Source organism: Actinophytocola algeriensis, assembly GCF_014203735.1.
Lineage (GTDB): Bacteria > Actinomycetota > Actinomycetes > Mycobacteriales > Pseudonocardiaceae > Actinophytocola > Actinophytocola algeriensis.
Genome location: NZ_JACHJQ010000004.1, coordinates 1 through 56,631 on the forward strand (window position 1 = coordinate 1; position 56,631 = coordinate 56,631).

The following is a 56,631-nucleotide window of genomic DNA, read 5'->3' on the forward strand; positions in this document are numbered from 1 at the left end:
AACGCCCGGTCCCATTCCGAACCCGGAAGCTAAGCCCACCAGCGCCGATGGTACTGCACTCGCCAGGGTGTGGGAGAGTAGGACACCGCCGAACATTCTTTCCAAAGGGCCTCGCTGGCAACAGCGAGGCCCTTTTGGCATGCCCAGGGTAAATCGGTGGACCTCGGTCGGCGTCACGCGTCACTCTTGGGCATGGACCTGCAGATATACGACGATCCGCGGGCGTTCGCAGCGCTCGCCGATCCGTTCTACGGCACTGACACCCTCAGACATACTGTCGCGCTCACGGTGATGGCCCGTTTTCTCGGGATGGCGCGCGCGAACCCGGCGATCATGGGCACCCTTCACGACAACGGTGAGCTCATCGGTGTGGCGCTTCGCACACCGCCGTGGCCGGTCATCGTCTCAGGGTTGCCGACGGACTCGGACGTCCTGGACAGCTTCCTGACCCAGTGGCTCGAGGCCGATCCCGAGCTGCCCGGTGTCAGCGGTCCCATCGAGAACGCGTATGCGGTCGCCGACGTGTGGACCAAGCGGACCGGCGGTACGACGAACGTCACACTCGCCAGCAGGCTCTTCCGCCTCGGCGAGCTGGAGCCGCCCACGACCACCGGGCAGGCCCGCGAAGCCACCGAGGACGACGTTGAGTTGCTCGTCACATGGCGACGTGACTTCGAGATCGAGGCCCTCGGGTTCCAGCGCGATGCCGACGAGGGACCCGTCGAGATCCGGCGCAGGTTCGAGATCGGGGACAGCGTCGTGTTGTGGGAGGACGGTGGCAAGCCAGTCGCGTGGGCGAACGCCAGCAAACCCATCGGTGGCATGTCCCGTGTCGGGCCCGTCTACACCCCACCGGAGCACCGCGAGCACGGGTACGGCTCCGCGGTCACCGCGGCGGCCTCGCAGCACGCCATGGACGCGGGCGCGGACGACGTCATCCTCTTCACCGATCTCACGAACCCGGTGTCGAACTCCATCTACCAGAAGATCGGCTACCGCCCGGTGTACGACTCGACGGAGCTGGAATTCGCCCGGCTACCCTCGACAACGTGACATCTCCACGCCTGCTCGTCATCCAGCCCGACGAGCAAGACCCGATCGGTCCGCTCGGCGACTGGCTCACCGGTGCCGGCGCCGAGCTGGACATTCGCAAGCCGGGCGACATCCCTGCCGACACCGGCGGCTACCAGGGCCTGGTCGTGCTCGGCGGTCACATGGGCGCCTACGACGACCTCGACTTCCCGTGGCTCGCGGACGTCCGCCGCCTCCTCGCGTCGGCCACCACGTCGGGCTTGCCCACGCTCGCGATCTGCCTCGGCGCGCAGCTGCTGGCTGCCGCCACCGGGGGAAGGGTCATCACCGGCCCGGACGGTCCCGAGGTCGGTCCGCTGCTCGTCGCGAAACGTGATGTCGGCTGGAACGACCCGCTGTTCGCGGACCTGCCGTTCATGCCGGACGTCATGCAGTTCCACTCCGACATCGTGGTGCAGTTGCCGCCAAACGCGGCGTTGCTCGCGGCGTCGACGTTGTACCCGCACCAGGCGTTCCGGGTCGGTCGCGCCGTGTACGGCATCCAGTTCCACATCGAGACCACCACGGAACTGGTCGAGGAGTGGGCGGCGAACAACCCGGACACCGCGGAGTTCGCGCGACCCGGGGAGCTGTCACACGACCGGCTCGTCCAGGCCCACGCCGACCTCGAGGAGACGTGGCGCCCGTTCGCGGCGCAGTTCGTGAAGCTCGTCACCGGTGAGCTGGCCCCGGCCAGTACGCCGCTGCCGCTGATCCAGCACTGAGCCATGGGCGACCGCGTTCGTTCCGTCGTCTCCATCGCCCGCTACGGCTTCACCGACGACCGCGCCGGTGACCATTTGCGTGCCGCGGGCTGGTGGGCCGACGGCGCCCCGGTGAAGGAGTTCGAGCACACTCTCGTCGCGTTGTCCCGCAGTCCCGACCCGGACCTCGCGTTGCGTGCGCTCGACCGCATGCGCACGGGCGACGAGAAGGGCTGGTCGGGGCTCAACCGGGCGCTCGTCACCGACCGCGGGTTGCGGGCCCGGCTGTTGTCGGTGCTCGGCGCGTCCACCGCGCTCGGCGACTTCGTCATCAGCAGGCCCGGCGAGTGGCGTCGGTTGCTCACCGACCGGCAGACCTCGCCCGTGCAGTACCCGGGTGTGTTGCTCGCCGCGGTCGAGAACGCGGCACCGTCCGACGCCGTCCGCGGGTTGCGGGCCGCCTACCGCGGGCTGTTGTTGGAGATCGCCGCGGAGGACCTCGCGCACCTCATCGAGCCGGACCTGCCAGCGCTCGACTACCAGCAGGCGACCGCCCGCCTCACCTACCTGGCCGAGGCCGGGATCCGTGCCGCGTTGGACGTCGCCGAGACCGAGGCCGGGGACGCGCGTGAGAACTGCCGGTTCACGGTCGTCGCGATGGGCAAGACCGGTGGCCGTGAGCTGAACTACGTGTCCGACGTGGATGTGCTGTTCGTCGCCGACGGCGACCTGGACGTCGCCACCCGGCTCGCGACCACCACGATGCGGATCGCGACCAGCGCCTGTTTCGAGGTCGACGCCGCGCTCCGCCCGGAAGGCAAGGCGGGTCCGCTGGTCCGCACGCTCGACGGGCACACCAGCTACTACAAGCGGTGGGCCCGGACCTGGGAGTTCCAGGCGCTGCTGAAGGCGCGGCCGATCGCCGGTGACCCGGAGCTGGGCCAGGACTACCTGGACGCGGTGCGGCCGATGGTGTGGACGGCGGCCGACCGCGACAACTTCGTCGACGACGTGCGTGCGATGCGCCGCCGCGTCGAGGACCACGTGCCGTCCGACCTCGTGGACCGTGAGCTGAAGCTGGGCCGGGGTGGGTTGCGGGACGTCGAGTTCGCGGTGCAGCTGCTGCAGCTGGTGCACGGCCGCAACGACGACGCGCTGCGGCTCGGGTCGACCGTCGACGCGCTCGCGATGCTCGGTGACCGCGGCTACGTTGGCCGCACCGACGCCGCCGAGCTGGGGGAGAGCTACCGGTTCCTGCGCACGCTCGAGCACCGGCTCCAGCTGCAGCGGCTGCGCCGCACCCACCTGTTCCCCGCCGACTCCAACGTCGACGAGCTGCGCTGGCTCGCGCGTGCCGCCGGGGTGCGGCCCGCGCGCGGCAAGCCCGAATGGCAGGTGCTGCTCGAGGACTTCCGCAGGCATGTGCGCCGCATCCGCAGGCTGCACGAGAAGTTGTTCTACCGGCCGCTGCTGGAGGCGGTCGCGCGTGTTCCCACGAACGCGTTGCGCCTGACCGCCAAGCAGGCCGAGCAGCGGCTCGCCGCGCTCGGGTTCGCGGGGCCGGACGGTGCGCTGCGGCACATCCAGGCGCTCACCACCGGGGTGTCGCGCCGCGCCGCGATCCAGAGCGCGTTGCTGCCCGCGTTGATGGACCTGTTCGCCAACACCCCCGACCCGGACGGTGGTCTGCTCGCGTACCGGCGGGTGTCCGAGGCGCTCGCCGCGACCCCCTGGTACCTGCGGGTGCTGCGTGACGAGGGCGCGGTCGTCGAGCGGCTCGCGCAGCTGCTCGGCACGTCGAAGATGGTGCCGGAGCTGTTGACCCGCGCACCCGAGGTGCTGCAGCTGCTCGGTGACGTCGACAAGCTCGCGGGCCGCGACCCCCACGAGGTGGCGCGGTCGCTGCGGCAGGCGGTGAACCGGCACGGCTACCTGCCGAACGCGGTCACCGCGGCCCGCTCGTTCCGGCGGCATGAGCTGTTGCGGGTGGCGTCCGCGGACCTGCTCGGGTTCATGGACACGCTGTCGGTGTGTCATGCGCTGTCGACGGTGTGGGCGGTGGTGCTGCAGTCGGTGCTGGCGGCCGTGGACCGGGCCGAGTCGGTGGCCGCCGGTGGGCGGCTCGCGACGATCTCGGTGATCGGCATGGGCCGGCTCGGCGGCGCCGAACTGGGGTACGGGTCGGACGCGGACGTGTTGTTCGTGTGCGAGCCCGCCGGTGGCGCGTCCGAGGAGGACGCGGTGAAGTACGCGTCGCGGGTGGCGCAGAGTGTGCGGAAGCTGTTGTCGTCGCCGAGTCAGGACCCGCCGCTGCACGTGGACGTCGATCTGCGGCCGGAGGGGCGGCAGGGCGCGATCGTCCGCACGCTCGAGTCCTACCGCGCCTACTACGCGCAGTGGTCGGAGGTGTGGGAGGCGCAGGCGTTGTTGCGTGCCCGCCCGATCGCCGGTGACGACGACCTAGGCGCGCGGTTCATCGAGCTGATCGACCCGATCCGGTACCCGGCCGATGGGCTGGACGCGGACCGGATCCGTGAGGTGCGGCGCATCAAGGCCCGCGTGGACACCGAGCGGCTGCCGCGTGGCGCCGACGCGGCGACGCACACGAAGCTCGGCCGCGGCGGGCTCGCCGACATCGAGTGGACGGTGCAGCTGCTGCAGTTGCGGTACGCGCACGAGCACCCCGGCCTGCGCACGACCTCCACTGTGGACGGTTTGGGGGCGGCGATCGAGGCCGGCCTGGTCGACGAGGTGGACGCGGTGGAGCTGCGGGAGTCGTGGTTGCTCGCGACCCGGGTCCGCAACGCGGCGACGCTGGTGCGGGGCAAGCAGACCGATCAGCCGCCGACGTCCGGGCGGGAGCTGACGGCGGTCGCCGCGGTCATCCGGCAGGACGTGGAAGCCGATGCGGGTGAGTTCCTCGACTCATACCGTCGCACGTTGCGCCGGGCACGTGGTGTGGTGGAACGGCTCTTCTACGACGACTGAGGTGAGGTATGGGCGTCAGCACCAGGATCGAGGTGCGTGGGTACGAGCTGGACTCGCTCGGGCACGTGAACCACGCCGTGTACCACCAGTACGGCGAGGTGGCGCGGATGAAGGCGTTCGCCGTCGCGGGCTGTGACTGGGACGAGCTGATGCGGCGGCGGATCGGGCCGGTGCTGCTCAGCACGACCGTGAACTTCCGCGCCGAGCTGCGTGGCGGTGACGTGGTGGACGTGTCGTGCGCGGCGAAGTTCGGCACCGGCAAGACGTTCACGCTCGAACAGCAGATCGTGAAGGTCGACGGGACGGTGTCCGCCGAGATGTACGGCGTGTTCGGGGTGATGGACCTGGACGCGCGGAAGTTGTTCGCCGACCCGCGCGCCACCCTGGAGTCGGCCGGCCTCGACATGGGTGTCCTGCTGGACGGTTAGCAGTGCTCCGACGGGCTGTTGTAGGCCACGCCCCCGGTCGACCCGCCCCACTTGACGCAGGTCGGGGCGACGGCGGTCACGGGCCCAGCGTAGTAGCTGAAGTTGCCGGAGTCGGTTTTCCTTGCCGCGCCTTGGGGTTCGAGGTATGCGGCGGTGGCGGTCGCGGTGCCCTTGTTGGTGAACTTGAGCGTGACGACGCAGTTGCTGCCGCCATTCCACAACAGGTCCACCGCGCCCGCGGTGCCGAGCCTGGCGGTGTCGATCACGCGGTAGGTGCCGCCGCAGACCGCCGCGGGGTCGTAGGAGGTCGAGCAGTTGCGTGAGGTGACGTTCGCGTTGGGATAGCCGAACGTCGTGCCGTTGAAGACCGCGCGCTGGATGTTGCCGGGGTAGCCGGTGGAGCCCAGCCGGACCTCGTAGTGCAGGTGCGGGCTGATGTTGTTGCCCGGCTTGGACGTGTTGCCGAGCGTCCCGATCGACTGTCCGCGCGTGACGACCTGCCCGGCGACGACGGCCATGGTCGAGAGGTGGGCGTAGTAGGTGAAGTAGCCGCCCGCGTGCGCGATCTTGACGAGGTTGCCGTACCCGTTGGCGCTGCCCTGGTGCGCCGCGGTGCGTACGGTCCCGTCCGCCGCCGCGACGACCGTGTCGTACCGGTCGGCGTCGGCTGTCGACCCGCGGTTGAAGTCGATCTCGTAGGTTTGGTGGGCGCTGGAGTTGTCGCTGTCACCGTTCCAGGTTTGCCCGCAGGGGAAGGGAAGTTGGAAGGCCGGGGCGGCGCTCGCGGTCGCGGGGAAGACCCCGACGACCGCACCGAGCGCGAGAACCCCCGCCGTGAGAACCGAACGAAGCCGCATGATCGCTCCCATCCAGCCAGGTGTGACAGAACCGTAGAAAGCGTCCAACCCGGCTGTCAATAACTGACCATCTGCATGCGACAGATGGTGGAACGTTTGCACACGGGTGTGAGTCCGCGGTGAGGGGTTTGTTAGCGGGCTGGGGCAGCCTCCGTGCACCCGCCACAGAGGTGGCGGGGGACGAGAGGAGATTCCGATGACCATCGAGGTCCGCAAGGTCGAGTCCGTCAAGGCGACCGGCAACGACGCCTGAGTGACGTGACGGTGGGCGGGACTCCTGTCGTCCCGTCCCACCACCTCGACCACGGGAGACCCGCTGTGCGCGTGGTGTTGAAGGAATGTGCGTGGGCGCCGCTCGGCGACGGCCTGGTCCTGGTGCGCGATCCGAGGGAGGCGCTGACGCTGGCCGACCCGGACGGGCAGGTCGCGGCACTGCTCGAGGAGCTGAGCACGGGTCCGGCGACCGCGGCGGAACTGTCCGCCGCCCTGTCGGCGCGCGGCGTCGCGGTCAGCGCCGCCGACGTGGCCGCGGGCCTGGACGGGCTCGACTCGCTCGGGTTGCTGGAGCGGCCGGACGAGCAGACACTCGGTGACCCGGACGTCGACGCCCGCCAGTTCTCCAACCTGACGTTCTTCGCGTCGTACGCGCGGCGCGACCAGTCACGCGCGGAGTTCGTGCGCCGGGTCCGTGCGTCCCGGGTGCTCGTGCTCGGCGCGGGCGGCGTCGGTTCCAGCGTCGTGCAGTGCCTCGCCGGTCTCGGTGTCGGCGCCATGACGATCGTGGACCGCGACGACGTGGAGCCGCGCAACTTCGCCCGCCAGTTCCTGTACCGGCACCGCGACGTCGGCCGGTCGAAGGTGGCGCGGGCCGCGGAGTGGGTGCGCGAGTACGACCCGGGCATCGAGGTGCGGCCCGTCGAACGGTGGATCATCGGGCCCGGTGACCTCGCTGACCTCGTCGAGGACGTCGATCTGGTGGTCGGCGGTATCGACAGCGAACAGGACGCGCACCTGTGGGTCAACGAGGCCGTGCTGCGTGCCGGTGTGCCGTGGGTGGGCGGCGGGATGCAGCGCACCCAGTTCATGTACTTCTCCGTCGACCCCGGCCGCAGCCCGTGCCTGCTGTGCGACGAGTCGGACCGCCCCGATCCCGGTGAGCCGACGTCGGCGGGTGTCGCGCAGCGGCTGTCGCGTTCGCTGCGGTTCAACAACGCGCTGATCGGGCCGATCGCGATGCAGCTCGGGTCGCTGATCGCCTACGAGGCGCTGCGGTACCTGTCCGGGTTCGAGCCGCCGCGCGCTGCCGGTGCCCAGGTGGTGGTTGACCTGCGCACCGGGCTCGTGCCGGTGTGGCAGCCGTTCCCCCGGCTCGCGGACTGCCCGGCGTGTGCGCTCGCGGTGGCGGAGGTGCGGTCGTGACCACGGTCCGGCTGCGGCCGCTGTCGATCGTGCCGGAGGGCGAGGAGGTGCTCGTCGGCGATCCGGAGACCGGCACGTTCGTGACCATCCCGGCGATCGGCGGGCTCGTCATCGAGGCGCTGACGCGTGGCGCCACCATCGACGAGGTCGCGGCCGAAGCCGAGGCGGCGGCCGGTCAGCCGGTCGACATCCCGGCGTTCGTCGCGACGCTGACCGAGCTGGGGTTCGTCGACGACGGGTCGCGACCGGAGGCCGCCGCGACCGCCCCGATCCAGGGGAAGCGGTGGGTGGCCGGGGTCAGTGAGCGGGTGGTGCGGCCGCTGTTCGGGCGGGTCGCGTGGTGCTGCTACGCCGCGATCGCCGTGTTCTGCGTGGCCGTGTTCGTGGTGCGCCCGGACCTGTTCCCGTCGGCGGCCCGGGACGCGTTCCCGTTCGGCGACATCGGGTTGAGCGCTGTGCTGCTCGTGCCGTTCTCCATGGCGACGATGGCGTTGCACGAGTGCGGGCACTGGCTCGCCGCGCGCGCCGCCGGGCTGCGCGCCCGGTTCGGGGTGGACCGGCGGATGATGCTGCTGGTCTTCGAAACCGACCTCACGCAGGTCTGGGGTGTGCCGAGGAAACAGCGCTACAGCCCGCTGCTCGGCGGCATGGCGGTCGACGTCGTGCTGCTCGGTGCGCTGCTGGCCGCGAGCCTCGCCGTCGACGACGCCGCGGTGTCGGCGGCGCTCGCCGTCGGGATCTACCTGAAGCTCGCCGGGTTCCTGTGGCAGTGCATGGTGTTCCTGCGGACCGACCTGTACGCGGTCATGGTGAACCTGCTCGGCTGCCACAACCTGTGGCGGGTCAAGACGTTGTTGCTGCGGCGGGCGTTCGGGCGGCTGTCCGCGGCGGAGACCGAGGAGCTGGCGTCGGCGTCGGCGGCGGACCGCCGCGCGGGCAGCTGGTTCCGCTGGGTGTGGCTCGCCGGGTTCGCCGGTGTGCTCGGCTGGTTCGCGTTGTTCGTGCTGCCGGTCGTCGCGGTCGTGCTGCGGTGGGCCGCCGACGGCATGTCAGCCGGTCCGCTGGCGGGGCGGTTCTGGTACTGCCTGGTGTGCGCGGCGCTGCTGCTCGGGCCGTATCTGCTCGCCGCGGGGCTCGCGGTCCGCGAACGCCGGTCCCGGACATAGTTCAGGCCGGCGGCCGGGGTTTCCCCTCGACCGCCGGCCTGTGTCCGCGGGATCGGCTCCGATCACACGTCGTAGTACAGGGCGAACTCGTACGGGTGCGGGCGCAGGCGGAGCGGGTCGATCTCGTGCTCGCGCTTGAACGCGATCCAGGTCTCGATCACGTCCGACGTGAACACGCCGCCCTCCAGCAGGAACTCGTGGTCCGCCTCGAGGCTGTCCAGCACCGCGTCCAGCGACCCGGGCACGGTCGCGACGTCCTTGGCCTCCTCGGGCGGCAGCTCGTAGAGGTCCTTGTCGATCGGCGTCGGCGGCTCGATCTTGTTCTTGATGCCGTCGAGGCCTGCCATCACCATCGCCGCGAACGCGAGGTACGGGTTGCCGGACGAGTCGGGGCAGCGGAACTCGATGCGCTTGGCCTTCGGGTTGGCGCCCGTGATGGGGATGCGCACGCAGGCGGAGCGGTTGCGCTGCGAGTACACCAGGTTGATCGGCGCCTCGTAGCCCGGCACCAGCCGGTGGTACGAGTTGACCGTCGGGTTGGTGAACGCCAGCAGGCTCGGCGCGTGGTGCAGCAGGCCACCGATGTAGTGGCGTGCCGTGTCGGACAGGCCCGCGTAGCCGGACTCGTCGTGGAACAGCGGCTCGCCGTCCTTCCACAGCGACTGGTGGCAGTGCATGCCGGAGCCGTTGTCACCGAAGAGCGGCTTCGGCATGAAGGTGGCGGTGCGGCCTGCGTCCCACGCGGTGCTCTTGACGATGTACTTGAACAGCTGCAGGTCGTCGGCCGCGTGCAGCAGCGAGTTGAACTTGTAGTTGATCTCGGCCTGGCCCGCGGTGCCCACCTCGTGGTGCGCGCGCTCGACGGTGAAGCCGGAGTTGATCAGGTTCAGCGAGATCTCGTCACGCAGGTCGGCGAAGTGGTCGACCGGCGGCACCGGGAAGTAGCCGCTCTTGTACTTCGTCTTGTAGCCGCGGTTGCCGCCTTCCTCGTCGGCGCCGGTGTTCCACCAGCCCTCGATCGAGTCGATCTCGTGGAAGGAGCCGTTCTCGGCCGAGTCGAACCGCACCGAGTCGAACACGTAGAACTCGGCTTCGGCGCCGAAGAACGCGGTGTCGGCGATGCCGGACTCGGCCAGGTACTGCTCGGCCTTGCGCGCGATGTTGCGCGGGTCACGGCTGTAGGCCTCGCGGGTCAGCGGGTCGTGCACGAAGAAGTTCATGATGAGCGTGTTCTCGACCCGGAACGGGTCGAGCCGCGCGGTCGCCAGGTCGGGCAGCAGCAGCATGTCCGACTCGTGGATCTCCTGGAAGCCGCGCACCGAGGAGCCGTCGAACGCGAGGCCGTCGTTGATGGTGTCCGCGTCGAACGACTGCACCGGCACGGTGAAGTGCTGCATGATGCCCGGGAGGTCGCAGAACCGGACGTCGACGAACTTCACCTCTTCGTCGGAGATGAACTTCAGGACCTCGTCGGAATTCTTGAACACGCTCGTTGGCTCCTTACCTCTGCTCCGGGGGCGCTCGCGGTCAAGCTATGAGTGCGGTGTTGCCCGGCCATCACCCTCATGTTTCGCCGATGTTAACGACGTGGGGCGGGGTCCAGCCGAGGTCGAGCATGCCAGCCTCAGGGCCCCGACGCGACTGGTTCTACCCTGGTGTTCGTGAGCGGAGCTTGCGGAGCGAACAATCAGATACCGGGCGACCGCGAGCGGCAGCACCGAGCCTGCGAGGGGCTGTCGTGAGCAGAGTGACGGGTTCGTGGCTGTCCGGCGGGATCGGTGAGACCGGTGACGAGCCGCAGGAGTGGCCGGGGGAGCGGCTCGGTCTTCCCAAGGAGGGCCCGGGGTCGGTCGCCCCGCGCGGTGTCCGACTGCTCGCCCTGCTCATCGACCTGGTGCTGATGTCCCTCGCGACCAGCGTGTTCGTCGAGGTCGACGTGAACAGGCCCGAGGTGATGCAGCAGTTCAACTACACCTCGGGGGTGGTGTGGTTCGTGATCACCTCGGTGATGATCACCCTGTTCGGCTTCACCGCCGGCAAGGCGCTGCTCGGGCTGCGGGTCGTGCGCCTCGACGGCAAACCGATGGTCGGACCGGTCCGCGCGGTCCCGCGCACACTGCTGACCGCGCTGCTCCTGCCTGCCGCGATCGCCGACGCCGACAGCCGTGGCCTGCACGACAAGGTCACTGGGACGGTCGTCGTACGTACCCGATAGGGCGCTGCCCGCGACCGGTCTGACCAATTACGATTTGCCGACCACTGGTCGAGATCACCGCTGCCTGAGGAGCCGGACATGCGCAGCCGCCGGCGTGGGCAGGTGCTCTCCCTGGCCGTCGTGCTGGGCACGGTCGGTCTCGGCACCGCGGTCGCGGCCGCGGTCCGCACGCAGATCGACGACGCGTGGGGGTACTCGGCGTACGACCCGGTGCCGCTGAACATCGCCGTCGCCGTGTTCTTCTCCGCGATGGGGGTGCTGGTCACCTGGCACAAACCCGGCAACGTGCTCGGCTGGACGCTGCTCGCGATCGCCGCGTGGGACGGCGTCGGCGTGCTGCTGACGGTCCTGACCGGAGCGTCGGGTTCGCCGGTGTTGATGTGGCTGCAGGCGTGGCTGTGGGCGCCGCCGATCTGGGCGGTCACCACGCTGCTGCCGATGATCTACCCGGACGGCCGTCTGCCGAGCCGCCGCTGGTGGTGGGCGGTGGCGCTCACCGCGGCCGGCATGGTCGTCTACTGCGCCGGTCTCGCGTTCGAGGACGCCGACTTCGCCGGCACGCGGACGGTGGTGAACCCGCTGGCCGACCCGCCGCTGGCAGCGCCGCTGCTCAGGACAGGCGAGTACCTCCTGCTCGTCGCGACGATCCTCGCCGTCGCCGGGCTGGTGTGGCGGTGGCTGCGGGCGAGTGGCGTGTACCGGCGGCGGGTCACGCTGTTGTTGTGCGCGTTCGGTTTCGGCGCGGTGCAGGCCGTGGTGCGCGACAGCATTCCCGGGCAGCTGCCCGCGGTGCTCGACCGCGGGCTGGAGGTGCTGGCGTTCGTGCTGGTGCCGCTGGCGATCGCGGTGGCGGTGACCAGGGACCGCCTGTACGACCTGGACCAGACGGTGCGCCACGCGATCGTCGGGGTGGCGTCGGCGGGCACCCTGTTCGCGTGTTACCTCGGCGGGTACGCGGTGCTGCAGACCGTGCTGCCCGCATCGGTCGCGCCGGGGTCGGCGCTGGCGGCCGGGGTCGCGGGTGCCGCCCTGTTCCCGGTGACGCTGCTGGTGGTCCGGCGGGTGCGGTCGCTGCTGTGGGGGCGGCGGGTCGACGTGGTGGAGCTGGCCGTCGGTCTCGGCAACCGGATGCGTGACCAGCTCGACTCGGCCGAGGTGCCCGCCGTGGTGTGCGAGCAGCTCGTGCGGTCGCTGCGGCTGCGGATGGCGCGGCTCGACCTGGAGACCGACAGCGGGCTGCGGCGGCTCGCGCAGGTGGGGTCGATGGACCGGTCCGGCGGCGCGAACCCGGAACGGTTCCAGCTCTGGTACCGGGGGGTGCGGGTCGGGCAGCTGATGGTGCTGCCCTCCGACGGCCACCCCTACCTGGACGAACGCATGGCGCAAGCGCTTGCGTCGCTCGCGGACCACGTGGCGCCGGTCGTCGCGGCGCTGCGACTCGACGAGGAGCTGCTCCAGTCCCGCGAGCAGGTGGTGACCGCGCGGGAGGAGGAACGGTCCCGCCTGTCCCGCGAACTGCACGACAACGTGGGCCCCACCCTGGCGGGCACCCGCATGCAGATCGAAGCGGTCCGCACCAAGCTCCCCGCCGACTTCGCCGCGGTCGGCCTGATGGACCGCGCGATGCAGGGCATCGACGACGCGCTCCGCACACTGCGCCGGGTCGTGCACGGCCTGCGTCCTCCGGAACTCGACGCGCTGGGCTTGTCTGGGGCGCTGCGTGAGCTGGCGGTGTTCCTGTCCGGCCCGTCACTGAAGGTGGAGACGACGCTGCCGCAGACACTCGCGCCGCTGTCCAAGCAGGTGGAGGTGGCCGCCTACCGCATCGTCGCCGAGGCGTTGACCAACGTCGTCCGCCACGCACAGGCCACCCGCGCCGAGATCACGGTGACCCTGACCGAAGACCGCCTGGCGGTGGCGGTCGCCGACGACGGCGTGGGCGTCCCCCCGGACTCGGGCCGCAACGGCATGGGCATGCGCTTCATGGCCCAACGAGCCCGCGAGATCAAAGGCGAGTTCACCTGCGAAAGCGACCACGACGGCACCGTGGTGCGCGCCGTCCTCCCCGCCGTCACACCAGGCGGCTGAGGTCGACCTCCACGGGGAACGGCACGTCGGTCCGGAAGGTCCCGGTGGCGGTCTGGTCGTCCTGATACCCGAACTGCTCGGTCAACCGGCACGCGGTCAGCGACACGGGACGGTCGACGTCGACGATCCAGTAGTTCGGGATCCCGGCGTCCGCGTAGTCGTTCCGCTTGTGCACGTGATCGGTGCGCTTCGAACTCGGCGAAACGATCTCCACGACCAGCAGGACCTCGGATGCCGGGACGATCCCGCCTTCCTCGGCGAGCCGATCGCCGAATTCCCGTCGAACGACCATGATGTCGGGACGGCGGCTGGATCCGGGCTCGTCAGCGGGCGCCAGCTCGAGATCGACATCGAGTGCCTGCACAGCCTCGAAGTCCGCTGGTGCCTGTGCGACCAGCGCCGAGTACAACCTGCCCATGGCCCGGCTGTGCTTGAACGCGGGACTTGGTGACATCAACAGACGGCCCTCAACGAGTTCGGTGTAGCCGTGCTCGGTCTCACCGAGCGCGGCGTACTCCCCAATGGTCAGCAAGTGGAACGAGTCGCCATCCAACTCGTGCAGCTCGGCGGTCATGGCGTCTCCTCCCTGTTGCCGGCCACGTTCTCACGAGGCACCGACAATTCTGGAGCGTCCGGTCAGCGACGGCGAATCGTGCGCTGGACGTTGCGCATCTTCGCGCCCTGCGGCATGGGGCCCTTCGGCAGCTGGGCGCCGCGGGCCGCGAGTGCCGACAGCCGCTTCTCGATCGTGTCGATCTGCGCGGGCTTGAGGTTGTTCGGCAGCTTCATGATCGTCTGCTGCAGCTTGCGCAGCGGGACCTGGTTCTCGTAGTTGCCGACGATGAAGTCGTAGATCGGGGTCTCGCCGATCACCCGCGCGATGCGCTTCTTCTCCTGCGCGAGCAGCGTCTTCACCCGGTGCGGCGCGCCCTCGGCGACCAGGACGACCCCCGGGCGGCCCAGTACCCGGTGCACGGCGTCGAGCTGCGTGGTGCCCGCGACCGTCGGGGTAACCCGCCAGCGGCCGCGCATGTTCTCCAGTGCCCACGCCGCGGCACCCGGCTGGCCGTCGGCCTTCGTGTACACGTTCTTCTGCACGCGGCGACCGAACAGGATCACGGCCGCGAGCAGGCCGAACGCGATGCCGACCGGCAGCAGGAACCACTGGATGCCCCAGATCAGGCCCAGGCCGAAGAACACGCCCGCGACCACCAGGAACGCGACCAGCATCAGCGGGATGAGCGCCTTGTCTTCCTTGCGTTGCATGTTGAACGCCTGGAAGATCTGCTTCCGCTTGGCCTTGGACGCTTCCTTCCGAGCCTTCTTAGCCTCGGCGGCCGCCGCCTTGTCCAACTTCTGAGCCATGAACACCAGGATACGGGGCGCACCTAACACTCGACTCGGGCGGCCGCGCACCGTGTCCGTCGAACGCTTCCGCACACCGATCTGTCAGGATGCCCGGCATGGGTGCGGTAGCTGTTTCGGGCGTCTCCGGCGAACCGGACGACACCGGACTCGACCCCGATCAGCTGATCGCGATCCACGCGCCCCGCGGACCCGTCTGCGTGCTCGCGGGCGCAGGCACCGGCAAGACCCGCACGATCGTCCACCGCATCGCGCACCTCATCCATTCGGGGCACGTCGCCGCAGGTCAGGTGCTCGCGGTGACGTTCACGGCGCGGGCCGCGGGGGAGATGCGGACCCGGTTGCGCGCGCTCGGCATCCACGGCGCGCAGGCACGCACGTTCCACGCCGCCGCGCTGCGGCAGCTCCGGTACTTCTGGCCGCGCGTCGTCGGCGGGCAGCAGTGGGACCTCCTCGAAGGCAAGCTCCGGCTGGTCAGCCAGGCCGCGCACAAGGCAGGGGTCGGCACCGAGTCCGAGGTGCTGCGCGACCTCGCCACCGAGATCGAGTGGGCGAAGGCGTCGCTGGTCACCCCCGACGACTACCCGGCCGAGGTCGCGAAACTGCGCAGGCAACCGCCCGCACCCGCGGAGCAGGTCGCGCAGGTGTACCAGTGGTACGAGTCGATCAAGACACGCGCCAACCAGCTCGACTTCGACGACCTGCTCCTGCACACGGCGGCCGCGCTGGAGGAGCACACCGTGGTCGCCGACGAGTTCCGCGACCGCTACCGCTGCTTCGTCGTCGACGAGTACCAGGACGTGACGCCGCTGCAGCAGCGCGTGCTCGACGCCTGGCTGGGGGACCGGGACGACCTGACGGTGGTCGGCGACGCGAACCAGACGATCTACTCGTTCGCAGGCGCGTCGGCCCGGCCGCTGCTGAACTTCACCCGCCGCTTCCCGCACGCCACCGTCGCGCGGCTCGAACGGGACTACCGGTCCACCCCCGAGGTCGTCGGGCTCGCCAACCGGGTCATCGGTGCCGCGCGGGACCGGCCGGCAGGGTCGCGGCTCAAGCTCGTCGGCCAGCGGAAGCCGGGCCCCGCCCCGGCGTTCGCCGAGCACGAGGACGAGCCCGCCGAGGCGGCGGCGGTCGCGCGGAAGATCTCCGAGCTGATCGACGCTGGCACAGCCGCCAGCGAGATCGCCGTCCTGTACCGGGTGAACGCCCAGTCGGAGGCGTTCGAGCAGGCGCTGTCCGAGCTGGAGATCCCGTACCTGGTCCGCGGCGGCGAGCGGTTCTTCATGCGCACCGAGGTCCGGCAGGCGACGGCCGCGCTGCGGACCGCGGCCGTGCAGAAACCGACCGGTGAGCTGCCGAAGCTGGTGCGCGAGCTGCTCGCGCCGCTCGGCCTGACCGCCGACCCGCCGACCGGTGGCGCCGCCCGCGAACGGTGGGAGTCGCTGCTCGCGCTGGTGGAGCTGGCCGAGGAGCTGGCGTCGACGATCGAGGGCGCCGACCTCGCGCAGTACGTCGTCGAGCTGGACATGCGGGCGCGAGCCCAGCACCCGCCGACCGTGGAGGGCGTGACACTCGCGTCGCTCCACGCCGCGAAGGGCCTCGAGTGGGACGCGGTGTTCCTCGTCGGTCTCGTCGACGGGACGCTGCCGATCCTGCACGCCGACGGCAACGACGCGGCGATCGAGGAGGAACGCCGGCTCCTCTACGTCGGCGTCACCCGCGCACGGCAGTTCCTGTCGCTCTCGTGGGCCACCGCGCGTTCGGAGAGCAACCGCCGCCCGCGCCGCCGCAGCCGGTTCCTCTACGGGCTGATCCCCGAGGACCACCCGACGTCGAGGCTCACCCGCGCCCGTCAGCAGACCGGCGTCGCACCGACGCTGTGCCGGGTGTGCGCCAGGCAACTCGTCGGGGCCGTCGCGACGAAGCTCGGCCGGTGCGCCAACTGTCCCGCGGACATCGACGAGGAGCTGCTCACGCGGCTGCGGGAGTGGCGGGCCAAGCGCGCGCGGATGCTCAAAGTGCCTGCGTACGTGGTGTTCACCGACGCCACGCTCACCGCGATCGCCGAGCAGCGGCCCACCGACTCGTCGACGCTGGTGTCCATCGCGGGCATCGGCGCGAGCAAGCTCGAGAAGTTCGGTTCGGAGGTGCTCGCGCTGCTCGCGGGCACTGCCTCTTCGGGTGACATGTAACGCATCAGGAAGAAGTCCCGAAAAACATGTTGCGCGCTCCTGATCGGGCCTAATAGCCTGCAGTAACCAGGTCGGGAGGCCTGAGGATCTCGAGGACAGTGGGGAGGTGGCCATCGTGAGGAACTTGACTCTCATCAAGTGCACCCCGGGCTACCCCATGTCCATGGCGGGGCACACGTATGTCTTCGGCGGCGCGAACCTGGCTGCTCTCGGCAGCATCGGTTCGGCCCACCGGCCAGTCATCGTCGAGCGCAAGCGAGTCGTCGGCGAACTGACGGCTGCGCGCGTGCAGACCCAGACCATCGATTTCCCGTGCAATGCGTCCGCTCCACCTCATGAGCGAAGGCCTTGACCGACAGGTCAAGACCCAAGGCTCACAGAGGCCGCGGACCCGGAAACGGATCCGCGGCCTTTGTGTTTTTTCAGAACAAAACCGCGACAAGTGACACCTACCAAGGAGTAACCCCTGATGAGTACCGCGACTGTCCCACTGGAGAGTGGGGCACCACCGGACCTTCTCGGTGTAAGTGAGCTGCTCGACGTGGCGCCTTCGGCCGGTCTCGACCTGCCGTGCCGCTCGGGCGACAACCCCGACCTGTGGTTCGCCGACACTCCGTCCGACCTCGAGCAGGCCAAGCGGCTCTGCGTGGACTGCCCGGTCCGCTCGGAGTGCCTGGCCGGCGCGCTTGCGCGGCAGGAGCCGTGGGGCGTGTGGGGTGGCGAGATCTTCGAGCGCGGCGCGGTCATCGCGCGCAAGCGGCCCCGCGGCCGTCCGCGCAAGGAGGACGTCGCTCGTGAGGCGGCCGAGCGTGCTGCCCGTGCACAGGAGGCAGCGGCATGACCCGGCAACTGCACTACCAGCCGACCAACCATGTGGACCTGATCGTTCCGGAGGGAACCAAAACAATGTTGCTCTACGAAAATCTTGCACGAGAACGAATGCGCGAGGCGGAACAGGACGCTGCTGAGCAGCGCTTGGTCCGCCGGTTGAACTCGGCACGCCGCTGGGAACGTTTGTCGGCGTGGGCAGCGAGACGCGCAAGGCGCGCGCAGGACCTGCTCTAGTTCAACCAGCGTGACGACGGCATCGCCCGCCCCGGTTTCCACCGAGGCGGGCGATGCCGCGTTCTGCGCTGGTTGCGCGACAGCACGCCGGACCGCCCACGACTTCCGGCGGATTTCTCTTCGTGCAGCCCGCGGCAGCGCCAAGTTCCGTCCCGCAGCATCCCGAACCGTTGCCCCACAAGGCTTCCCGCGGCCCGCATCCCGGCATCGTGCCGGTCGCGGCAATTCCGGTTAGCGGGCGCGGAACGTGCCGGAAACATGGACGTCACCGAAGGCGACCGGATCAGTCGTATCGTGCGGGGTTGGTTCGACCCGGATTTCCCCCGAACGGGGCGGAGATGACACGAGACGACGGTTCGCACAAACTGCCCACCGGCGGACGGCGATCTGCCAAGAACAAGCGAACCAAGGGCGTCGGCCGCACCGGCGCACGGTTCCCCGCCATCCGCGAAGAAGAACCCGAAGAGCCAGAAAAGCCAACCGACCCCGCGCCGACCACGCAACCCGCGTCGGCCGCCCATCCCGCGTCGGCTGCGCAACCCACGCCAGCTGCCCATTCTGCGTCGGCTGCGCATCCCGCGTCGGCTGCCCGACCGGTGCCGACTGTGCCGACTGCCCAACCCCCGGTACCCGCCCAACCCGCGTCGGCCACCTCATCCGAGTCCGCGCACGCATCAACCCGGGCCCCCGCCCCCGCCCCCTCCCCTCCCGCCGCCTCCACCTCCTCGTCGTCCACCCACCCCTCGCCCGCTGACGGTTCGCCCGCCTGGGGGTCGTCTGCCCGTGCGTCGTCTGTCGCACCCTCGGCTCGCGCGTCCACTGCTCACGCGTCGCCTGCTCACGCGTCGCCTGCTCACGGGTCCTCTGCGTCCGTGCACTCGTCGGTCGCCGGTGACGTGCGGGACGGTGGCAGCGACTCGCACGCCGAGGACCACGACGCGGAGCGCCACGACACCGAGGACCACTACGCCGAGGTCTACGACACCGAGGACCGCGACACCGAGGACCGCGACACCGAGGACCGCGACACCGAGGACTACGACGCCGAGGTCGTCGGGCGCACCGGTGCTCGGTTCGGGCGTTACTCCGTGCGCAAACCCAAGCGTGCCAGGGAGTTCGACTCCGGGAGTACCCCCGTCGCCGACGACCCGGCGTTCGAGACACCGCCCGGTGAGCCCACGCCCGAACAGTCAGCCGAACGCACCCAGCCGCTGATCAGGCCGTGGGCAGGGGCTCTCGTCCGCCCTTACGCGCACACCGGTGGCCGCACCCGGTCCAGCCACAGCCTCGCGCTCGAGGCGCTGGTCTCCAGCAGCCGGCGGTCCGGCGTCGGCGACGACACCGTGCTCACCACCCACCACCGGCGGATGATCGTCGACCTGTGCGTTCAGCCGCGATCGGTCGCCGAGGTGGCCGCCCTGCTGTCGGTGCCGCTCGGAGTCGCGCGTGTCCTGCTCGGTGACCTCGCCACCGCCGGTGTGGTCGTGGTCCACCCCACCGCCGGTACCAGCGGTGACGGTGAACCCGACCTCGCGTTCATGCACCGCGTGCTCGTCGGGCTGCGGCGCCTGTGACGCGTTGGCGATAACGTCGGTCGCATGGCGCACAAGCACACCCACGACAACATCGACTGGCCCGCGCGGCTCTCCTCCCTTCGCCGTGCCGACGAGCTTGACGCTCCTTTCGCTCGTGAAGTCGCCGACCGGCTCGTCGACCTCCTCGGTGCGGACGCCAAGCCGGTGATCGTCGACATCGGGTCGGGTGGCGGTGGCATGAGTGCCGCGTTCGCCGGGGCTCTCGCGGCACGTGGTGGTGGCCGGATCGTCCTCAGCGACGCCGTCGGCGAGCTGCTCGAACCCGCGACCGCTCTCGTCCGGGACATCGCCGCGGGCACCACCGTCGAGGTCGACGCGGTTCGCGCCGACGCCGCCAGTGATCAGCTGGCGGACCACCTGCCCCCGGCCGACCTGGTGTGGGCATCACGCGTCGTCCACCACCTCCCCGACCAGCAGGCTGCCATCGACGGTCTGGCGCGGGTGCTCGCGCCCGGCGGATGGCTGGCGCTGTCCGAAGGCGGCCTCGCGACCCGGTGCCTGCCGTGGGACCTGGGCATCGGTGAGCCCGGGCTCGGCAACCGGCTGACCGCGGCACGCGACACGTGGTTCGCCGGCATGCGCGCCGACATGCCCGGTGCCCGGTCGCTCCCCGTCGGTTGGAACAAGGTGCTCGAGGCCGCCGGGCTGACCGGCGTGTCCTCCTTCAGCTACGTCATCGACCACCCCGCGCCCGCGTCCGAAGCCGTCCGACTGTCCGTTGTGGACTGGATCGCGTGGATGTCCGGAGCGGGGGACGACGAGCTGTCCGCAAGCGACCAGGCGACCATCGCCCGCCTGCTCGATCCCGACGACGAGGCGTACGCCGGTGCGCGGGACGACGTGTTCGTGCTCGGCGCCTCGACCGTCTACCTTGGACACAAACCGGTCTGACGTAAGCTTTCGCGCCATGGTCGACGATCCCGACCCGGCCGCCGCGCACTGCGCGCGGTGCGGCCGGTCCCGCGCCGAGGCACCGTCCGCGGAAGCACTCGCGTGGGTCATGACCCACGACGAGCGTGGCCGCAGCTGGCTGTGCCCGGCCTGCGCACGCGCCCACGTGCGTGACATCGAGGGGAAACTCCCCGACGAGTACTGGTGAGCCCGCGTCCGCTGCCCAAGCCACCGGCAGACCGCGCGTAGCCGCGCGACAAGTCCGCGCTGGTTCATGTTCGTGCTCCTTTGTCGTCCCGTGCGTCAGCCCGCGCGGCGATGGACGCTCGCCGCCGCGGCCGCGAACGCCCTGACAAGTTCGTCCGTCACCGCGACCGGTGCGTCGCGCAGGCGTTGCCGGTCCGTGCGGACGAGGGTGAGACCCGCCGTCGACCAGACCCGCGGGTCGTGGTGGCGTGCGCGTGGGCCCACGTCCCACGCCAGCCCCACCTCCGGCCACCACGCGTCGGGGATGCCGAGCAACATGCCCGTCTCGTCGTGGACCGGCGCACGCCACCGCGGCGCGGGCAGCGCCGTGTCGCGCAGCAACCGCCGGGCCAGCGTGACCTCTTCCGGGACCACGTCCGCGTCGTCTGTCAGGTCCGGTGTCAGCAACGCGCGGATCGCGGCCGTGCCGCGCTGGCTGCCCGCGTCCAGCTCCGTCCGCAGCTCATCCACGGTGCACTGGCCGATCGCCGACGTCAGCAGCACCCGTAGCTGGTCACGGTCCGCCACCCGTCTGGCCGCGTCCAGCGTCGCCCTGGCGAGCGGTGCGTACGGCAGACCCGCGCGGACAGCCGGGGCCGGCGGTCTCGTCGTGCGCTCGACCGTCAGGTACGAGCGGCAGGCCAGCCTGCGTGTGGCCGGAGCCAGCACGAGCACGTCCGGCGGCAGCGGGACGTCCACGTCGTGCGCCCGCATCGCGTCGACGCCCGACACGACCGAAAGCGGGCCCGCGTAAGTGATCGCGGCTCGTAACCGCTGCCGCCTCGTCGGGCGGGCGGCGCTCATCAGCACCACGCCCGGCAGCACGCGCTGCCACGGACCGGACGGCCGGCAGCGGGTGGTGATCGCGTGGTTCGTCACGCCGAGCACGCGCAACTCGGCGATCGTCGTGACGTTGTCGGGGGCGCAGATGTGGTGCATGCCTGGGTGGTCGGCGTGCGGGGCGCGGAGCTGAATGGGGTGAGGCGAAGTTGGGGACAAGTGTCCGAGCGAATGGGACTTTCGTTCGGCCGGGAGCGCTACCGGAAGCCCGCTTCGTGGAGTCCGACCACTCCGGTGGCGCTTCCGGTGACCGCACCCGTCGTGCACGCCGTGCGGAAGACCTTGTCCGCGACCTCTCGCACGGCCGGCTTCAGCGGCGGAGGGCTGTAGCCGAGCATCCGGTCGTGACGTTCGTGGTCGTGCTCAGGCAGCGAAACCCGGCTGCCAGCGGGTGATCAGCTCACGCACCGGCAGTTCCGCGTCGAGCTGGCACAGGATGCCGGTCGACCCGCCGAGGACCCGGTGCAGCAGCAGGTACTGCGGCGGCAGGTTCAGCGTGCGGCCGGTGCGGAAGTCCTGGCCGCGCATGTTGCTCACCCGCATGGCCTGCTTCTGCATCCACCGCCGGGTGAAGTGGAACGTCTCCGCCTCCAACGGCTCCACGAACGGCGCCAGGTACGCGTAGACGTGCTCGGCCTCCGGTTGCTGGCGGGTGTCCGCGCGGATGAAGTGCTCTTCGCGCAACAGGTCCAGCAGCTCACGCGACTGACCGTCCAGCGCGAGCCGCATCATGCGGCCGTGTGCGGGTGGGAGGCCGTCCGGCAGGTGCGCGACGGCACCGAAGTCGATCACGCACAGGCGGCCGTCCTCGACGAGCATGAAGTTGCCAGGGTGCGGGTCCGAGTGCAGCCTGCCGACGCGTGCCGGGGACGAGTAGTGGAACTCGGCCAGCCGCAGCCCTGCCTGGTCGCGTTCCTCGCGGGAACCGTCACGGATGACCGACGACAGCGGTGTGCCGTCGACCCACTCCGAGATCAGCACCTTCGGGGAACTCGCCAGGACCTTCGGCACCAGTACGTGCGGGTCACCGGCGAACGCCTTCGCGAACGCGCGCTGGTTGTCGGCCTCCGCCCGGTAGTCGAGCTCCTCGCTCATCCGGTCCGACAGCTCCTGCAGCAGCGGCTTGACCTCGGTGCCCGGCACCACCGCCTGGAACAGCTTGCTGAACCGCTGCAGCTGCCGCAGGTCCGACATCAGCGCCTGGTCAGCGCCCGGGTACTGGACCTTCACGGCCACCACGCGGCCGTCGTGCCACACCGCCCGGTGCACCTGGCCGATGCTCGCGGCCGCCGCGGGCACCTCGTCGAACGACGTGAAGCGCTCCTCCCACCTGCGGCCCAGCTGCTCGGCGAGCACCCGCCGGGTCGTCTGGGCGCTCATCGGCGGCGCCGCCGACTGCAGCTTCGTCAACGCCTCCCGGTACGGCTCCGCCATCTCGCTCGGCACCGCGGCCTCGAACACCGACAATGCCTGCCCGAACTTCATCGCGCCGCCCTTGAGGGTGCCGAGCACGGCGAACAACTGCTCGGCCGTCTTCGCGGACAACTCGGCGCTCACCTGCTCGGCGTTCTGCCCGACCAGGCGCTTCCCCCAACCACCGACCGCTCGGCCGGCGACTCCGAGCGGGATGCTGGCGAGCCGCGCAGTCCGCGCCGCGGTCTTACGAGGCATCTCCGTCACGATCCGATTGTCTCAACTCCGCACCACTGTCCGCAGCACCTTTGGCGCAGTGCACCAGCCCGTCCAGCTGGCGACGAGCGGCGCCACAGGGGCACCGCGGGTGCGCGGACCAGGCACGATGCCGCACGGTTGCCGTGCGCGGCTCCAATGCGACACTTGTCTCACACGTCGCGGGCCGCTCGGCCACGCCCCGCAGCCACCCGGCGGCCTCCAGCACCTGCGCCATCGCGAACGCGGCCGTCGCCTGAGTGCCTGCCAGGTCGGTGAGCTGGGTCTGCCCGGCCAGCTGGACCGCGAGCTGCGGCCAGCACGAGTCCCGGTCGCACCGGTGCAGGTCAGCGCATCGCAGACAGCTCGTCAGGCCCGGCACCACCAGCGGGCCCACGATGCCGACCGTGTCCCGCACCCGCACGAACAGGTGCGGGATCGCCGCCCGCATCACCATGTCGACCCGCTCCGGTCTCGGCACCAACGCGTCGCAGAGAACCACCAGGTCAGGCGCTCGCGTCACGTCGAACTGGGCGGTGCGGACGTTCGGCCGCACCCTGCGCAGCGCCCGCCGCGCCGCCACCAGCCGCGGCGTGCCGACGTCCTGCTCCCGGTAACCGGCGCCGATGTCCTCCGGCCGGACCACGCCCGTCGCCGCCACGTGCACCCAGCCCACCCCCGCCGTCGCCAGCAGGCAGCCGATGGCGACCGCCAGCCTGCCGTCGCCCTGCACGGCCACCGCCAGCTCGGTTCGCCCGGACGGGTGATCATGCGGCCGCAGACCCGTCGCGAGCGCGTGCACCTGGGCCGCGGACACCTCACCGGCCAACCGCGCCGGGGTCGGGGTCGCGTCCTCCACGAGCCCCTGGTCACGAAGGCTCCCGAGCAGCTCGGCGAACATCCTGCGGTCGGCCTCGTCGAGGTCCGCGGCGAGCTGGTCCCGCGCGCGGTCACCGGTGAGCCGTCCCGCCGCCGCCACCACGCGGTCGGACAGTCCCTCGACCACCGTCGCGTGCCGTGGATCGAGGCCTATCTGCAGCTCACCGCCCCTGCGCCGCAGGACGGGAAGGCCGGCGACGACCCTCGGCCGGGCCGGCAGTTGTTTCGTCATGTGGACAGGTTCACCGACTCCCGCCCGGCGACGAAATCGTTATCCACAGGCTTCCCCAGGTGACCAAGGCCCTGCCCTGGGAACGCACTCCGAATTGTCGGTGCGGAGTCGTAACGTGGCAGCCGTGGCCGAATCCAGAGTCGAGGTGCGACGCAGCAAGCGCCGCACGCGCACCGTGACCGCGTATCGCGATGGCGACACGCTGGTTGTGTTGATCCCTGCCCGGCTGTCGAAGGCCGAGGAGGCGCACTGGGTCGCCGAGATGCAGCGCAAGCTGCTCAAGGGCGAGCCTCGGAAGCTCCAACCGGCGAAGCCGTCGGACGAGGCGCTGTTACGTCGCTGTGCCGAGCTGTCGGCCAAACATCTTGAAGGTCGGGCCACGCCGAACAGTGTTCGGTGGGTGCCCCCCATGCGGACCAGGTGGGCGTCCTGCACGCCGGCCGACGGGACGATCCGGGTGAGCGAGCACCTGAAGTCCGTGCCGGCCTGGGTGCTCGACTACGTGCTCGTGCACGAGCTCGCGCACCTGTTGGTGCCCTCGCACAACGCCAAGTTCTGGGAGCTGGTGCGGGAGTACCCGCGGACTGATCGGGCCATGGGGTACTTGGAAGGGTTGTCGGCTGCTGCCGGTCTGGGGGTGGTGACTGAGGACTGATCCCTCGGGGCTCGGCGGGTTGGGCCGGGGTCCGGGGAAGGGGTGGCGTTGCGCCGGTCTGGTGGGGCCGGCCGACGCGCACCCGTGGTCCGCGGTGCAGGCTCGGCTGGGCGGCCTGGTGGGCTTCAGGCAGGCATGAATGCGCGGGAGGGTCCTTCGGGACGTTGATCGCGTCTCGAAGGACCCTTCGGCCGAAGCTCGGTCTCGGCGAGGTCAGGCCTGCTCTTCGGGGCCCTTGTCCTTGCCCTCGGTGCCTTCGGTGCCTGCTGTGCCTTCGTCCCGGTCGCGCTCGGCCTGCTCTTCGCGTTCCAGGGCGGCGATCGGGTCGTCCTCCAGGGCGGGCTTGGTACCCATGCGCTCAGCGAAGTCCATCGGATCGTCCAGGTCCTCCGCCGTGGGGACCAGGTCCGGGTGGGCCCAGATGCCGTCGCGGGCTTCCAGGCCGTGCTGGTCGCCCACCAGGCGCCACAGGGCGGCCGCCGCTCGCAGGCGCCTCGGGCGGAGCTCCAGGCCGACCAGGGTCGCGAACGTCTGCTCGGCGGGGCCACCGCTCGCGCGCCTGCGGCGCAGGGTCTCGCGGAGTGCGTCCGCGCCGGGGAGGCGGTCGGTGACCGCGTCGCCCACGACCACGTCCACCCAGCCCTCCACCAGGGCAAGCAACGTCTCCAGCCTGGCCAGGGCCGCCTTCTGCTCCGGGGTGGTCTGGGGTTCGAGCATGCCCGACTGCATGGCCTGCTCGATCGACTGCGGGTTGGCCGGGTCGATCTGGCCCGCCAGCTGCTCAAGGGCCGAGGTGTCCACGCGGATGCCGCTCGCGAACTCCTCCACCGTCGCCAGCAGGCGCTGCCGCAGCCACGGGACGTGCGCGAACAGGCGTTGGTGCGCTGCTTCCCGCGCGGCGAGGAAGACCATGACCTCGCTGTTCGGGCGCTCGAGGCCGTTCGTGAACTCCTCGATGTTCTGGGGCAGCAACGCGACGGTCGCGGGTGGGCCGAGAGGCAGGCCGATGTCGGTGGACGTCAGGACCTCGGACGCCAGCTGCCCGAGGGCGTTGCCCAGCTGCGAGCCGAACGCCATGCCGCCCATCTGGCTGACCATCGACAGCAGCGGACCCGCCGCCTGCTTCGCCTCGGCGGGCAGTGCGTCCACCCACGCGCTCGACACCCTGCGGGCCACCGGGTCGCACAGGCGCTGCCACGTGGGCAGTGTGTTCTCCACCCAGTCCCGCGGCGTCCACGCCTTCACGGCCGTGGCGCCCGCCGGGAGGATCGTCGCCGGGTCGAGCCACATCTCCGCGAGGTGCACCGCGTCGGTCACCGCGCCCTGGAACTCGGTCGACGTGCGGAACCCGACGTCGCCCGAGGTCAGGCGCTGCATCGCGATCTGTTTCGCCAAGTCGTAGTTCACCGGCCCGGCCGAGGTGCCGGCCTGGCTGAGCATCTGCCCGAGCTGGCTGAGCATCTGGCCGAGCTGGTTGAACGCCTCAGCGGGGTTCTCGCCCTGCCCTGAGGGCTCCTTCTTGCCGCGGTCGTCCGGGTCGGGCGGTCCGAAGCCAAAGGGAAACTCGGTCATGTGTCCACGGTACGCGGGCACGCCACGCCAGTAACGCGCGGTGATTCGCTTGTCGAGAACACGCCGTACCCTGTCAACCCGTGAGTGACTCTCCGAGCCCCCAGGTAGAGGCCCCCCGGACAATCGGTTACGAACCGGGCACCGACAGTCCCCGCGGACTGACGCGGCGCGGGTGGACCGTGGCGATCAGCTTCGTCCTGGTGGCAGCACTCGCACTCGTCGGCGGGTTCGTGAAGGTCCCGTACGTCTCCATCGGCCCCGGCCCGACCTACGACACGCTCGGTGACGTCAACGGTCAGGCAGTCGTCGAGGTCGACGGCACCAAGACCTACCCGACCAGCGGGCAGCTGCGGATGACCACTGTGTCGATCAACGACGAGGTCACGCTGTTCGACGCGCTCGGCAGGTGGGTCAGCGGCCGCTACGCGCTCGCGCCGCGCGACGAGTACTTCGGGCCCGGCCAGACCCAGGAAGACCTCGAGCGCGAGAACAAGGTCATGTTCCAGGACTCGCAGAGCGCGGCGGAGACCGCGGCGCTGCGGCTGCTCGACAACCCGGTGAAGGTCATCGCGCAGGAGATCACCCGCGGCGCCCCCGCCGACACTGTCATCCAGCCGGGTGACCGCTTGTGGGTGGTGAACGGCGAGGACATCGCCGTGCAGGAGGACGTGCGCGACGCGCTGAAGAACACCAAGCCGGGGCAGACCGTGTCGGTGACGTTCCAGCACGGGGACGAGCCGAAGAAGACCGCCGACATCAAGCTCGGCAAGGCCAGCGACTTCGGCGGCGACGACCGGCCGGAAGGCTTCCTCGGGCTCGCGCCCGCCGACCGCGCGGACGTCGACTTCGAGACCACCATCCACCTCGAGGACGTCGGCGGCCCGTCCGCCGGGCTGATCTTCGCGCTGGCGATCGTCGACACCCTCACCCCCGGTGAGATGGAGGAGGGCCGCACGGTCGCGGGCACCGGCGCGATCGACGTGAAGGGGAACGTCCAGCCGATCGGCGGCATCCCGTTCAAGCTGATCGCCGCCCGCGAGGACGGTGCGACCACGTTCCTCGTGCCGGCGGACAACTGCGCCGAGGCGAAGTCGAACGTGCCGGACGGCCTGCAGCTCGTGAAGGTCGAGACCCTGGCCGGCGCGGTCGAGGCGCTGGAGGACCTGGACGCCGGGCGCACCCCGCCGCGCTGCTAGTGGCCTGAGCCGGAGCGCCTGCGCGCTTCCCGGTGGCCCGGCCGGCGTTGCCGGAAAGGCCCGAGTACCACCCGGTACCAGGGCCTTCCCGCGTCTGCGGTGGTCAGCGGAGGGTGTCCAGGAGGGCGTCGGTCAGGTTCGGGGCCAGCTCCGGGTGCTCGACGATCTCGTCATCGCCCTCGGTGGCGCGCACCCGGAGCACACACGCGGCGGTGCCGTCACGCAGTACGGCGGCGACCAGGCGGGCCTCGCGGCGGAAGGGGTGTTCGGCGGCGATGCGGCGCAGCGCGTCGGTGTCGCCGGTCTGCTCGCCCGCGGGCAGGGTGTCCTCCGCGTCCGGGGGCAGCACCACGATCTCCTGGGAGATCGCGCAGCCCTGGACGGCCTCCGGCCACATGATGCCGGCCAGTGCCTCCGCCAGGTCCTCGCTGGGCAGCTGGTCCTGGGCGACCGGGGTGAGGAACGCACCCGCGTCGACCTGGGCGGCAAGCTCGGGTTGGGCCTCCACCAGCTCGGCGGTCGGGACCAGGGCGAACAGCTGGGGCGGCTGGTCCCACCCGGCCGTGGACACGAAGTCCTCGACCTCTCTTGCGACGGCGGACAGGTGCTGGGCATGGCTTGCGGACATGCCTGTCATCCTCACCTATTCTCGCGGTCGGCTATTTCGACCTACCCGAACGGGAACCTGACGGGCACGGAATAGAGTTGGACATCTAGGACAGCCTCGGCGGTCCTAGCGAAGAGATGGTCAACACAGGGAGTGCACCGTGGCCACCAGGCCCCCGATCGGAATGCCGAAGCTGTCCCGACGCGCCAAGGTCCTGCTCAGTATCGCTGGTGTGCTGATCCTGGTGCTGATCGTCGGCGCCCGGTTGCTGGACACCTACGTCGACTGGCTTTGGTACGGCGAGGTCGATTTCCGGTCGGTCTTCACGACCGTGATGCTCACGAGAATCATCCTGTTCTTCGCGATCGGGCTGCTGGTCGGCGGGCTCCTGGCGGTGAGCCTCGCCATCGCCTACCGGTCCAGGCCGGTGTTCGTGCCGGTCTCCGGCGCGGATGACCCGCTCGCCAGGTACCGGTCGACCATCGTGCAGCGGGTCCGGCTGTTCGGCATCGGCATCCCCGTGGTCGTCGGCGCCATCGCGGGCGCCGCGGGCCAGGGCGAATGGCAGCCCGTGCAGCTGATGCTCAACGCGCAGCCGTTCGGTCAGACCGACCCCGAGTTCGGCAAGGACGTCGGCTTCTACGCGTTCACGCTGCCGTTCATCAGCTGGCTCATCACCTGGCTGTTCGTGTCGATCGCGATCGCGGGCATCGGTGCGCTGGTCATCCACTACATCTTCGGCGGCATCCGCCTGGGCACCAAGGGCGACAACTTCTCCGTCCCCGCCCGCGTGCAGCTGTCCGTCATCGCGGGCCTGTTCGTCGTGGTGCTGGCCGTCGACTACTACTTCGAGCGCTACGAGCTGCTGTTCTCCACGCGCAACGCGCTGTTCGACGGCGCCACCTACACCGACCTCAACGCGGTCCTGCCGGCGAAGCTCATCCTGATGTTCATCGCCGGGTTCTGCGCGGTCGCGTTCTTCGTCGGCGCGTTCGTCAGGAATCTGCAGTTGCCCGCCATCGCGATCGTGCTGCTGATCCTGTCCAGCATCCTCGTCGGCTGGGCGTGGCCGACCGTGCTGCAGCAGTTCTCCGTCAAGCCGAACGAGGCGGAGAAAGAGGCGGCGTCCATCGAACGGAACATCAACGCCACGAAGTACGCGTTCGGCCTCACCAACGACAAGATCAAGTTCGAGGACTACCAGGGTGACGCGTCGGTCAACGCCGAGACCACCGAGAAGGTCAAGGCCGCCACCGGCACCATTCAGAACATCCGCCTGCTCGACCCGAGCATCCTGTCCCGCACCTTCACCCAGCGCGAAGGTGGCGAGAACTTCTACGGCTTCCCGACCAAGCTGGACGTCGACCGCTACGAGGTCAACGGCAAGGTCCAGGACTACATCGTCGCGGCCCGCGAGCTCGACTCGACGCGACTTGCCGCGAACCAGACCTCCTGGATCAACCGGCACCTCGTCTACACACATGGCAACGGGTTCGTCGCCGCGCCCGCCAACCGCATCAACCGCGCGCTGGCAGAAGGCGAGTCCAGCGGTGAGGGCGGCTACCCGGTCTTCACCGTGAGCGACATCGAGGCGCTCGAGAACAACTCGGAGATGGACATCCCCGTCACCGAGCCGCGGATCTACTACGGCGAACTCGCCACCGACTACGCGATCGTCAACGCGCGCGGCGAGTACGACACCCCCGTCAACCAGGACTACCGCTACACCGGCAAGGGCGGCGTCGCCGTCGACGACTGGTTCAACCGGTTCGTCTTCTTCGCCCACTACGGCGAGCGGAACATCCTCTTCTCCAGCGACATCAGCGACGGCTCGAAGATCATGTACAACCGCGACCCCCGGGACCGCGTGAGCCGTGTCGCGCCGTGGCTGACGGTCGACGGTGACCCGTACCCGGCGGTGGTCGACGGCCGCATCCAGTGGATCGTCGACGGCTACACCACGCTCGACAACTTCCCGTACGCGCAGCGCACCCCGCTCGGTGAGGTCACCAACGACTCGCTGACCGGCGTGGCGCGGCAGGAGAACCGGGACATCAGCTATATCCGGAACTCCGTCAAGGCGACCGTCGACGCGTTCGACGGCACCGTGACCCTGTACTCGATCGACGACAAGGACCCCGTGCTGAAAGCCTGGGAGAGCGTCTTCCCCGGCACCGTGAAGCACGGCGAGATCCCCGAGGCCCTCCAGGAGCACTTCCGCTACCCGGAGGACCTGTTCAAGGTGCAGCGTGAGCTGCTCGCGCAGTACCACGTGGAAAGCGCGGGACAGTTCTTCTCGACCCAGACGTTCTGGGACGTGCCGGCCGACCCGACGGGTAGCAACAACGAGGCAGGCGGGGCGGCACCGAACCAGCCGCCGTACTACGTCCTCGCGCAGGTACCAGGCCAGGCAGAACCGACGTTCCAGCTCACCAGCGCCATGACACTGCTGCGAAGGCAGTTCCTCGCCGCGTGGGTGTCGGTGTCGTCCGATCCGAAGGACTACGGCCAGTTCAGAGTCCTGCGGCTACCGTCCCAGGACCAGACGAAGGGTCCTGGCCAGGTTCAGAACGAGTTCGAGACCACCGACGAGGTGACCGAGAACCGGACGCTGTTCCAGAACCCGAACGTCAACGTCATCTACGGAAACCTGCTGACGTTGCCGGTCGCGGACGGTCTGCTGTACGTCGAGCCGATCTACATCGAACAGAAGGACGAGAACGCGTTCCCGCAGCTCGCCCGCGTGCTGGTGTACTTCGGTGACCGGGTCGGGTTCGCCCCGACACTGCAGGAAGCACTCGAGGAGATCTTCGGTCCAGGCGCCGGTGGGGTGGTGACGCCACCGGAGGAAGAGGAAGGCGAGCAGCCGCCGGACACGTCGACGCCACCTCCGCCCGGCACGTCCACGCCACCGCCGCCGCCAAGCGGCGGGGACAACCCGGCGATGGAACAGGCCGTGCAGGACATCGGTACCGCCCTCGAGCAGCTGAAGACCGCACAGCAGAGCGGTGACTTCGCCGCGCAGGGCCAGGCGCTGGCCGCCCTGGAGAAGGCGGTCGGCGAGTACGAGGCGGCCAAGGCGAACCCGCCTGCGGGTGGCGGCGGCTGACCGGCTGATTCGACTGAAAGGCGCGGCCTTCCCGGGACTGATCCGGGGAGGCCGCGTTTTCGTCTGTAAGGGCCAGCGTGGTCCGTCATCACGCCTAATGCGTCGTCATCCCCGGCAGACGAAAAACACGGCCCCCGCTGGTGCGGAGGCCGTGTTTCTTACGCCTGAGGACGTCGGGTGTTGACGAACAGAGCCAGGGAGAGCCAGTTATCCACTGTGGACGCAGGAGCACCGCACAGTGACACCGCGACGTCTTTTGTCAATTCCCCGTCGTCAGCCGGTGCGGGGTTCCGAGCAGAACCGCGCCCGCGGACACCGGTTCAGCTCTTCTTCGCGCGCGTCCTGCGCTTCGCCGCCGGCTTCGCGGCCGTCTTGGCCTGCTTCGACTCCGCCTGCGCCTCCTTGTAGGCCTCGACGACGTGCGAAGGAATGCGCCCGCGGCCCGCGAGCTCGAATCCGTTCTCCAGCGCCCACTCGCGGATCTGGCCCGCCTCGCCGGAGTTCGCGGACTTGCCCGGCTGGGCCGGACGGGTGCCCCGCTTGATCCGGCCGCCGATGCGGCGGGCCGACTCGACGTACTCGGCCAGGCTTTCCCGCAACCGCTCGGCGTTGCTGTCCGAAAGGTCGATTTCGTAACTCACGCCGTCCAGGCCGAACAGGACGGTCGAAACATCCTGTGAACTGGTGCCGTCCAGGTCGTCGACGAGCTGGACCAATACCTTCTGAGCCATCTGGCTGCTCTCCCTTGGACGCCGTTGCACGAGACATGCGTGCACACCGGTTGGTTTGTGTCGGCACAGTAGCAAATAACCGGCCCGAGTCCGAAACGAACCAGGGACGACCAGGGTTCCTGACTGTCCGAACGAGACAGGCCAACGCGGGCGCCTTCCGCGGGCCATTTCCGGTGCCGCAAGCGGGCTTACCGGATTCAATTCGTTCAACCGATGGCCGATCCGGCCAAATGCCGCCACGTCCACACGGGAGGGTGGGAGGGTAATGTGACCCGGATTACGGGGTGGACGCAAAAGAACGATGGCCCCTCGGAAGGATCTCCGAGGGGCCATCGTCCCTGGTAGCGGGGACAGGATTCGAACCTGCGACCTCTGGGTTATGAGCCCAGCGAGCTACCGAGCTGCTCCACCCCGCGTCGTTGTGTTTGTAACTATACGCAGGCCTTCAGGGGGGTCTACACCGGGGGGTCATTTGTGCTCTGACCTGCGAAAACAGGCAAAACGGGGGGGTGGGGCCGGAGGTGCCCGGGAGGGCTCTCCGGGTCGTTCCCGGTCGGCGGGGTCTTCGATCGGCCAGTCAGCGCCCGGACGTCGTGGTTGTCGCGTGACCCCGATGCCGGGCGGGAGCGCTCCCGCCCGCGCGCTGCGGCAGGAGGTGGCACCTGTTACTCCAAGTGGAGGAAGAGGTCTGGACCATCGGTCCGCGGGTCGTGGGCGTCTGTCCGATGTCGCCCGTGCGCAACGGATCCCGACGCCCCGGGAGCCGGAAGTTTCGGCGCGACACCGAATTCGGTACTCGTGATTTCCCGTGGGGACGGTCCGGTCCAGGTGCACGTGACGCCTGCACGTGCACCTGGGTGTGCGAATGCTTGCGGCCGGCCGCCTATGCGCAGTCCACACAGGACTGGGCGGCCGCTGTGCACGTGCGACCGTCGCGGTCGTCCGGTCGCGTTCGACATCGGAACGAGCATTGTCGGGGTGTTCCCGCACATCTTTTACCCGGATGGAGTAGCGGCCTTCTTCGGCAGCTGAGAACGCCGGAAACCGGCTGGAGAAGCGCGGTTCCGCGGTCCTGCCGCCGTTGTGGTCCGTGGGGTGGAAGACGGTGGCCCGGCGGTCGGGTGCCGGTGATCGCTCGCTATTTCCCCTGGTACAAGGGCTGCGAGTCGGATCAGATCGTGAAGTTGTTTCGCTATGCGAAGGATTCCTTGACACTTGGCGAGATCACTAATCTCGGCGAACTGTGCGACTGGAACACTCCGCAACCGCACCAGGAAACCCGTCAAGCCACAGTGGACAGAGGCCCCGGCCACTGTGGACACCGGTCCAGGTTCGTGGCACGGTGGTAAGGTGTCTGAACTGAATGCAACTGCCGCTGCCCTTCTTGGGCTGCTGCACGAAGGTCCGGCTACTGGTGGGCAATTGGTCTCGGCCGCCCGTGATCGATTTGGGTCGTTCTTCAGTGTCACGCGGAGCCAGGTCTACCGCGAGCTCCCCGCTCTCGCCGACGCCGGTCTTGTCCGGCTCGGCAAGCAGGGGCCGCGGTCGAGCCAGCAATACCTGGTGACCGCCGCGGGCAAGAAGGCGTTCAAGGGATGGTTGGGCAGTGAGCCCGGTCCCGACCATCTCCGCAGTCCGCTGATCCTGAGGCTCGTCCACGCGGACGCGCTGACGGCGAAACAGCGGGGCGTGCTCATCGAGTCAGCGAAGAAGGTCTATTCCGAAGAGCACGAGGCGGCGAGGTCCGCGGTCAAGACCGCGGACGGCGCCTACTCGAAGGCGGTCGCGGAGTTCGGGGTGGCGAGGGCGAAGGCGGTCCTGAAGCTGCTCGATTCCATCCCCACCTCCTGAAAGGTCGCCACAAGCGGACGGCGTGCGGGTTCACGGTAGATTCTGAAGACGTGAACCCGGACGTCGCAGCTGACATGAAAGAACTGTCCGACACCCTCGCCAGCGTCGAGGCCGTGTCGGACCTGGACGCCCTGCGTGCCCAGATCGCGGATCTGGAGCAGCAGGCGGCCCGTCCGGACCTCTGGGACGACCCCGACTCGGCACAGCAGGTGACCAGCCAGCTCTCGCACAAGCAGAGCGAGCTGCGGCGCATCGAGGAGCTGCGGCAGCGGCTCGACGACCTCGGTGTGATGTACGAGCTCGCCGAGGAGGAGGGCTCGGCCGACGCCCGTGCCGAGGCGGAAGCGGAGCGTGAACGGCTGCACTCCGACATCGCTTCCATCGAGGTGCGCACGCTGCTGTCCGGTGAGTACGACGAGCGTGACGCGCTCGTCACCATCCGGTCCGAGGCAGGCGGGGTCGACGCCGCCGACTGGGCGGAGATGCTGCTGCGCATGTACCTGCGCTGGGCGGAGCGGCACGGCTACCCGACCGAGGTCTACGACATCTCCTACGCGGAAGAAGCCGGCATCAAGTCGGCCACCTTCAAGGTCACCGCGGCCTACTCCTACGGGACGCTGTCCGTAGAGCAGGGCACGCACCGGCTCGTGCGGATCTCGCCGTTCGACAACCAGGGGCGGCGGCAGACGTCGTTCGCCGGTGTCGAGGTGCTGCCGTTCGTGGCGGCCGTCGACCACGTCGACATTCCGGAGAAGGACATCCGGATCGACGTGTTCCGGTCGTCCGGGCCCGGCGGGCAGAGCGTGAACACGACCGACTCGGCCGTGCGCATCACACACCTCCCGTCGGGGATCGTGGTGTCCTGCCAGAACGAGAAGTCCCAGATCCAGAACCGCGCCGCCGCCATGCGAGTGCTGCAGGCGAAGCTGCTGGAGCGCAAGCGGCTGGAGGAGCGCGCCGAGATGGACGCCCTCAAGGGCGACGGCGGGTCGTCGTGGGGCAACCAGATGCGGTCCTACGTGCTGCACCCGTACCAGATGGTCAAGGACCTGCGGACCGAGTTCGAGGTCGGCAACCCGTCGAGCGTGCTCGACGGGGAGATCGACGGTTTCCTCGAGGCAGGCATCCGCTGGCGGCGCACGCAGAGTGTGTGATCAGTGACCGGGGGCCGGCCGCCGGCCCCCGGTTTCCAGCCTACGGCGCAGGGGTGACAGTTCCCGGCGGTCGCGGCCCGGCGGTGTGGGGTTGTCCACAGCCTGGGTGGTTGTCCACAGGTTCCGTCGCGCGGTGTGGTCGGGAGCCGTTCCTGTCGGTCCGCGTGGTTACGCTGGGTTTCGGGGGCCGGTGGCCGCCCACCGCCAAGCCGCTTTCGATCTTGGCTGGTCAACGTCTTCGGCTCCCAAGGCAACAGGTCGATAACGGATGTAGGTAGACTCGCGCCTCGTGATCCGGCTCGAACACGTTTCGAAGGTGTACAAGACCTCCACGCGCCCTGCGCTGGAGGACGTCTCCGTCGAGATGGACAAAGGCGAGTTCGTCTTCCTCATCGGCGCTTCCGGGTCGGGCAAATCGACCTTCCTGCGCCTGTTGCTGCGGGAAGAGGTGCCGACCAAGGGGCGCGTCTACGTGGCGAACTTCGACGTGGTCCGCATGTCCCGGCGCAGGGTCCCCCGCCTGCGCCAGTCCATCGGGTGCGTCTTCCAGGACTTCCGGCTGCTGCACAACAAGACCGTCGCGGAGAACGTCGCCTTCGCGCTCGAGGTCATCGGCAAGCCGCGCAACACCATCCGCAAGGTTGTCCCCGAGGTCCTCGAACTGGTCGGCCTCGAGGGCAAGTCGGCGCGCATGCCGCACGAGCTGTCCGGTGGTGAGCAGCAGCGCGTCGCGATCGCGCGTGCGTTCGTCAACCGGCCGCTGATGCTGCTCGCCGACGAGCCAACGGGAAACCTCGACCCCGACACCAGCCAGGACATCATGCTGCTGCTGGAGCGGATCAACCGCACTGGCACGACCGTGCTGATGGCGACCCACGACCACTCGATCGTCGACTCCATGCGGCGCCGGGTCGTGGAACTGTCGCTCGGCCAGGTCGTGCGCGACGACTCACGAGGGGTTTACGGCGTAGGCCGTTAGAAAGACCCCCGCACCCCCGCCCTCCCGACACAAGGACGCCTTCCCCCGATGCGTGCCAGCTTTGTCTTCAGCGAGGTCCTGACCGGCCTCCGCAGGAACGTGACGATGACCGTCGCGATGATCCTCACCACGATGGTCTCGCTGCTCCTGCTCGGTGGCGGTCTCCTGGTCGTGCGCATGATCGACAAGACGCAGACGGTCTACGAGGACAAGCTGCAGGTCAACGTCTACCTGACCAACGACATCAGCGCGAACGACAAGGAATGCCAGAAGGACCCGTGCCGCACCCTGCGCACGGACCTCGAGAAGAACCCCGCGGTCGAGTCGGTCAAGTACGAGAACCGCGACCAGGCCTACGCGCGGTTCAAGGAGATCTTCGCGTCGCAGCCCGAGCTGGTGAAGCTCGCCAGGCCCGAGGCGCTGCCCGCCTCGTTCAACGTGAAGCTGTACGACCCCGACCGGCCCGACGTGATCATCCAGACCTTCTCCGGGAAGGTGGGGGTCGACTCGATCGCGGACCAGAGCGAGTTCCTCGACCGGTTCTTCGACGCGTTGAACGGCGTACGAGATCTCACGTTCGTCGTCGCGTTGATCCAGGCCGTCGCGGCACTCCTGCTGATCTCCAACACCGTGCAGGTCTCCGCGTTCACGAGGCGAACAGAAGTCGGCATCATGCGCCTCGTCGGCGCGACCCGCTGGTATACCCAGCTGCCGTTCCTCCTGGAGGCGGTGGTCGCGGGCCTCATCGGCGCGGTCCTCGCGATCGGGCTGCTGGTGCTGGCGAAACTCTGGTTCCTCGACCGACTACTGGAGGGGCCGTTCGCCGCCGGCGTGATCAGACCGATCGAGGGTCTGGACATCCTGCTGATCTCGCCATGGCTGCTCCTCACGGCCATCGGCATCTCGGCGGTCACCGGCTACGTCACGCTCCGCCTGTACGTGCGCCAGTAAACGGCGTGCGTGGACACGTAGAGTTGTCACCATGTCGAAAGAACGTGGCCAGAAGGTAATCGTGCAGAACCGCAAGGCGCGGCACGACTACACGATCCTGGACACGTACGAGGCCGGGATCGCCCTCATGGGCACCGAGGTCAAGTCGCTGCGCCTCGGCCGGGCGTCGCTCGTGGACGCATTCGCCACGGTCGACGACGGCGAGGTGTGGCTGCGCAACCTCCACATCCCGGAGTACGTGCTCGGCACGTGGACCAACCACACGCCGCGCCGCACCCGCAAGCTCCTGCTGCACCGAGGCGAGATCGAACGCCTCATCGGCAAGACACGCGAGGGCGGCCTGTCGCTGGTGCCGCTGTCCATGTACTTCAAGGACGGCAAGGTCAAAGTCGAGCTCGCGCTGGCCAAGGGCAAGAAGGAATACGACAAGCGGCAGTCACTCGCCAAGCGGGACGCGCAGCGGGAGATCGCGCGCGCCCACGGCAGGGCGCTGAAGGGCCGCTATTGACACCCGGATCCGACGCGGAGGTCCCGGCGTTCACCAGAGCGCTGGGCCTCCCCGGGTTGACCGACCTGCACGTCCACTTCCTGCCGGACCCCATGCAGCGGAAGGTGTGGGCGTTCTTCGACCGCGCGAGCGCCGAGTACGGCACCGAGTGGCCCATCCACTACCGGCTGCCCGCCGACGAACGGCTCGCCATCCTGCGTGACCTGGGTGTCCTGCGGTTCGCGCCGCTCGTCTACCCGCACAAACCGGACATGGCGGCGTGGCTGAACGAGTGGGCCCGCGAGTTCGCGGCGAACACCCCGGAGGCCGTGCCGACCGCCACGTTCTTCCCAGAGCCGGGCGCCGGGCGCTACCTCGCCGATGCTCTCGACCAGGGCGTTCGGTGCGTGAAGTCGCACGTCCAGGTCGGCGCCTACGACCCGCGCGACCAGTTGCTCGAACCCGTGTGGGGGCTCCTCGCCGAGGCCGGTGTGCCGGTCGTCGTCCACTGCGGGCACGGGCCCGTCGCGGGCAAGTTCACCGGGCTCGACGTCTTCGAGGACGTGCTGCGCCGCCACCCACGGCTCGTCGCGGTGCTCGCGCACGCCGGCGCGCCCGAGTTCACGCTCGCGCTCGACCTCGTCGACCGGTACCCGGGCGTGCACCTCGACACGACCATGGTCGGCGTGCCGTTCAACCGCGCCGACGAGCTGCTGCCCGCCGATTGGGTCGCCCGCCTCGCCGGGAATCCCGGCCGCGTCGCACTCGGCACCGACTTCCCGTCGATCCCGTACGACTACGCCACCCAGCTCCGCGCCATCGCGGGCTGGGCCGCGTCGGACGACCGTCTCGGCGAGTCCTTCCTGCGTGCGGTGCTGTGGGAGACCCCGCGGCGCTTGCTCTCTCTGAGCGAACAGCCACCGGAAACATCCTGACCGCCTTCCGGGTTGAGTAGGACAGACTCAACTTTGGAGGGTGAACTGATGGCAGAGTCGTTGACGCTCCCGGTGCTGCCGCTGGACGACACGGTGCTGCTGCCGGGGATGGTCGTGCCGATCCGCATGGCCGGCACCGACGGCACCGAGGTCAGGGCCGCGGTCGAGGCCGCGCAGGCGGTCGCCGAGGGGGAACGGCCACGCGTGGTGATGGTGCCGCGCCTGGAAGGCAAGTACGCGCGCGCCGGTGTGCTCGGCGTCGTCGAGCAGGTCGGCCGCATGCCAGGTGGTGAGCGGGCCGCCGTGGTCCGCGGCACCGAGCGCGTCCGCATCGGAGCAGGCACCACCGGTCCGGGCGCCGCGCTGTGGGTCGAGGTCGAGGTGGCCGACGCCGCGCCCGTGACCGGCCGCGCCCGCGAGCTGGCCAAGGAGTACAAGGCGCTGGTCATCACCATGCTCCAGGAGCGTGGCGCGTGGCAGGTCGTCGACTCGGTGCAGTCCGAGGACGACCCGTCCGCGCTCGCCGACATGGCGGGCTACGCGGCCTGGCTGGACGACGAGCAGAAACTGTGGCTGCTGGAGACCGCGGACGTGACCGAGCGGCTCGAGAAGCTGCTCGAGTGGACCCGCGAGCACCTGGCCGAGCTGGACGTCGCGGAGACCATCCGCAAGGACGTCAAGGAAGGCATGGAAAAGCAGCAGCGGGAGTTCCTGCTGCGCCAGCAGCTCAGCGCGATCCGCAAGGAACTCGCCGAACTGGACGGCAAACCCGACACCGAGGAGCAGGACTACCGCGCCCGCGTCGAGGCCGCCGACCTGCCCGAGAAGGTTCGCGAGGCCGCGCTCGCCGAGGTCGACAAGCTGGAGCGCACCTCCGACCAGTCACCCGAGGTGGGCTGGATCCGCACGTGGCTGGACACGGTCCTCGAGATGCCGTGGAACACCCGCACCGACGACGCCTACGACATCACGGGCGCCCGCGAGATCCTCGACACCGACCACGCCGGGCTCGACGACGTGAAGGACCGCATCATCGAGTACCTGGCCGTGCGCAAGCGTCGCGAGGAGCGGGGCCTGGGTGTCGTCGGCGGCCGCCGCAGCGGTGCGGTGCTGGCGCTCGCCGGTCCTCCCGGGGTCGGCAAGACGTCGCTGGGCGAGTCGGTCGCGAGGGCGATGGGCCGCAAGTTCGTCCGGGTCGCCCTGGGCGGCATCCGCGACGAAGCGGAGATCCGCGGCCACCGCAGGACCTATGTCGGTGCGCTCCCCGGCCGGATCGTGCGCGCCATCTCCGAAGCGGGCTCGATGAACCCGGTGGTCCTGCTCGACGAGATCGACAAGGTGGGCTCGGACTACCGAGGCGACCCGACGGCGGCCCTGCTCGAGGTGCTGGACCCGGCGCAGAACCACACGTTCCGCGACCACTACCTCGAGGTCGAGCTGGACCTGTCGGACGTGGTGTTCCTGGCGACGGCGAACGTGATCGAGTCGATCCCGGCGCCGCTGCTGGACCGCATGGAACTGGTGGCGCTGGACGGCTACACGGAGGACGAGAAGGTCGTCATCGCCCGCGACCACCTGCTGCCCAGGCAGTTGGAGCGCGCGGGCCTGGGCACCGAAGAGGTGACCCTGACAGACGACGCGCTGCGGCTGATGGCGGGCGAGTACACCCGGGAAGCCGGTGTGCGGCAGCTGGAGCGGTCGATCGCGCGGGTACTCCGCAAGATCACCGCGTCGCTCGCGCTGGATTCGGTGTCGCTGCCGCTGACCGTGGACATCGGCGACCTGCGCACGTACCTGGGACAGCCGAAGTTCACCCCGGAGTCGGCCGAACGCACGGCCGTACCCGGCGTGGCCACAGGTCTGGCGGTCACCGGTGCGGGCGGGGACGTGCTGTTCGTGGAGGCGTCGGTGGCGTCGAAGGACTCCGGTGCCACGGGCGTCACGCTGACCGGGCAACTCGGTGACGTGATGAAGGAGTCGGCGCAGATCGCGCTGTCGTACCTGCGGTCACACGGTGATGACCTGGGCGTGCCGGTGACGACGCTGGCCGAGCAGGGCGTGCACGTCCACGTCCCGGCGGGCGCGGTCCCGAAGGACGGCCCATCAGCGGGCGTGACGATGACGACCGCGCTGGCGTCACTGCTGTCGGGCCGCCCGGTACGCGCGGACGTGGCGATGACCGGCGAGGTGTCACTGACGGGACGGGTGCTGCCGATCGGTGGGGTGAAGCAGAAACTGCTGGCCGCACACCGGGCAGGCATCACCGACATCGTGCTCCCGAAGCGCAACGAGCCGGATCTCGACGACGTGCCCGCGTCGGTGCTGGACGAGCTGACCGTCCACTTGGCGACTGACGTGCGTGAGGTGCTGGAAGTGGCCCTGGCCCCAGCCCGCGCCGCCGCGACCGCGGCCGCCTGACGAACAGAGCCGCCTGACGAACAGAAAGGACCCTCGCCGATCCCCCGGGCGAGGGTCCTTTCGCATGCCTGGACGGAAGTGCCGGAACAGGAACAGCACGGGCCTCGGCAACCCCAACCGACCTAGCCGCGCTCCAAGAACGTCAGCACCGCCCGCACCCGCCGGTGCTCCTCTGAACTCGGCTCCAGGCCGAGCTTGGAAAAGATGTTCCCGACGTGCTTCTCCACCGCGCCGTCGGAGACGGTCAGGGACTTGGCGATGGCCACGTTGGTCATGCCCTGCGCCATCAGGCCAAGTACCTCGCGTTCCCGGGGGGTGAGCACGTCGATCGGGTTTCGTCGGCCCCTGGCCATCAGTTGGGCGATCACCTCCTGGTCGATGCAGGTGCCGCCGCCGGCTACTCGTTGCACCGCGTCGACGAACTCGGCCACGTCGGCCACCCGTTCCTTCAACAGGTAGCCGACACCGCCCGCGCCGCCGGACAGGAGCTCTACCGCGTAGCGCTCCTCCACGTACTGCGACAGCACCAGAACCGGCAGGCCCGGTTGCTGTTCGCGTGCCTTCAGCGCGGCTCGCAGGCCCTCGTCCGTAAAGGACGGGGGCATGCGGACGTCCACGATCGCCAGGTCCGGGCGGTGTTCGCTCACCGCCACCAGGAGGCCGTCGCCGTCTTCCATCGCGGCGACCACCTCTATGTTCTCGTCCGCCAGCAGGCGTTCGATGCCTGCTCGCAGCAGGACAGAGTCCTCCGCGATCACCACGCGCATGGCAGGTCCGCCCTGATCACTGTCGGCCCGCCGATGGGGCTCACCACGGTCATCACGCCGTCAATCGTGGCAGCCCGGTCCGCCAGCCCCGACAGGCCACCGCCCGTGCGCATCGACGCGCCACCGGTGCCGTTGTCGGTGATCTCCACGACCACCAGGTCGCCGGTCGGCCGCTCCTCGCGCCACGCGTTGACCTTCGCCTCCGTCGCGCCCGCGTGCTTCGCGACGTTGGTGAGGCACTCGCCGACGATGAAGTACGCCGTCGACTCCACCGCCGCGGGCGGCCGCGGGTCGATCACGACGTTCACCTCGACCGGGATCGGGCACTTCGCCGCCAGCGACGACAGCGCCGCGTCCAGGCCGCGGTCGCCCAGCACCGCCGGGTAGATGCCGCGGGCCAGGTCACGCAGCTCCGACACCGCGAGCTTCGCGTCCACGTGCGCCTCGTCGATCAGCGCCTTCGCCGCGTCCGGGTCGGCGTCCATCTTCGTCTTCGCCCTGCCAAGGCCCATCGCCACGGCGACCAGCCGCTGCTGCGCACCGTCGTGCAGGTCGCGTTCGATGCGCCGCCGCTCCGCCTCCGCCGCGTCCACGCCACGCGCACGGGACGCCTGCAGGCGCTCCGCCTTCTGCGTCAGCTCCTCGGTCTCGGTCGGGCCGAGCAGCCACTTCGCCAGCAGGATGTGCAGCGACGCCACCACCGGCAGCACGAACAGGCCCACCGGCAGGATCACGATGCCCGCCAGCGCCAGCGGCAGCTCGAAACACGCCAGCGGGAAGGCGATCAGCTGGTAGGCGAGGTTGCGCCACATCTGCGGGTGCGTGAACCGGCGCAGGTAGCGCTGCCAGAACGAGCCGGACTCGTCGTAGGAGACCTTCGGCGCCGGGATGTCCACGCCCAGCACGCCGCGGAGCAGCGCCCGGTTCGTCGCCGCGAACGCGTACACGACCTTCGTCGCCAGCAACAACACCGCGAGGCCCAGCCAGATCACCAGCGTGCCGATGCCGACGGAGAACAACGTGACGATGAGGATGAACGCCAGCAGGTTGACCGGGAATCCCGCGATCATGAAACCCGCGGCACGGAACCCCTTGCTCACCAGCGTCGGCTGGCCGACCCCGGATTCCTGGGCGGGCGGCTGGGCCACCAGCTGGTTCTCGACGGTCGATGCCACGATGTCAGCATCCACCCGCTCCTCGGCCGGGACCAAATACAGCGGCTGCTGCTCCGGTGCCGGGCTGGTCATCGCGTCACCGGCCGGTAGTTCATCGTGTTCGACGGCCACTCGTTCGACCAGTCGATCGCGCCGGCCGTCGACAGGCCCTCCAGCTTCGCGATGTGCCGCTCGCTCGGGCCCAGCATCGCCCTGGCGTACACCGCGTGCATCGTGCCGAGGCCCTTCGTCACGATGATCGACAGCGCCAGCAGCAGCACACCCAGCCCCGCGAACGGCAACGTGCCCAGCCACGAGTCGATGTTCACCAGCGCGTTGTGGTTCCACAGCACGATCTGCCAGTCGTCCGGCATCCAGGTCCAGTACACCGGCAGGAACGTCAGGTACAGGGACACCGACCACAGCACCACCATGATCGTGAACTCCGCGATGCCCAGCGGCAGCATCAGGACCAGGTAGACCATGTCCTTCCAGGTCGCCGGGTCCTTCACGCGCGACAGCCAGCGCGACTTCTCACCGGCAGGCCGGTACGGCGACGCCACGTACGTGCCCAGCATCGTGTGCACGCGCAGCCGCTCCAGCGCCGCCATGCCGCGCATCCCCAGCACCGCCAGCGCCAGCACCGCGAGCCCGACCCAGATGACCACCGTGCCGACGCCCACCGCCATCGTCGTCACCACGAACGTGAACGAGGCGATCCCGATCGGCAGGTTCATCACCAGGTACGCGAGCGCGCCCAGCAGCGGAGGGTTCGGCCGCGAGCCGTCGCGCTCGGTGGTGGCGGTGGTCATCTCAGGTCTCCTTAGTCGGTGTCGCAAGACCAGGATCCCGTGCCGGGAGGGGCTAGACCATGAGGAAGACCGCACAGTTCATGGTGGGGTTTTCCCTACCTCCGTTAACCGGGATGATCCCCACGCGTCCGCACGTTAGACTCTAAGTACACACCACAAGGGGGTGAACGGTTTCGACTCTGGACGTTGATTCAAGGGAAGCGTGCAGGTGCAGGCAGATGACCACCTCAAGCGTCGCTGCAAACCAATAAGCGCCAAGGTTAATAACCAGCGCGACGTCGCACTCGCCGCCTGAGCGAGTAGTGATGTCTGTCGGCCCGGGGTCGCCTCCGACCCGGTCTGCCGGCATCAGCTAGGAGGCTCACCGTCGCGGGTTGGCCGCGGACCTGCGACGGGACACTTACAGCGGCTGGGCTCGTCACACCGGCTTGTTCACGTGACCGGTGGGGCCAAGTAGAGGCACAGTGAACTGCGCACGGAGAAGTCTTGTTGAGACGGCAGAGGACCCGGGTTCGATTCCCGGCACCTCCACTCGGCCGGCGAGTGCTCGCGGAGAGCGCTCGCCGGCTCGTTTCGGATTAGGTTGGGGGGCCGAGCCCCCCACGCCCCCACGGTGCGGGTGGTGCCTGACCCAGCGTGGTTGCCTCCTTGGCTGCGGCCGAGCCCTCCAAGCCCCCACGGTGTGGGTGGTGCCTGACCCAGTGTGGATGCCTCCTTGGGTGAGGCCCCACGTTTGCCGTCACCGCCGTACGTGCGGATCCGCTTGCCGCGACGGTTGCTGCCGGGCGGGTGCTCCTACCCGGTGCGGCGCGTACTCTGCTGGGTTTCCCGCAGGTCCTTGACCATGTGGTGGTCGGGGTCTACCTGCGTCGACGGGCTCTCAGGTTGCGCTAAGGCGGGTTCGGTAACTTCGTGGCGTGGCTCGTCCGTCCGTGCGGGCGCTCGACTTGATCGGCCTGCTCGTCAGGGTCGGCCTGGCTGCCGTCTGGCTGGTGTCCGGGGCGATCAAGGTAAGCGACCTCAACCAGACCTACATCGCCGTGCAGGCCTACGACCTGTTGCCGGCCGGTGCTGTCAGTGTGGTCGCCGCCGGGTTGCCGTTCCTCGAGCTGGTGCTCGGGGTGCTGGTCCTCACCGGGCTCGGGACACGCGTCGTGGCCATCGTGTCCGGGATCGTGCTGCTCGCCTTCATCGGGGGCGTGGCGCAGTCCTGGGCGCGGGGGCTCACCATCGACTGCGGCTGTTTCGGCGGGGGTGGGCAGGTCACGGCGGGGGAGACGCGGTACCCGCAGGAGATCGCGCGGGACATCGGGTTCCTGCTGCTCGCCGTGTGGCTGACCGTGCGGCCGCGCAGCAAGTGGTCGCTAGATGGCTGGCTCACCGTCCGCGAGGTGGAGACCGTGGACACACAGGGAAGGACTTGATCGGTGGGTGGAGCTGAGCGCAACGCTCGCAAGAAGCGGCAGGCCCAGACAACGGGCCGGAGCCCGGCGGTCGCGGCTGCCCGCAAGAGCGGCCCCGACCGCAAGAAGGTCGTGGTGGGCGTCGTAGTGGTCGTCGTGCTGGCCGTCGCCGTCGTCGGTGGGGTGCTGATCTACAACAACCAGAAGAACGCCACCGAGGGCGAGAACATCAACGCGGGCACGACCCCGTCCGCGACCGCGCCCGACTACCCGGTCGAGCGCGACGGCGGCATCGTCGTCGTCGGCCAGTCCGACGCCAAGGTCACGCTCGAGGTCTACGAGGACTTCCTCTGCCCGGCCTGCCGCCAGTTCGAGGAGACCTACGCGGGCGACATCGAGAAGTACGTCGGCGACGGCACCGTCCGCGTCCGGTACCACATGCTGCCCATGCTCAACGAGCGCTCCGACCCGCCCGGCTACTCCATGGACTCCGCCAACGCGGGCCTGTGCGCCGCCGACGCGGGCCAGTTCCCCGCGTACCACAAGAGCCTCTTCGGCGACCAGCCAGAGGAAGGCAGCCGCGGCTGGGACGACCAGCAGCTCGCCAAGCTCGGCACCGACCTCGGCATCACCGACCCGAACTTCACGTCCTGCGTGACCAGCGGCAAGTACGACGGCCTCGTGCAGAAGAACTTCGACGAGGTCAAGGCCGCGCCCTACCTGCAGCAGGAGTTCCCGGACGGGTCCAAGGGCTTCGGCACACCCACCCTCGCGGTGGACGAGAAGGTCGTCGACACCGCCAAGGCCGACTGGCTCGACCAGCTCGTCCGGTCAGCCGCCTAGCCCCCGCACCGGCGGCGCACCCTCCGACCAGCGCACGAACCGCTTCGCCTTGCCGACCTCGGTACGCGGCACACTGCCCTGCGCGACGACCCGCACCACACACGTGATGCCCAGTCGCTCCCGCAGCGCCGCGACCAGGTCGGCGGCCGGCGACTCGGCCCCGCCGGCCTGCTCCACCGCCACCAACAGCTCCGGCCGCGCCGCGGCCCGCCGGTCCTCCACCACCAGGTAGTGCGGGCTGACCCGGTCGTCCGCCAGCAGCACCGCCTCGATCTCCGTCGGGTACACGTTCACGCCGCGCACCACCAGCATGTCGTCGGTGCGGCCCAGCAGCTTCGACATGCGGCGCAGCGTGCGCGGCGCGCCCGGCACCGGGCCGGCCAGCGTCGCCACGTCCCCCGACCGGTACCGCAGCAGCGGCATCCCGGTCTTCGTCAACGTCGTGAACACCAGCTCACCCGCCGTGCCATCCGGCACCGGCCTGCCGTCGGAGTCGACGGCCTCCACGAAGAAGTGGTCCTCCGCGACGTTCAACATGCCGTCCGAGTCCAGCGACTCCGCCGCCACCCCCGGCCCGATGACCTCCGACAGGCCGTAGATGTCCAGCGCCCGCAACCCCAGCAGCCGCTCGACCTGCGTGCGCATCTCGTGCGTCCACGGCTCCGCGCCGAACAGCCCAGCACGCAGGCTCACCGGCTCGACCCCGGCCGCCGCCAGCGCCTCCCCGAGGAAGATCGCGTACGACGGCGTGCACGTCAGGATGTCCGGTTTCAGGTCCACGATCATCCGCACCTGACGGTCCGTCATCCCACCCGAAAGCGGCAGGACGGTCGCACCCAGCCGCATCCCGCCGTGGTGCACGCCGAGACCGCCGGTGAACAGACCGTAGCCGTAGGCGTTGTGGATCAGACTGCGGCGCGTGGCGCCCGCGCCGCCCAGCGCGCGGGCCATGACCTGGGCCCACACGTCGATGTCAGCGGCCGTGTACGGCACGAGAGTCGGCCGCCCGCCGGTCCCGGAGGAGCCGTGGATGCAGACGACGTCCTCGGGTTCGACCGCCCGCAGCCCGTCGGGGTAGTGATCCCAGAGGTCACGCTTGGTGACCATAGGCAACCGGTGGATGTCGTCGAGCGACACGTCCGCGCCGGCCCGCACCCCGGCGTCCGCCAGGCGGTCGGCCTGCAGCCCACCGGCCGCCAGCAGCCGTTCCACCAGCGCTCGCAACCGTTGTTCCTGCAGCTCCCGGCGTCGCGCGGGGTCGACACCCTCCGCATCCGGCTCGACAAGGGGGACCACGAGGGCATCAGCGACCACGGAGTGGGTGTAGCACGTGACCAGTCCATTGCGGAAGGACCGACCCCACTGCAACACGCAGCGAACGCCGGGGTATCTTGTACACGCACCAAGGGGCTGTAGCGCAGCTGGTAGCGCACCACACTGGCAGTGTGGGGGTCAGGGGTTCGAACCCCCTCAGCTCCACATCGAAAAGCGGCAGGTGAGGACTAATGTCCCCGCCTGCCGCTTTCGTCTTACCTTCGCTCGAACGGCTGTCGTGCCAGATGCGTGCCAGATCAGGCGGCTGGTTCCCCCCGCGCTTCCTTGATCATGAGGTCCAGCGCTACCGCGATCGCGTGATCGCGCTCCCTGCGTGCTGGTAGATCATGGCGGCCCGAGTGCTGGAGTGCCCGATCCGCGCTGAGCGAACACCTGTGGAAGCGCCTGGTTACGCCTCGCGCCCGGCGTGTGCTCGATGTTCGTCGCCCAGTGCAGCCGCGAGCGGCTCCAGTCGCCGGTACGGGCCCGTCGCGGATTCGATTGTCCCGAGTTCGGCCGTGCACGTCCTTGCCCTCACCTGGCAACACCCCGGGGCACCTCGTATCGCCTATGTCATCGTCACCGGCACGACCAACAAGCTGAACACACAAGCGATGCGCGCCGGACACCATCGCGGCCTCGCTGTGGGCAGCGATAGCGCAGTACTCCAAGCGCCGGATTGCTGGATCTGGACGCCACGGGTGCAGGTGCACGCTCATGCTGATGAGTACCGTTGGCAGGTCCACAGAGTGCGCGGGCGCGCGACAGTGCCGTCAGCTCGCTGGCTCGGGCCCAGCTCCAGTCGATCCCCATGGTGGGGGTCCGACGAATCGCCGCGCCAGGTAGCTGTCGCATATCGGGGCCGGACGAGCCCTGGTCAGCTCGGCAGCTCCGCGACCTGGTCGGCGGGTGGGGCGTCGATCTCGACCGGCTCGCCCCAATTCGTATAGTCCGCCTGGATGACCGCCTCGACAGGCTTGCCTGTGTTCGGGTCGGTCATCGGCGGCTCCATCTTCAAACGAACCGGCAGCCCGTTCCCGTTGGTCCACAACTCTACCGGGAACTCCTTGACACCAAGCGTGTCGAGCGTCGTCGCCAACTCGGGGTCATCCTGCTCCGCAGCCACCTTCTCGAAGTCGACCAGGATCGTGTAGTGGGTCGTCCGCTCGCCGTTCAGCTCGGCCTCCACTTCGGCGGTGAGCGTGCCGGCGTTCTTCAACGTCTCGACGGTCGCGCGCGGGTCGGCGTTCTTGCGCATCTCCTCGACCATGCCGCCCAACGACTTGGACATCGGGTCGTCGGCGGTCGGGTCGATCTTGAGCCATGGCTTGCCTGGCTCAAGATCTTTCCCAGTGTCGAGGTACATCAGGCCGTCCACCAGCACCGCGGACACTTCACCCTGGCCGGGCAACGACATGGCCAACGCCATCGCCACGTCGTCGGACCTGAACTCGATGTCGCCCTCGGTCTCGACCTTGTTGCCCCCGGCCTCGACGATCATGGTCAGGTGCGCGGTGTTCGTCTCGGCAGTGCTCTCCCCGATTTGCTGGACGAGCGCGGCCAGGTCGGTTGTCACCGCCTGGTTACCGCCGCCGGAGCCGTTGCTGGCGGTCTCGTTCCCACCCGGCTCACCGCACGCACCCACGGTCACGGTCAACGCGAACCCGGACAGCAGCACCGCCAGCTTGCGAATCATCGAATCCTCACCAATGTCGATCGGACCGGGCCGGGGGGCTGCGGACGGTCCGGCACGCTAGCTCCTCTCGCTGGCACGGCCCTGCCCGTACGGCACCCGTATCAGGACGGCCGACGAAGGGAGTGGATGCAGTGGCGGTAGGTGTCGACGGCGACTGCTCGACTCGCATCTGGGACCCCCGAAGGCCGGGTGTCGAAGGTGACCGAGGCCGACGGGGTGATGTGGTAGGCCAGCGGCCTGCCAACTGAGCCGCCGCCAGACGCTGCGCCGACCGCGGTAGCCCGGTGACGAGGTGTACGTCGCCGGTGGTAGTGGAATTGTCGACGGAGAGCGAATGTGCTGACAGCGCCGGCCGCCGAGAATCATGGCCATGTCGATTCGTGTGCTCCTCCGGTCTTTGTTCGCGGTCGCTGTCGTCGGGGCTACCGTGGTCGGCGCTTCTCCTGCGCTGGGTAGTCAGCAGTCGCCGGACCCGGGTGTGGTCCGGGTCGATTCGGGGTGGTTGCGCGGCTCTGTTGGCGACGATCATGTGACCTACTCGGGCATTCCGTACGCCGCGCCGCCGGTCGACGAGCGGCGGTGGCGACCACCGGTCCGGCCGAGGTCCTGGTCCGGAGTTCGGGACGCGACGACACCGAGCCCGCCCTGCCCGCAGCGCGGGATGGCCGGGTTCGAGGACTGCCTCTACCTCGACGTCACGGCGCCCCGGAACACCCGGCGGGGTGGCCGGCTGCCGGTGCTGGTGTGGTTGCACGGCGGCGGCCTCACCTCCGGCGGGGCCCAGCAGCAGGACGGCGTCGAACTCGCCGTCGACGGGGACCTCGTCGTCGTGACGATCAACTACCGGTTGGGTGCGCTCGGGTTCCTGTCCGCGCCGTCGCTGGAGGGTGGCGGGAACTACGGCCTCATGGACCAGGCCGCCGCGCTGCGCTGGGTGCGCGGCAACGCGGCCCGATTCGGCGGTGACCCGCACAACGTGACGCTGGCCGGCCAGTCCGGCGGTGCCCGTGCCGTGTGTGCCCAGCTCGCGTCGCCGATGTCGCGCGGCCTGTTCCACCGTGCGATCAGCCAGAGCGGCGCATGTGACAACCCGGTGCTGACGCTGGCCGCGGCCCAGGAGTTCGGTGTCCGGGCGACCGAGGACCTCGGCTGCGCCGCGGCCGCCGACATCGCCGGGTGTCTGCGCGAGCGCACCCCGGCCGAGCTGCTCGACATCTTCGTGGGCGTCGGCATGGCGGTCAACGGCCGGGTGGCCGACCGGCCGTGGGGGCCGGTCGCCGGGACGCGGGTGCTGCCCCAGCAGCCCGGTGAGGCGCTGCGCACCGGAGGTGCCGCACGGGTTCCGCTCCTGGTCGGCGGCACCCGCGACGAGATGCGGTCGTTCGTGTCGAACCAGGCGGGGCTCACCGCGGAGCAGTACCGGTCGATGCTGACCGAGACGTTCGGTGACCAAGCGACCGTCGTGCTCGGGAAGTACCCGGTCACCGACTACGACAGCCCCGCGCTCGCGCTGGCCACGGTGCTCAGCGACTGGGGCGGCGCCATCGGCGCCTGCCCGGTGCTGCGCACCGCCGAAGCCGCCGCCACCCGCCGGCCGGTCTACGCATACGAGTTCGCCGAAGACAGCGGCCAGGTCACCACCGGCGGCTTCCCCATGGGCGCCTATCACGGCGTGGACATGCCCTACCTGTGGACCCTCGACCCGGCCTGGCCCAACCCTTACCCGGAGCCCACCGCGGCGCAGCGGCGACTGTCGGCCACGATGATCGACTACTGGTCGGCGTTCGCCCACAACGGCGACCCCAATGGGCCCCGCCGTCCACACTGGCCGGAGTTCGGCGACACGGGCACCGTGCTCACCTTGTCCACCAGCGGAATCGCGCCCACCCCGTTCGCCGCCACCCACCGCTGCGACTTCTGGTCAGCACTTCCTCGGTGAGGTACGCCCGTCGTGACCGGGACTGTTCCACGAGATGCCGGTGCCGACACGTTCGCGGGTCGGTCGGGCTACTCACGGCGCACGACGTCAGGTTGGTGTCGTGGCGGTTGTTCCGCCGCTGCCCGAAGTCCAGTGGTGCACGATGTCCGCGCAGTCGTCCGCGATCGCCTTGGTGGTCTCGTCGGCGGGCCAGTCACCGTCGGCGACAGCGGTGGCCCGTGCGGTGGCCGAGGGGCCGCTGACGACGACCGAGGTCGCGTAGACCATGTGCAGCAGTGAGATCAGTGCGCCGCTGCCCCAGTCCGGCGCGGTGCGTTCCAGCAGGACGTCGGTGAGTCAGGTACGCAGGTGGTCTCGGCGAGTCCGGTCGGCCAACCGCCAGATTCCGATGCGGGATCGAGCGGTCAGGACACCGCGTTGCGCGAGGCGGTCCATAAGCCGGACGTGCAGGCCAGGTACGAGGGCCTGCCTCACGTCCGCGACGAGCGCGCCGTCCGCGGCGAGTGCGCTGTCGAACAGGGCGTCCCCAGACCGCGAGTGGTCGTCGGTGAACACATGGAGCCTCCTCGCGCCATCCCAGTCGACACCGAGTCGGCCGGCCTTCGCGAGTTCCAGCAGCAACGCCGCCGCGAGCACTGGTCGTGTGGAGCAGCTGTGGAGCATGGGTGCGCTCTGAGCGGCGCTGAACGGTGCTCGGTGGAGCGGAACGGCGTGTGGGGTCAGGGGTTCGAACCCCCTCAGCTCCACCCTGGGAAGAGCTCTCCCGGTTCAGTGTTTCGCCTGACGGGCACGTACTCCGTCGGCGCGAGCTACTCGTCGGTCACGGGGCAGCCGCGGTGGGAGACCCTGCCGAAGTCCGGTGAGCTGCCCCCGAGACCGTGCCTGGACAGGAGTGGCTAGTTACCGGCTGCGCCCGATGACGGGCTGGGTGCGTCGGGAGAAACGACGTACTGTGCCACCCCGTCGCCGAACGACCAGTCGGTCGATTCGTTTTCGGTCACGGTGACGAACATATTCTTCGGCTTGGTGCCCGCGTACTCGTGGGCGAGCTCAGCGATCCGCCGGTACAGCGCCTGTTTCTGCTCGACTGTGCGTCCGGAGCGCATGGTGATCGCGACATAGACGATGTCATCGTCGCGGTCTGGACTGAGAAAGTCGCCGTAGCGGAGCGTGCTGCGGGAGCCGCCGTGACTGACCAGAATCTGGAACAGGTCGTTGGGCGGGACGCCGACCGTCTCGACCAGCGCGTTGTGTACGGCACGCCCGAGCGCATCAAGGCGATCACTGTCGGCCCTCAGGGCATCGATACGAACCAGAGGCATCTCAGCGGTTCTCCAAGTCATTGGCAGGAACACGAATTCAGCGATTTCAGCGGGTCTCCGTCTACGTTGGTGCGGAATCGCACGGATTCACCGGACGTGGCCGGCGAGTAGACCGAGAGCGCCGCCGACGGCCTGGGCGTAGAGGGTGGCCGAGCCCGCGGCGCAGGCCAGCACGTATCCGCCCTGCACTACCGCGACCAACGCGGAGGCCATATTCGCCGGATCGAGGCCGGGGTCGAGTTCCCCGCTCGCACGGCCCTCCGCCAGCAGGCCGGTCAGGCGGTCGATGAGCCACGCAAAGGTCTCTTCGACAGGTCTACGCAGTTCCGGGTCGGCCATCACCCCGAAATCCTGGGTGAGCCGACCAACCGGGCAGCCTTTCAGCGCGTCCCGCTCCCGTCCCAGATAGGTGCCGATCCTCTCGACCACGGTGCCGGGACCGGCAAACGCATCCTCCGCCCTGTCCCGCAACTCGTCAGCACTGCGCCTGATCGCGGCACGCGCGAGGTCCGGCTTGCCGCGAAAGTGGTGGTACATGCTGCCCTGACCCGTCCCGGACCGTTCCTGGATCGCCTTCGGGCTCGTGCCCACGTAACCGCGCTCCCACAACAGCTCCCGAGTGCTCTCGATGAGTCGGTCTCTCGTGTCCATGACAACCAGTGTACATACTAGTAGGTACAGACTCGTGACAGCGACGGCCGGGCAGGTGAGCTGATCTCTACAGTCCAACGCACGCTTCTGTCCCATAGCGCGCGTGGGGTGCAACCCCCAGGCCCCGCCCGGCGGGCTTCGTCCCGGGGCCCCCGTCTGTGGTCACCGTGTTCGAGTGAGCGCCCGTAAGGAAGAGCCTTCTCAGTTCAGGTGTGTCGCCTGGTGGGAGGGCTCTTTTCGGGTGTCTGTCGGGTGTGGTGGTCCAGGATCGCGGTTACCAGGGCGCGGGTGCTGGCAGGTGGGCCGTCGGCGCCCAGGGCCTGTGCCGCGCTGTTCGTGCCCTCCCAGATGATCGACAGCTGGTCGGCCAGCACCGCGGGCTCCGCCACGTCCAGTTGCCGGGTGAGGTCGCCGAAGCGCTCGTGGATCCACGTCTTGGAGTCGATCGCGTTCTGGTGGGCGGGTAGTGCCGGGTCGGGGAACTCCGCGAGCGTCATCATGCAGGCGCGCCCTCGGAACAACGGCGGTCTCTACCTGGGCCCGAAGGCCGTGCTGCACCGGTGAGTTCTTTCACGCGGACGGGGAGGAGGAACGCTTGCGTGCCACCGTGAGGACGACGGCGACGGCGAGGCAGACGGCCGCGAAGACGAACGTGGCCAGGAACGCCGCCCGCACGCCTTCGTTGAGACCCACCGCGGGATCCGCGGCCATGACGTCGGCGTTGGCCACCGACACCGTGGTGCACAACGCGATGCCGAACGCGGCGCCGATCTGGAAGACGGAGTTGTTGACGCCCGAGGCCAGACCGGACTCGTCCGCCGGGACGCTGGACAGCGCGGCGATCGCCGACGCCACGACGGTGATGCCGATGCCGGCGCCGAACACGACCATCGCGGGCAGCAGGTCGGTCCAGTAGTCGCCGTCCGGAGCCACGCGGGAGAGCAGGTAGGCGCCGCCGGTCAGGAGTGTCGCACCGAACACGGCCACTTTCCGGTAGCCGAACCTGGTGGTGAGGGGGCCGGCGAGGTTGGAGCCGACGACGGACATGGCGGCGTAGACCGCGGTGCTCAGTCCGAACAGGACGGCCGAGTAGCCGAGCACCTGCTGTGCGTAGACGGACATCATCAGCGCGCCGCCGGCCACGTGGCCCACCTGGCCCGCAAGAAGCTGCGCGTCGACGGCCTGCAGGTGGGTCACCGGCGGGCGCTGGAGGACCTCGTCCGCGCGGTCGACCGCATCGCCCTCCGCCCGGTGATCGCGGCCGAGTACGCCCTGTCCGATCTCCCGTCCGTGCTCGCCCACCTCGAACGCGGCCCATTCGGGAAGGTCGTGGTCACAGCCGCCTGATCGAAGGCTTACCCGCCGCACGCCGTGTTGGTCCGGACAGGTCGACGGCCGAGCTGTCCGGACCAGCGGCGGATTCGATGGCTGAAGATCCGGGGCGGAACTTGTGGCGCTGGTGGACAGCGGGCAGTCAGAGCCGCCGGATGATGCGGGCCGGGTTGCCCGCGGCGAAGACGTGGTCCGGTATGTGCCGGATGACCACGCTGCCCGCATCGATGACCGTGTTCTCGCCGATGGTGACGCCTGGGCAGACGATCACGCCGCCGCCGAGCCAGGCGTTGTCGCCGATCGCGATGGGGGGGCGGTTCGCTCCCATCCGGCGCGACGTCGTTCGTGATCTTCCATCGGGTGCAGCGCTGTGGGCAGCTGCGCTCGGGGGCCGACCCGGACGTCGTCACCAATGGTGATCGCGGCATCGTCCATGAAGATGGCGTCGTTGTTGACGAAGCTGTTGGCGCCGATGGCTGATCTGCGCGCCATGGCTGCACTGGAAACGCGGCAGGACGGACGCGCCAGGACCGAACTTTGCGAGCAGGGCTTGAGCTCCAACCACGCACGCGAGGTTCACGGCGGGCTTGCGCCACACCCACGGCGGCCGCCCGATGGTCACCGGCTTGCGGACTATCCGTCGGCGACGGCTCGCACACCGCGAAGGACGACGTCGAGGACCGTGTCCGCCTCGGCGCGAGCGGCCTGCGGATCGGCGGCCCGGGCGATGTACAGCGCTGAGCCGTAGAGGCCGCCCAGCGCGACGTGTGCCAACGGGTCGAGCGCGACACCTGGCAGGGTGCCGCTCTCCACCAGCGCGGTCAGCACGGTGCGCAACATCGGGAGCTCGACGCCCTCCATGCCGCCCTCCCACGAGTTGGCGGCCAGCACCGTCACGCTGTCGATGATCACGACCCGCCGAAACGCGGGCTGCAGGCAGGCATCGAGGAACGCGGACAAACCCGCTCGCACCGCGGCCCACGGGTCGCGTTCGGCCAGCGCCGCGGCCAGCACGGCCTCGGCGGTTTCGGCCAGCACGACGTCATAGACCGCCTTGAACAGCGCGTCCTTGCCGCTGAAGTGGTGGTAGAGCGCGCCCTTCGCGAGGCCGGCCCGCTGCACGATGTCGTCGATCGCGGTCGCGGTGAAGCCCTGCTCGACGAATCGCTCCCGTGCGATCGCGACCAGCAACTCACGCGTCGCCTCTGCTTGCCGTTCCCGAAGTCGCTTGACACTCACAGGGCAAGCATAGAGACTGACCGTCAGTCGGTGAACGACCGTCGGTCGGTGAGGGGGCCACAATGAAGACACTTCCGCCCGGGCAACGCCTCGTGGAGGGGTTTCCGCGCTTCGGGGCACACCTGCACCGGCCGCCGCCTCCCGTACCCGACGACCCCGTGATCGCCCTTGGTGGCGGCGCGGTGCGAACCTCATCCGAGGTGCGGCTGGCGGAGCTGTCCCAGCTGCCCCGGACCGAGATCGTGGCCGACTTCCACTGCGTCGCCGGCTGGACCGCGACCGACCTGCGCTGGGAAGGCGTGCGGTTCGCCGACTTCTACCGCCAGTTCGTCGAACCCGCGCTGGAGCCAGGGGTCACGGTCACCCACCTGGTGTTCGAGGGCATGGACGGAGTCGTGTCGGTGGTCGAGCCGCAGGACGCGCTCGCCGACGATGTCCTGCTGGCCGACCGGCTGAACGGACGTCCTCTCGACGGTGACCACGGTGCTCCGATACGACTGGTCAGCCCGACGCAGTACGGCTACGTGAGCACCAAGCACCTCTGCGCCGTCGAAGTGTGTTCGGCGCTGCCGGCGCACCGTCTCGGTACGGGCGTTCTCGACCGGCTGATCGAGGGACATCCGCGGGCACGTGTCTGGCACGAGGAACGCCACGGCCGCATCAGCGGACGGCTGGTCCGGCCGTTCTACCGCGCCATCATCCGCCCGATCCGCTACCTCTGCGCGAAAGGAGCGCACGGCAGATGAAAGTCTCCAACGACGTGCTGAAGACCCAGCGATGGATCATCACCGACATCGTCCACGACTTCGACGTCGAGGACGTCTGGGCTCTCCCCATCGATGGCGGGGCCGACGACTTCGGTGCGGTCATCGACCTCATGTCATTCATCGACTTCCCCGAGTCGGCGCCCCTGCCGGTACGCCTGCTGTGGGGCATTCGCGACCTGCTCGGCCGCATGTTCGGACTCGGGCGCATCTCGACGTCAGCGGACGACGCCGGCGTCTGGCCGCCGGTCCCCGGCACTGGCGAGCGGTCGCTGCTCGGCCGGGTGCCGGAGGAACTCCGCAACACGGCGACGGATTCGCGTCTCGCGGGCAAGCCGTTCCGTCCGCTGTACCTCACCGGCACCGAGTTCGCCGACGAGATATCGAACCGGACGATGTACGGCGTGATGCACCTCGCCTGGGTGGACCAGGGTGGCGGCCGGTACCAGGGGCAGATGACCGTCTACGTCAAGCCGCGCGGCGCCGTCGGCAAGGCCTACATGGCTTTCATCAAGCCGTTTCGCTACGCGATCATCTATCCGGCGCTCATGCGCTACCTCGAACGATCCTGGGCCGTGTCGCGTGTGGCTGATCGTTCCCCCGGTGCGTAGGCCGTCCTATGTGGACGAACGGGTGGCCGGTGCGTCGAACTCGCGGTCCGGCAGTGTCCTGTTGAGCTCCAGGTCCTCGTCATCGTTCGCGTCCATCGCCAGCGCGGTGCGCACCGTGAACGGGATGATGCTCAGGTAGCGCAGCAGCTCCTCGACAGCGTGGTCGGCGATGCCCGGGTCCGCACGCAGGGCGGCGAGCTGGCCGGGATGGCTCAGCAGGGCGAAGG

The 56,631-nt window shown here is 69.4% G+C and carries 53 protein-coding genes, 2 tRNA genes, 1 rRNA gene, 1 other RNA gene and 2 pseudogenes (1 of these 59 only partly in view); 34 read left to right on the forward strand and 25 right to left on the reverse strand.

Features of this window, described 5'->3' with window-relative positions:
• From rrf to FHR82_RS17825, 5 genes are all read left to right on the forward strand, one after another.
• Positions 1-94 (forward strand): 5S ribosomal RNA (rrf, locus tag FHR82_RS17805); the annotation flags it as partial.
• 98 nt (positions 95-192) lie between these two features.
• Entirely contained in the window at positions 193-1,053 is an 861-nt protein-coding gene (locus FHR82_RS17810) for a GNAT family N-acetyltransferase (RefSeq protein WP_184811594.1), read from the forward strand.
• Positions 1,050-1,796, forward strand: coding sequence for a type 1 glutamine amidotransferase (locus FHR82_RS17815; protein WP_184811595.1), 747 nt, complete (start codon positions 1,050-1,052; stop codon positions 1,794-1,796). The genes FHR82_RS17810 and FHR82_RS17815 overlap by 4 nt, the downstream gene beginning before the upstream one ends.
• Before the next feature lie 3 nt (positions 1,797-1,799).
• The gene (locus tag FHR82_RS17820; protein WP_184811596.1) at positions 1,800-4,763 is read left to right on the forward strand and encodes a bifunctional [glutamine synthetase] adenylyltransferase/[glutamine synthetase]-adenylyl-L-tyrosine phosphorylase; all 2,964 of its coding nucleotides are present in this window, start codon (positions 1,800-1,802) and stop codon (positions 4,761-4,763) included.
• An 8-nt stretch (positions 4,764-4,771) separates the two neighbouring features.
• On the forward strand, positions 4,772-5,191 hold the full coding sequence (locus FHR82_RS17825; protein WP_184811597.1) for an acyl-CoA thioesterase: 420 nt from the start codon (positions 4,772-4,774) through the stop codon (positions 5,189-5,191).
• Here FHR82_RS17825 and FHR82_RS17830 read toward each other — a convergent pair.
• Positions 5,188-6,048, reverse strand: a complete 861-nt coding sequence (locus FHR82_RS17830; RefSeq protein WP_184811598.1) for a M23 family metallopeptidase — start codon at positions 6,046-6,048, stop codon at positions 5,188-5,190. The genes FHR82_RS17825 and FHR82_RS17830 overlap by 4 nt on opposite strands.
• A gap of 318 nt (positions 6,049-6,366) precedes the next feature.
• Here FHR82_RS17830 and FHR82_RS17835 point away from each other — a divergent pair, with 318 nt between their 5' ends.
• Positions 6,367-7,467, forward strand: a complete 1,101-nt coding sequence (locus FHR82_RS17835) for a HesA/MoeB/ThiF family protein (protein WP_184811599.1) — start codon at positions 6,367-6,369, stop codon at positions 7,465-7,467.
• Positions 7,464-8,633, forward strand: coding sequence for a hypothetical protein (locus FHR82_RS17840; RefSeq protein WP_184811600.1), 1,170 nt, complete (start codon positions 7,464-7,466; stop codon positions 8,631-8,633). The genes FHR82_RS17835 and FHR82_RS17840 overlap by 4 nt, the downstream gene beginning before the upstream one ends.
• A gap of 62 nt (positions 8,634-8,695) precedes the next feature.
• Here the strand turns inward: FHR82_RS17840 and glnA are convergent, their stop codons facing one another.
• Positions 8,696-10,120, reverse strand: coding sequence for a type I glutamate--ammonia ligase (glnA, locus tag FHR82_RS17845; protein WP_184811601.1), 1,425 nt, complete (start codon positions 10,118-10,120; stop codon positions 8,696-8,698).
• Between the two features lie 251 nt (positions 10,121-10,371).
• Here glnA and FHR82_RS17850 point away from each other — a divergent pair, with 251 nt between their 5' ends.
• Positions 10,372-10,848 carry an RDD family protein gene (locus tag FHR82_RS17850; RefSeq protein ID WP_184811602.1) on the forward strand — a complete coding sequence of 159 codons (477 nt, stop codon included), beginning with the start codon at positions 10,372-10,374 and terminating at the stop codon, positions 10,846-10,848.
• A 78-nt stretch (positions 10,849-10,926) separates the two neighbouring features.
• Positions 10,927-12,936: a sensor histidine kinase gene (locus tag FHR82_RS17855; RefSeq protein WP_184811603.1), complete on the forward strand. Its 2,010-nt coding sequence runs from the start codon at positions 10,927-10,929 to the stop codon at positions 12,934-12,936.
• Here the strand turns inward: FHR82_RS17855 and FHR82_RS17860 are convergent.
• Both FHR82_RS17860 and FHR82_RS17865 read right to left on the reverse strand, forming a co-directional pair.
• Complete coding sequence (locus FHR82_RS17860; RefSeq protein ID WP_184811604.1) at positions 12,920-13,510, reverse strand: Uma2 family endonuclease; 591 nt, start codon at positions 13,508-13,510, stop codon at positions 12,920-12,922. The genes FHR82_RS17855 and FHR82_RS17860 overlap by 17 nt on opposite strands.
• Positions 13,511-13,572: 62 nt before the next feature.
• Positions 13,573-14,301, reverse strand: a complete 729-nt coding sequence (locus FHR82_RS17865) for a DUF4191 domain-containing protein (RefSeq protein WP_184811605.1) — start codon at positions 14,299-14,301, stop codon at positions 13,573-13,575.
• Between the two features lie 98 nt (positions 14,302-14,399).
• Between FHR82_RS17865 and FHR82_RS17870 the strand changes: the two genes are divergently transcribed.
• The 7 genes from FHR82_RS17870 (at position 14,400) to FHR82_RS17900 (ending at position 20,255) form a co-directional block, all read left to right on the forward strand.
• Entirely contained in the window at positions 14,400-16,496 is a 2,097-nt protein-coding gene (locus FHR82_RS17870) for an ATP-dependent DNA helicase UvrD2 (RefSeq protein ID WP_184811606.1), read from the forward strand.
• Positions 16,497-16,620: 124 nt separating this feature from the next.
• The gene (locus FHR82_RS17875; RefSeq protein WP_184811607.1) at positions 16,621-16,848 is read left to right on the forward strand and encodes a hypothetical protein; all 228 of its coding nucleotides are present in this window, start codon (positions 16,621-16,623) and stop codon (positions 16,846-16,848) included.
• A 117-nt stretch (positions 16,849-16,965) separates the two neighbouring features.
• The gene (locus FHR82_RS17880; protein WP_184811608.1) at positions 16,966-17,337 is read left to right on the forward strand and encodes a WhiB family transcriptional regulator; all 372 of its coding nucleotides are present in this window, start codon (positions 16,966-16,968) and stop codon (positions 17,335-17,337) included.
• Positions 17,334-17,561, forward strand: coding sequence for a hypothetical protein (locus FHR82_RS17885; protein WP_184811609.1), 228 nt, complete (start codon positions 17,334-17,336; stop codon positions 17,559-17,561). Before FHR82_RS17880 ends, FHR82_RS17885 begins: the two co-directional genes overlap by 4 nt.
• Positions 17,562-18,433: 872 nt before the next feature.
• Positions 18,434-19,135, forward strand: coding sequence for a DUF742 domain-containing protein (locus tag FHR82_RS47470; RefSeq protein WP_221463986.1), 702 nt, complete (start codon positions 18,434-18,436; stop codon positions 19,133-19,135).
• Between the two features lie 24 nt (positions 19,136-19,159).
• Positions 19,160-20,047 (forward strand): class I SAM-dependent methyltransferase, encoded by an 888-nt coding sequence (locus tag FHR82_RS17895; RefSeq protein ID WP_184811611.1) that lies wholly within the window; start codon positions 19,160-19,162, stop codon positions 20,045-20,047.
• 16 nt (positions 20,048-20,063) lie between these two features.
• On the forward strand, positions 20,064-20,255 hold the full coding sequence (locus FHR82_RS17900; protein ID WP_184811612.1) for a hypothetical protein: 192 nt from the start codon (positions 20,064-20,066) through the stop codon (positions 20,253-20,255).
• A gap of 95 nt (positions 20,256-20,350) precedes the next feature.
• Here the strand turns inward: FHR82_RS17900 and FHR82_RS17905 are convergent, their stop codons facing one another.
• The 3 genes from FHR82_RS17905 to FHR82_RS17915 all read right to left on the reverse strand — a co-directional run bounded on the left by FHR82_RS17905 (position 20,351) and on the right by FHR82_RS17915 (position 23,912).
• Positions 20,351-21,232 carry a hypothetical protein gene (locus tag FHR82_RS17905; RefSeq protein WP_184811613.1) on the reverse strand — a complete coding sequence of 294 codons (882 nt, stop codon included), beginning with the start codon at positions 21,230-21,232 and terminating at the stop codon, positions 20,351-20,353.
• 264 nt (positions 21,233-21,496) lie between these two features.
• Positions 21,497-22,804, reverse strand: coding sequence for an ABC1 kinase family protein (locus FHR82_RS17910; RefSeq protein WP_184811614.1), 1,308 nt, complete (start codon positions 22,802-22,804; stop codon positions 21,497-21,499).
• Entirely contained in the window at positions 22,794-23,912 is a 1,119-nt protein-coding gene (locus tag FHR82_RS17915) for a ThiF family adenylyltransferase (RefSeq protein ID WP_184811615.1), read from the reverse strand. Before FHR82_RS17915 ends, FHR82_RS17910 begins: the two co-directional genes overlap by 11 nt.
• A 124-nt stretch (positions 23,913-24,036) precedes the next feature.
• On the opposite strand from FHR82_RS17915, the gene FHR82_RS17920 reads away from it, so the two are divergent.
• A complete protein-coding gene (locus tag FHR82_RS17920; protein ID WP_311771147.1) occupies positions 24,037-24,567 on the forward strand; it encodes a M48 metallopeptidase family protein in 531 nt (176 codons plus the stop codon).
• Between the two features lie 213 nt (positions 24,568-24,780).
• Here the strand turns inward: FHR82_RS17920 and FHR82_RS17925 are convergent, their stop codons facing one another.
• Positions 24,781-26,139, reverse strand: a complete 1,359-nt coding sequence (locus tag FHR82_RS17925; protein ID WP_184811617.1) for a zinc-dependent metalloprotease — start codon at positions 26,137-26,139, stop codon at positions 24,781-24,783.
• A 179-nt stretch (positions 26,140-26,318) separates the two neighbouring features.
• Between FHR82_RS17925 and FHR82_RS17930 the strand changes: the two genes are divergently transcribed.
• On the forward strand, positions 26,319-27,335 hold the full coding sequence (locus FHR82_RS17930; protein ID WP_184811618.1) for a YlbL family protein: 1,017 nt from the start codon (positions 26,319-26,321) through the stop codon (positions 27,333-27,335).
• Between the two features lie 103 nt (positions 27,336-27,438).
• Here FHR82_RS17930 and FHR82_RS17935 read toward each other — a convergent pair whose 3' ends face one another.
• Positions 27,439-27,963, reverse strand: a complete 525-nt coding sequence (locus FHR82_RS17935; RefSeq protein WP_184811619.1) for a PPA1309 family protein — start codon at positions 27,961-27,963, stop codon at positions 27,439-27,441.
• Positions 27,964-28,102: 139 nt separating this feature from the next.
• Here FHR82_RS17935 and FHR82_RS17940 point away from each other — a divergent pair, with 139 nt between their 5' ends.
• Positions 28,103-31,051 carry a UPF0182 family protein gene (locus FHR82_RS17940; protein WP_311771148.1) on the forward strand — a complete coding sequence of 983 codons (2,949 nt, stop codon included), beginning with the start codon at positions 28,103-28,105 and terminating at the stop codon, positions 31,049-31,051.
• A gap of 320 nt (positions 31,052-31,371) precedes the next feature.
• Here FHR82_RS17940 and FHR82_RS17945 read toward each other — a convergent pair whose 3' ends face one another.
• Both FHR82_RS17945 and FHR82_RS17950 read right to left on the reverse strand, forming a co-directional pair.
• A complete protein-coding gene (locus FHR82_RS17945; protein ID WP_184811620.1) occupies positions 31,372-31,782 on the reverse strand; it encodes a histone-like nucleoid-structuring protein Lsr2 in 411 nt (136 codons plus the stop codon).
• Between the two features lie 339 nt (positions 31,783-32,121).
• Positions 32,122-32,198 (reverse strand) — tRNA-Met (locus tag FHR82_RS17950).
• Positions 32,199-33,132: 934 nt separating this feature from the next.
• On the opposite strand from FHR82_RS17950, the gene FHR82_RS17955 reads away from it, so the two are divergent.
• The 7 genes from FHR82_RS17955 to lon all read left to right on the forward strand — a co-directional run bounded on the left by FHR82_RS17955 (position 33,133) and on the right by lon (position 40,557).
• A complete protein-coding gene (locus FHR82_RS17955) occupies positions 33,133-33,633 on the forward strand; it encodes a PadR family transcriptional regulator (protein ID WP_184811621.1) in 501 nt (166 codons plus the stop codon).
• A 50-nt stretch (positions 33,634-33,683) separates the two neighbouring features.
• Positions 33,684-34,787, forward strand: a complete 1,104-nt coding sequence (gene prfB / locus FHR82_RS17960) for a peptide chain release factor 2 (protein ID WP_184811622.1) — start codon at positions 33,684-33,686, stop codon at positions 34,785-34,787.
• 289 nt (positions 34,788-35,076) lie between these two features.
• Entirely contained in the window at positions 35,077-35,766 is a 690-nt protein-coding gene (ftsE, locus tag FHR82_RS17965; protein WP_184811623.1) for a cell division ATP-binding protein FtsE, read from the forward strand.
• A 48-nt stretch (positions 35,767-35,814) separates the two neighbouring features.
• Positions 35,815-36,717, forward strand: a complete 903-nt coding sequence (ftsX, locus tag FHR82_RS17970) for a permease-like cell division protein FtsX (RefSeq protein WP_184811624.1) — start codon at positions 35,815-35,817, stop codon at positions 36,715-36,717.
• A 31-nt stretch (positions 36,718-36,748) separates the two neighbouring features.
• Positions 36,749-37,225: an SsrA-binding protein SmpB gene (gene smpB / locus FHR82_RS17975; protein WP_184811625.1), complete on the forward strand. Its 477-nt coding sequence runs from the start codon at positions 36,749-36,751 to the stop codon at positions 37,223-37,225.
• Positions 37,222-38,139: an amidohydrolase family protein gene (locus FHR82_RS17980; protein ID WP_184811626.1), complete on the forward strand. Its 918-nt coding sequence runs from the start codon at positions 37,222-37,224 to the stop codon at positions 38,137-38,139. The genes smpB and FHR82_RS17980 overlap by 4 nt, the downstream gene beginning before the upstream one ends.
• A 48-nt stretch (positions 38,140-38,187) precedes the next feature.
• Positions 38,188-40,557, forward strand: a complete 2,370-nt coding sequence (gene lon / locus FHR82_RS17985; RefSeq protein WP_184811627.1) for an endopeptidase La — start codon at positions 38,188-38,190, stop codon at positions 40,555-40,557.
• Between the two features lie 122 nt (positions 40,558-40,679).
• On the opposite strand, the gene FHR82_RS17990 is transcribed toward lon, so the two are convergent.
• From FHR82_RS17990 to FHR82_RS18000, 3 genes are all read right to left on the reverse strand, one after another.
• The gene (locus FHR82_RS17990) at positions 40,680-41,324 is read right to left on the reverse strand and encodes a response regulator transcription factor (protein ID WP_184811628.1); all 645 of its coding nucleotides are present in this window, start codon (positions 41,322-41,324) and stop codon (positions 40,680-40,682) included.
• Positions 41,312-42,394, reverse strand: coding sequence for a sensor histidine kinase (locus FHR82_RS17995; protein WP_184812431.1), 1,083 nt, complete (start codon positions 42,392-42,394; stop codon positions 41,312-41,314). Before FHR82_RS17995 ends, FHR82_RS17990 begins: the two co-directional genes overlap by 13 nt.
• Before the next feature lie 173 nt (positions 42,395-42,567).
• Entirely contained in the window at positions 42,568-43,290 is a 723-nt protein-coding gene (locus tag FHR82_RS18000; RefSeq protein ID WP_184811629.1) for a sensor domain-containing protein, read from the reverse strand.
• 159 nt (positions 43,291-43,449) lie between these two features.
• Between FHR82_RS18000 and ssrA the strand changes: the two genes are divergently transcribed.
• From ssrA to FHR82_RS18015, 3 genes are all read left to right on the forward strand, one after another.
• Positions 43,450-43,824: a transfer-messenger RNA gene (gene ssrA, locus FHR82_RS18005) on the forward strand.
• 383 nt (positions 43,825-44,207) lie between these two features.
• On the forward strand, positions 44,208-44,714 hold the full coding sequence (locus FHR82_RS18010; RefSeq protein ID WP_184811630.1) for a MauE/DoxX family redox-associated membrane protein: 507 nt from the start codon (positions 44,208-44,210) through the stop codon (positions 44,712-44,714).
• A gap of 3 nt (positions 44,715-44,717) precedes the next feature.
• Complete coding sequence (locus FHR82_RS18015; RefSeq protein WP_184811631.1) at positions 44,718-45,536, forward strand: DsbA family protein; 819 nt, start codon at positions 44,718-44,720, stop codon at positions 45,534-45,536.
• On the opposite strand, the gene FHR82_RS18020 is transcribed toward FHR82_RS18015, so the two are convergent.
• Positions 45,525-46,850, reverse strand: a complete 1,326-nt coding sequence (locus FHR82_RS18020; protein ID WP_311771149.1) for a phenylacetate--CoA ligase family protein — start codon at positions 46,848-46,850, stop codon at positions 45,525-45,527. The genes FHR82_RS18015 and FHR82_RS18020 overlap by 12 nt on opposite strands.
• 92 nt (positions 46,851-46,942) lie before the next feature.
• Between FHR82_RS18020 and FHR82_RS18025 the strand changes: the two genes are divergently transcribed.
• A tRNA-Ala gene (locus FHR82_RS18025) sits at positions 46,943-47,015 on the forward strand.
• Between the two features lie 712 nt (positions 47,016-47,727).
• Here the strand turns inward: FHR82_RS18025 and FHR82_RS18030 are convergent.
• Entirely contained in the window at positions 47,728-48,546 is an 819-nt protein-coding gene (locus FHR82_RS18030; RefSeq protein ID WP_512698864.1) for an SCO4651 family lipoprotein, read from the reverse strand.
• Positions 48,547-48,916: 370 nt separating this feature from the next.
• Here FHR82_RS18030 and FHR82_RS18035 point away from each other — a divergent pair, with 370 nt between their 5' ends.
• Positions 48,917-50,485 carry a carboxylesterase/lipase family protein gene (locus FHR82_RS18035; protein ID WP_184811633.1) on the forward strand — a complete coding sequence of 523 codons (1,569 nt, stop codon included), beginning with the start codon at positions 48,917-48,919 and terminating at the stop codon, positions 50,483-50,485.
• Positions 50,486-50,572: 87 nt separating this feature from the next.
• On the opposite strand, the gene FHR82_RS18040 is transcribed toward FHR82_RS18035, so the two are convergent.
• The 6 genes from FHR82_RS18040 to FHR82_RS18065 all read right to left on the reverse strand — a co-directional run bounded on the left by FHR82_RS18040 (position 50,573) and on the right by FHR82_RS18065 (position 53,601).
• A complete protein-coding gene (locus tag FHR82_RS18040) occupies positions 50,573-50,752 on the reverse strand; it encodes a hypothetical protein (RefSeq protein WP_184811634.1) in 180 nt (59 codons plus the stop codon).
• 69 nt (positions 50,753-50,821) lie between these two features.
• Positions 50,822-51,121, reverse strand: coding sequence for a GPP34 family phosphoprotein (locus FHR82_RS18045; RefSeq protein WP_184811635.1), 300 nt, complete (start codon positions 51,119-51,121; stop codon positions 50,822-50,824).
• A 260-nt stretch (positions 51,122-51,381) separates the two neighbouring features.
• Positions 51,382-51,807 (reverse strand): tautomerase family protein, encoded by a 426-nt coding sequence (locus FHR82_RS18050; protein WP_184811636.1) that lies wholly within the window; start codon positions 51,805-51,807, stop codon positions 51,382-51,384.
• Positions 51,808-51,894: 87 nt separating this feature from the next.
• Entirely contained in the window at positions 51,895-52,458 is a 564-nt protein-coding gene (locus FHR82_RS18055) for a TetR/AcrR family transcriptional regulator (RefSeq protein WP_184811637.1), read from the reverse strand.
• 206 nt (positions 52,459-52,664) lie between these two features.
• Complete coding sequence (locus FHR82_RS18060; protein ID WP_184811638.1) at positions 52,665-52,958, reverse strand: hypothetical protein; 294 nt, start codon at positions 52,956-52,958, stop codon at positions 52,665-52,667.
• Between the two features lie 70 nt (positions 52,959-53,028).
• Positions 53,029-53,601, reverse strand: coding sequence for an MFS transporter (locus FHR82_RS18065; RefSeq protein ID WP_184811639.1), 573 nt, complete (start codon positions 53,599-53,601; stop codon positions 53,029-53,031).
• Here FHR82_RS18065 and FHR82_RS18070 point away from each other — a divergent pair, their 5' ends adjacent.
• Positions 53,602-53,805 (forward strand): hypothetical protein, encoded by a 204-nt coding sequence (locus FHR82_RS18070; RefSeq protein ID WP_184811640.1) that lies wholly within the window; start codon positions 53,602-53,604, stop codon positions 53,803-53,805.
• A gap of 127 nt (positions 53,806-53,932) precedes the next feature.
• Here FHR82_RS18070 and FHR82_RS47475 read toward each other — a convergent pair.
• Both FHR82_RS47475 and FHR82_RS18080 read right to left on the reverse strand, forming a co-directional pair.
• Positions 53,933-54,355 (reverse strand): annotated as a pseudogene (locus tag FHR82_RS47475) (sugar O-acetyltransferase).
• 68 nt (positions 54,356-54,423) lie between these two features.
• Positions 54,424-55,029 carry a TetR/AcrR family transcriptional regulator gene (locus FHR82_RS18080; protein ID WP_184811641.1) on the reverse strand — a complete coding sequence of 202 codons (606 nt, stop codon included), beginning with the start codon at positions 55,027-55,029 and terminating at the stop codon, positions 54,424-54,426.
• Positions 55,030-55,091: 62 nt separating this feature from the next.
• Between FHR82_RS18080 and FHR82_RS18085 the strand changes: the two genes are divergently transcribed.
• The gene (locus tag FHR82_RS18085; protein ID WP_184811642.1) at positions 55,092-55,775 is read left to right on the forward strand and encodes a molybdopterin-dependent oxidoreductase; all 684 of its coding nucleotides are present in this window, start codon (positions 55,092-55,094) and stop codon (positions 55,773-55,775) included.
• Positions 55,772-56,404 carry a DUF2867 domain-containing protein gene (locus tag FHR82_RS18090; protein WP_184811643.1) on the forward strand — a complete coding sequence of 211 codons (633 nt, stop codon included), beginning with the start codon at positions 55,772-55,774 and terminating at the stop codon, positions 56,402-56,404. The genes FHR82_RS18085 and FHR82_RS18090 overlap by 4 nt, the downstream gene beginning before the upstream one ends.
• Positions 56,405-56,455: 51 nt before the next feature.
• On the opposite strand, the pseudogene FHR82_RS18095 reads toward FHR82_RS18090, so the two are convergent.
• Positions 56,456-56,631 (reverse strand): annotated as a pseudogene (locus FHR82_RS18095) (cytochrome P450); its annotated part runs 181 nt beyond the window's last position; the annotation flags it as partial.

Coding starts and splice junctions, on each gene's coding strand:
- FHR82_RS17810 (WP_184811594.1), top strand. CDS start 193: ATGGACCTGCAGATATACGACGATCCGCGGGCGTTCGCAGCGCTCGCC.
- FHR82_RS17820 (WP_184811596.1), top strand. CDS start 1,800: ATGGGCGACCGCGTTCGTTCCGTCGTCTCCATCGCCCGCTACGGCTTC.
- FHR82_RS17825 (WP_184811597.1), top strand. CDS start 4,772: ATGGGCGTCAGCACCAGGATCGAGGTGCGTGGGTACGAGCTGGACTCG.
- FHR82_RS17830 (WP_184811598.1), bottom strand. CDS start 6,048: ATGCGGCTTCGTTCGGTTCTCACGGCGGGGGTTCTCGCGCTCGGTGCG.
- FHR82_RS17855 (WP_184811603.1), top strand. CDS start 10,927: ATGCGCAGCCGCCGGCGTGGGCAGGTGCTCTCCCTGGCCGTCGTGCTG.
- FHR82_RS17860 (WP_184811604.1), bottom strand. CDS start 13,510: ATGACCGCCGAGCTGCACGAGTTGGATGGCGACTCGTTCCACTTGCTG.
- FHR82_RS17865 (WP_184811605.1), bottom strand. CDS start 14,301: ATGGCTCAGAAGTTGGACAAGGCGGCGGCCGCCGAGGCTAAGAAGGCT.
- FHR82_RS17870 (WP_184811606.1), top strand. CDS start 14,400: ATGGGTGCGGTAGCTGTTTCGGGCGTCTCCGGCGAACCGGACGACACC.
- FHR82_RS17880 (WP_184811608.1), top strand. CDS start 16,966: ATGAGTACCGCGACTGTCCCACTGGAGAGTGGGGCACCACCGGACCTT.
- FHR82_RS17885 (WP_184811609.1), top strand. CDS start 17,334: ATGACCCGGCAACTGCACTACCAGCCGACCAACCATGTGGACCTGATC.
- FHR82_RS17895 (WP_184811611.1), top strand. CDS start 19,160: ATGGCGCACAAGCACACCCACGACAACATCGACTGGCCCGCGCGGCTC.
- FHR82_RS17900 (WP_184811612.1), top strand. CDS start 20,064: ATGGTCGACGATCCCGACCCGGCCGCCGCGCACTGCGCGCGGTGCGGC.
- FHR82_RS17905 (WP_184811613.1), bottom strand. CDS start 21,232: ATGCACCACATCTGCGCCCCCGACAACGTCACGACGATCGCCGAGTTG.
- FHR82_RS17910 (WP_184811614.1), bottom strand. CDS start 22,804: ATGCCTCGTAAGACCGCGGCGCGGACTGCGCGGCTCGCCAGCATCCCG.
- FHR82_RS17915 (WP_184811615.1), bottom strand. CDS start 23,912: ATGACGAAACAACTGCCGGCCCGGCCGAGGGTCGTCGCCGGCCTTCCC.
- FHR82_RS17925 (WP_184811617.1), bottom strand. CDS start 26,139: ATGACCGAGTTTCCCTTTGGCTTCGGACCGCCCGACCCGGACGACCGC.
- FHR82_RS17935 (WP_184811619.1), bottom strand. CDS start 27,963: ATGTCCGCAAGCCATGCCCAGCACCTGTCCGCCGTCGCAAGAGAGGTC.
- FHR82_RS17945 (WP_184811620.1), bottom strand. CDS start 31,782: ATGGCTCAGAAGGTATTGGTCCAGCTCGTCGACGACCTGGACGGCACC.
- ftsX (WP_184811624.1), top strand. CDS start 35,815: ATGCGTGCCAGCTTTGTCTTCAGCGAGGTCCTGACCGGCCTCCGCAGG.
- smpB (WP_184811625.1), top strand. CDS start 36,749: ATGTCGAAAGAACGTGGCCAGAAGGTAATCGTGCAGAACCGCAAGGCG.
- lon (WP_184811627.1), top strand. CDS start 38,188: ATGGCAGAGTCGTTGACGCTCCCGGTGCTGCCGCTGGACGACACGGTG.
- FHR82_RS17990 (WP_184811628.1), bottom strand. CDS start 41,324: ATGCGCGTGGTGATCGCGGAGGACTCTGTCCTGCTGCGAGCAGGCATC.
- FHR82_RS17995 (WP_184812431.1), bottom strand. CDS start 42,394: ATGATCGCGGGATTCCCGGTCAACCTGCTGGCGTTCATCCTCATCGTC.
- FHR82_RS18000 (WP_184811629.1), bottom strand. CDS start 43,290: ATGACCACCGCCACCACCGAGCGCGACGGCTCGCGGCCGAACCCTCCG.
- FHR82_RS18030 (WP_512698864.1), bottom strand. CDS start 48,546: ATGATTCGCAAGCTGGCGGTGCTGCTGTCCGGGTTCGCGTTGACCGTG.
- FHR82_RS18035 (WP_184811633.1), top strand. CDS start 48,917: ATGTCGATTCGTGTGCTCCTCCGGTCTTTGTTCGCGGTCGCTGTCGTC.
- FHR82_RS18040 (WP_184811634.1), bottom strand. CDS start 50,752: ATGGTCTACGCGACCTCGGTCGTCGTCAGCGGCCCCTCGGCCACCGCA.
- FHR82_RS18050 (WP_184811636.1), bottom strand. CDS start 51,807: ATGCCTCTGGTTCGTATCGATGCCCTGAGGGCCGACAGTGATCGCCTT.
- FHR82_RS18055 (WP_184811637.1), bottom strand. CDS start 52,458: ATGGACACGAGAGACCGACTCATCGAGAGCACTCGGGAGCTGTTGTGG.
- FHR82_RS18060 (WP_184811638.1), bottom strand. CDS start 52,958: ATGATGACGCTCGCGGAGTTCCCCGACCCGGCACTACCCGCCCACCAG.
- FHR82_RS18085 (WP_184811642.1), top strand. CDS start 55,092: ATGAAGACACTTCCGCCCGGGCAACGCCTCGTGGAGGGGTTTCCGCGC.
- FHR82_RS18090 (WP_184811643.1), top strand. CDS start 55,772: ATGAAAGTCTCCAACGACGTGCTGAAGACCCAGCGATGGATCATCACC.